The organism is Bacillota bacterium (assembly GCA_013178125.1).
Lineage (GTDB): Bacteria > Bacillota > SHA-98 > Ch115 > JABLXJ01 > JABLXL01.
Map to the genome: position 1 here is coordinate 1 of JABLXJ010000010.1, position 57671 is coordinate 57671.

The 57671-nt window shown below is 53.5% G+C and carries 53 protein-coding genes, 1 tRNA gene and 1 riboswitch (1 of these 55 running past the window's edge); of the genes, 26 read left to right on the plus strand and 28 right to left on the minus strand.

Annotation, left to right across the window (positions count from 1 at the left end):
* Window positions 1-237 precede the first annotated feature (237 nt).
* From HPY71_09650 to HPY71_09690, 9 genes are all read left to right on the plus strand, one after another.
* Complete coding sequence (locus HPY71_09650; protein ID NPV53771.1) at window positions 238-834, plus strand: hypothetical protein; 597 nt, start codon at window positions 238-240, stop codon at window positions 832-834.
* A 331-nt stretch (window positions 835-1165) separates the two neighbouring features.
* Window positions 1166-1366: a hypothetical protein gene (locus tag HPY71_09655; protein NPV53772.1), complete on the plus strand. Its 201-nt coding sequence runs from the start codon at window positions 1166-1168 to the stop codon at window positions 1364-1366.
* A gap of 167 nt (window positions 1367-1533) precedes the next feature.
* Window positions 1534-1740: a hypothetical protein gene (locus HPY71_09660; GenBank protein ID NPV53773.1), complete on the plus strand. Its 207-nt coding sequence runs from the start codon at window positions 1534-1536 to the stop codon at window positions 1738-1740.
* Window positions 1741-1849: 109 nt separating this feature from the next.
* The gene (locus tag HPY71_09665) at window positions 1850-2323 is read left to right on the plus strand and encodes a hypothetical protein (GenBank protein NPV53774.1); all 474 of its coding nucleotides are present in this window, start codon (window positions 1850-1852) and stop codon (window positions 2321-2323) included.
* A gap of 261 nt (window positions 2324-2584) precedes the next feature.
* Window positions 2585-3214 (plus strand): DNA repair protein RadC, encoded by a 630-nt coding sequence (gene radC, locus HPY71_09670; protein NPV53775.1) that lies wholly within the window; start codon window positions 2585-2587, stop codon window positions 3212-3214.
* 155 nt (window positions 3215-3369) lie between these two features.
* The gene (locus HPY71_09675) at window positions 3370-3654 is read left to right on the plus strand and encodes a hypothetical protein (protein ID NPV53776.1); all 285 of its coding nucleotides are present in this window, start codon (window positions 3370-3372) and stop codon (window positions 3652-3654) included.
* 188 nt (window positions 3655-3842) lie between these two features.
* On the plus strand, window positions 3843-4370 hold the full coding sequence (locus HPY71_09680; protein NPV53777.1) for an ImmA/IrrE family metallo-endopeptidase: 528 nt from the start codon (window positions 3843-3845) through the stop codon (window positions 4368-4370).
* A 40-nt stretch (window positions 4371-4410) separates the two neighbouring features.
* Window positions 4411-5805 (plus strand): ATP-dependent helicase, encoded by a 1395-nt coding sequence (locus tag HPY71_09685; GenBank protein NPV53778.1) that lies wholly within the window; start codon window positions 4411-4413, stop codon window positions 5803-5805.
* A 220-nt stretch (window positions 5806-6025) separates the two neighbouring features.
* Complete coding sequence (locus HPY71_09690) at window positions 6026-7222, plus strand: sulfatase-like hydrolase/transferase (protein ID NPV53779.1); 1197 nt, start codon at window positions 6026-6028, stop codon at window positions 7220-7222.
* A 694-nt stretch (window positions 7223-7916) separates the two neighbouring features.
* Here the strand turns inward: HPY71_09690 and HPY71_09695 are convergent.
* The gene (locus HPY71_09695; protein NPV53780.1) at window positions 7917-8138 is read right to left on the minus strand and encodes a helix-turn-helix domain-containing protein; all 222 of its coding nucleotides are present in this window, start codon (window positions 8136-8138) and stop codon (window positions 7917-7919) included.
* A gap of 190 nt (window positions 8139-8328) precedes the next feature.
* Here HPY71_09695 and HPY71_09700 point away from each other — a divergent pair, with 190 nt between their 5' ends.
* Genes HPY71_09700 through HPY71_09710 form a run of 3 tightly spaced genes read left to right on the plus strand, consistent with a single transcriptional unit; the run spans window position 8329 to window position 10188 of the window.
* Complete coding sequence (locus HPY71_09700) at window positions 8329-9039, plus strand: helix-turn-helix domain-containing protein (protein ID NPV53781.1); 711 nt, start codon at window positions 8329-8331, stop codon at window positions 9037-9039.
* Window positions 9039-9896 (plus strand): tyrosine-type recombinase/integrase, encoded by an 858-nt coding sequence (locus tag HPY71_09705; GenBank protein ID NPV53782.1) that lies wholly within the window; start codon window positions 9039-9041, stop codon window positions 9894-9896. Before HPY71_09700 ends, HPY71_09705 begins: the two co-directional genes overlap by 1 nt.
* Before the next feature lie 43 nt (window positions 9897-9939).
* Window positions 9940-10188 carry a site-specific integrase gene (locus HPY71_09710; protein NPV53783.1) on the plus strand — a complete coding sequence of 83 codons (249 nt, stop codon included), beginning with the start codon at window positions 9940-9942 and terminating at the stop codon, window positions 10186-10188.
* A gap of 70 nt (window positions 10189-10258) precedes the next feature.
* On the opposite strand, the gene HPY71_09715 is transcribed toward HPY71_09710, so the two are convergent.
* The 3 genes from HPY71_09715 to HPY71_09725 form a co-directional block, all read right to left on the minus strand.
* A tRNA-Leu gene (locus HPY71_09715) sits at window positions 10259-10347 on the minus strand.
* 181 nt (window positions 10348-10528) lie between these two features.
* Complete coding sequence (locus HPY71_09720) at window positions 10529-10705, minus strand: hypothetical protein (protein ID NPV53784.1); 177 nt, start codon at window positions 10703-10705, stop codon at window positions 10529-10531.
* 87 nt (window positions 10706-10792) lie between these two features.
* Window positions 10793-11974, minus strand: a complete 1182-nt coding sequence (locus tag HPY71_09725) for a hypothetical protein (GenBank protein NPV53785.1) — start codon at window positions 11972-11974, stop codon at window positions 10793-10795.
* Window positions 11975-13041: 1067 nt separating this feature from the next.
* Here HPY71_09725 and HPY71_09730 point away from each other — a divergent pair.
* Window positions 13042-14511 carry an amidase domain-containing protein gene (locus tag HPY71_09730; GenBank protein NPV53786.1) on the plus strand — a complete coding sequence of 490 codons (1470 nt, stop codon included), beginning with the start codon at window positions 13042-13044 and terminating at the stop codon, window positions 14509-14511.
* Between the two features lie 163 nt (window positions 14512-14674).
* Here HPY71_09730 and HPY71_09735 read toward each other — a convergent pair whose 3' ends face one another.
* From HPY71_09735 to HPY71_09780, 10 genes are all read right to left on the minus strand, one after another.
* A complete protein-coding gene (locus tag HPY71_09735) occupies window positions 14675-15763 on the minus strand; it encodes a hypothetical protein (GenBank protein ID NPV53787.1) in 1089 nt (362 codons plus the stop codon).
* A 249-nt stretch (window positions 15764-16012) separates the two neighbouring features.
* The gene (locus HPY71_09740) at window positions 16013-16879 is read right to left on the minus strand and encodes a carbohydrate ABC transporter permease (GenBank protein NPV53788.1); all 867 of its coding nucleotides are present in this window, start codon (window positions 16877-16879) and stop codon (window positions 16013-16015) included.
* Between the two features lie 16 nt (window positions 16880-16895).
* Window positions 16896-17828 carry a sugar ABC transporter permease gene (locus HPY71_09745; protein NPV53789.1) on the minus strand — a complete coding sequence of 311 codons (933 nt, stop codon included), beginning with the start codon at window positions 17826-17828 and terminating at the stop codon, window positions 16896-16898.
* A gap of 163 nt (window positions 17829-17991) precedes the next feature.
* Window positions 17992-19287 carry an ABC transporter substrate-binding protein gene (locus tag HPY71_09750; protein NPV53790.1) on the minus strand — a complete coding sequence of 432 codons (1296 nt, stop codon included), beginning with the start codon at window positions 19285-19287 and terminating at the stop codon, window positions 17992-17994.
* Window positions 19288-19620: 333 nt separating this feature from the next.
* A complete protein-coding gene (locus HPY71_09755; GenBank protein ID NPV53791.1) occupies window positions 19621-22473 on the minus strand; it encodes a hypothetical protein in 2853 nt (950 codons plus the stop codon).
* Window positions 22474-22554: 81 nt separating this feature from the next.
* The gene (locus tag HPY71_09760; protein ID NPV53792.1) at window positions 22555-23730 is read right to left on the minus strand and encodes a GntR family transcriptional regulator; all 1176 of its coding nucleotides are present in this window, start codon (window positions 23728-23730) and stop codon (window positions 22555-22557) included.
* A gap of 153 nt (window positions 23731-23883) precedes the next feature.
* A complete protein-coding gene (locus tag HPY71_09765; GenBank protein ID NPV53793.1) occupies window positions 23884-24837 on the minus strand; it encodes a 4Fe-4S binding protein in 954 nt (317 codons plus the stop codon).
* A gap of 41 nt (window positions 24838-24878) precedes the next feature.
* Entirely contained in the window at window positions 24879-25319 is a 441-nt protein-coding gene (locus HPY71_09770) for a hypothetical protein (GenBank protein ID NPV53794.1), read from the minus strand.
* Between the two features lie 17 nt (window positions 25320-25336).
* Entirely contained in the window at window positions 25337-25621 is a 285-nt protein-coding gene (locus HPY71_09775; GenBank protein ID NPV53795.1) for a hypothetical protein, read from the minus strand.
* Window positions 25622-25635: 14 nt separating this feature from the next.
* Complete coding sequence (locus tag HPY71_09780; protein NPV53796.1) at window positions 25636-26637, minus strand: hypothetical protein; 1002 nt, start codon at window positions 26635-26637, stop codon at window positions 25636-25638.
* Between the two features lie 264 nt (window positions 26638-26901).
* Between HPY71_09780 and HPY71_09785 the strand changes: the two genes are divergently transcribed.
* Window positions 26902-27384 carry a DUF456 family protein gene (locus HPY71_09785; protein NPV53797.1) on the plus strand — a complete coding sequence of 161 codons (483 nt, stop codon included), beginning with the start codon at window positions 26902-26904 and terminating at the stop codon, window positions 27382-27384.
* 112 nt (window positions 27385-27496) lie between these two features.
* Here the strand turns inward: HPY71_09785 and HPY71_09790 are convergent, their stop codons facing one another.
* Window positions 27497-28792 carry an Nramp family divalent metal transporter gene (locus HPY71_09790; protein ID NPV53798.1) on the minus strand — a complete coding sequence of 432 codons (1296 nt, stop codon included), beginning with the start codon at window positions 28790-28792 and terminating at the stop codon, window positions 27497-27499.
* A gap of 147 nt (window positions 28793-28939) precedes the next feature.
* Window positions 28940-30205 carry a magnesium transporter gene (locus HPY71_09795; GenBank protein ID NPV53799.1) on the minus strand — a complete coding sequence of 422 codons (1266 nt, stop codon included), beginning with the start codon at window positions 30203-30205 and terminating at the stop codon, window positions 28940-28942.
* A 381-nt stretch (window positions 30206-30586) separates the two neighbouring features.
* Between HPY71_09795 and HPY71_09800 the strand changes: the two genes are divergently transcribed.
* On the plus strand, window positions 30587-31741 hold the full coding sequence (locus tag HPY71_09800; GenBank protein ID NPV53800.1) for a hypothetical protein: 1155 nt from the start codon (window positions 30587-30589) through the stop codon (window positions 31739-31741).
* Window positions 31742-31955: 214 nt separating this feature from the next.
* Here HPY71_09800 and HPY71_09805 read toward each other — a convergent pair whose 3' ends face one another.
* Window positions 31956-32264 carry a hypothetical protein gene (locus HPY71_09805; GenBank protein NPV53801.1) on the minus strand — a complete coding sequence of 103 codons (309 nt, stop codon included), beginning with the start codon at window positions 32262-32264 and terminating at the stop codon, window positions 31956-31958.
* Here HPY71_09805 and HPY71_09810 point away from each other — a divergent pair.
* The gene (locus tag HPY71_09810; GenBank protein NPV53802.1) at window positions 32251-32517 is read left to right on the plus strand and encodes a hypothetical protein; all 267 of its coding nucleotides are present in this window, start codon (window positions 32251-32253) and stop codon (window positions 32515-32517) included. The genes HPY71_09805 and HPY71_09810 overlap by 14 nt on opposite strands.
* A gap of 593 nt (window positions 32518-33110) precedes the next feature.
* Here HPY71_09810 and HPY71_09815 read toward each other — a convergent pair.
* Window positions 33111-35405, minus strand: a complete 2295-nt coding sequence (locus tag HPY71_09815; protein ID NPV53803.1) for a vitamin B12-dependent ribonucleotide reductase — start codon at window positions 35403-35405, stop codon at window positions 33111-33113.
* A gap of 350 nt (window positions 35406-35755) precedes the next feature.
* Here HPY71_09815 and HPY71_09820 point away from each other — a divergent pair, with 350 nt between their 5' ends.
* Together HPY71_09820 and HPY71_09825 are read left to right on the plus strand one after the other, a co-directional pair.
* Window positions 35756-36553 (plus strand): methyltetrahydrofolate cobalamin methyltransferase, encoded by a 798-nt coding sequence (locus tag HPY71_09820; protein NPV53804.1) that lies wholly within the window; start codon window positions 35756-35758, stop codon window positions 36551-36553.
* Between the two features lie 140 nt (window positions 36554-36693).
* The gene (locus HPY71_09825) at window positions 36694-38832 is read left to right on the plus strand and encodes a DUF4445 domain-containing protein (GenBank protein NPV53805.1); all 2139 of its coding nucleotides are present in this window, start codon (window positions 36694-36696) and stop codon (window positions 38830-38832) included.
* Here HPY71_09825 and HPY71_09830 read toward each other — a convergent pair.
* Entirely contained in the window at window positions 38786-39376 is a 591-nt protein-coding gene (locus tag HPY71_09830; protein ID NPV53806.1) for an ECF transporter S component, read from the minus strand. The two genes, HPY71_09825 and HPY71_09830, sit on opposite strands and share 47 nt — an antisense overlap.
* 219 nt (window positions 39377-39595) lie before the next feature.
* A riboswitch (FMN riboswitch) is annotated at window positions 39596-39739 on the minus strand.
* Between the two features lie 243 nt (window positions 39740-39982).
* Here HPY71_09830 and HPY71_09835 point away from each other — a divergent pair.
* From HPY71_09835 to HPY71_09855, 5 genes are all read left to right on the plus strand, one after another.
* Window positions 39983-40987 carry a sugar-binding transcriptional regulator gene (locus HPY71_09835; GenBank protein NPV53807.1) on the plus strand — a complete coding sequence of 335 codons (1005 nt, stop codon included), beginning with the start codon at window positions 39983-39985 and terminating at the stop codon, window positions 40985-40987.
* A 173-nt stretch (window positions 40988-41160) separates the two neighbouring features.
* A complete protein-coding gene (locus HPY71_09840; protein NPV53808.1) occupies window positions 41161-42441 on the plus strand; it encodes an ABC transporter substrate-binding protein in 1281 nt (426 codons plus the stop codon).
* A gap of 236 nt (window positions 42442-42677) precedes the next feature.
* Window positions 42678-43577 (plus strand): sugar ABC transporter permease, encoded by a 900-nt coding sequence (locus HPY71_09845; protein NPV53809.1) that lies wholly within the window; start codon window positions 42678-42680, stop codon window positions 43575-43577.
* Between the two features lie 111 nt (window positions 43578-43688).
* Window positions 43689-44543, plus strand: a complete 855-nt coding sequence (locus HPY71_09850; GenBank protein NPV53810.1) for a carbohydrate ABC transporter permease — start codon at window positions 43689-43691, stop codon at window positions 44541-44543.
* A 109-nt stretch (window positions 44544-44652) separates the two neighbouring features.
* Entirely contained in the window at window positions 44653-45507 is an 855-nt protein-coding gene (locus HPY71_09855) for a class II fructose-bisphosphate aldolase family protein (GenBank protein ID NPV53811.1), read from the plus strand.
* 64 nt (window positions 45508-45571) lie between these two features.
* On the opposite strand, the gene HPY71_09860 is transcribed toward HPY71_09855, so the two are convergent.
* The 7 genes from HPY71_09860 to HPY71_09890 form a co-directional block, all read right to left on the minus strand.
* On the minus strand, window positions 45572-47083 hold the full coding sequence (locus HPY71_09860; GenBank protein NPV53812.1) for a hypothetical protein: 1512 nt from the start codon (window positions 47081-47083) through the stop codon (window positions 45572-45574).
* A gap of 88 nt (window positions 47084-47171) precedes the next feature.
* Entirely contained in the window at window positions 47172-47789 is a 618-nt protein-coding gene (locus HPY71_09865) for a class II aldolase/adducin family protein (GenBank protein ID NPV53813.1), read from the minus strand.
* 104 nt (window positions 47790-47893) lie between these two features.
* Window positions 47894-48733: a carbohydrate ABC transporter permease gene (locus HPY71_09870; GenBank protein NPV53814.1), complete on the minus strand. Its 840-nt coding sequence runs from the start codon at window positions 48731-48733 to the stop codon at window positions 47894-47896.
* 5 nt (window positions 48734-48738) lie between these two features.
* Complete coding sequence (locus tag HPY71_09875; protein ID NPV53815.1) at window positions 48739-49401, minus strand: sugar ABC transporter permease; 663 nt, start codon at window positions 49399-49401, stop codon at window positions 48739-48741.
* Window positions 49402-49440: 39 nt separating this feature from the next.
* Window positions 49441-49668, minus strand: a complete 228-nt coding sequence (locus HPY71_09880) for a sugar ABC transporter permease (GenBank protein ID NPV53816.1) — start codon at window positions 49666-49668, stop codon at window positions 49441-49443.
* Window positions 49669-49744: 76 nt separating this feature from the next.
* The gene (locus HPY71_09885; protein NPV53817.1) at window positions 49745-51040 is read right to left on the minus strand and encodes an extracellular solute-binding protein; all 1296 of its coding nucleotides are present in this window, start codon (window positions 51038-51040) and stop codon (window positions 49745-49747) included.
* Between the two features lie 147 nt (window positions 51041-51187).
* Window positions 51188-52159 carry a MurR/RpiR family transcriptional regulator gene (locus HPY71_09890; protein NPV53818.1) on the minus strand — a complete coding sequence of 324 codons (972 nt, stop codon included), beginning with the start codon at window positions 52157-52159 and terminating at the stop codon, window positions 51188-51190.
* A 479-nt stretch (window positions 52160-52638) separates the two neighbouring features.
* Here HPY71_09890 and HPY71_09895 point away from each other — a divergent pair, with 479 nt between their 5' ends.
* The 3 genes from HPY71_09895 to HPY71_09905 all read left to right on the plus strand — a co-directional run bounded on the left by HPY71_09895 (window position 52639) and on the right by HPY71_09905 (window position 55064).
* Complete coding sequence (locus HPY71_09895) at window positions 52639-52944, plus strand: HEPN domain-containing protein (GenBank protein NPV53819.1); 306 nt, start codon at window positions 52639-52641, stop codon at window positions 52942-52944.
* A 21-nt stretch (window positions 52945-52965) separates the two neighbouring features.
* Complete coding sequence (locus HPY71_09900; GenBank protein NPV53820.1) at window positions 52966-53247, plus strand: nucleotidyltransferase domain-containing protein; 282 nt, start codon at window positions 52966-52968, stop codon at window positions 53245-53247.
* 185 nt (window positions 53248-53432) lie between these two features.
* Window positions 53433-55064 carry a methylenetetrahydrofolate reductase gene (locus tag HPY71_09905; GenBank protein NPV53821.1) on the plus strand — a complete coding sequence of 544 codons (1632 nt, stop codon included), beginning with the start codon at window positions 53433-53435 and terminating at the stop codon, window positions 55062-55064.
* Window positions 55065-55414: 350 nt separating this feature from the next.
* On the opposite strand, the gene HPY71_09910 is transcribed toward HPY71_09905, so the two are convergent.
* Together HPY71_09910 and HPY71_09915 are read right to left on the minus strand one after the other, a co-directional pair.
* A complete protein-coding gene (locus HPY71_09910; GenBank protein ID NPV53822.1) occupies window positions 55415-56617 on the minus strand; it encodes a PDZ domain-containing protein in 1203 nt (400 codons plus the stop codon).
* A 221-nt stretch (window positions 56618-56838) separates the two neighbouring features.
* Window positions 56839-57671: the 3' portion of a DUF4367 domain-containing protein gene (locus HPY71_09915; GenBank protein NPV53823.1), read on the minus strand. It continues 463 nt past the right edge of the window; the window shows 833 of its 1296 coding nt (coding positions 464-1296); its start codon lies beyond the right edge, outside the window; the stop codon is at window positions 56839-56841.

A 57671-nucleotide genomic window follows, 5' to 3' on the forward strand; every position in this document is an offset into this window, starting at 1 on the left:
CATCCCGCTCCATCCTCATAACTCCCCCAAGCTGAACGAGCCTTTAATAGGCCCAAATCCGGGAATTTTTCTCGGGAGGTCCATGAAACACCTGAAGCTTTCCCGAAATCTTTCCGAGCCCCACCCCCTCACGGTGGGGCCATTTTTTGTTGCAGGGAGGTGATCCGATGACGTAGCGAGGTCTTGCCGTCTTGCCGCATGACAAAAAACCGAACGAAAAGAGGAGGCAAGGCACAAATGGAGATGAACGACGAATTCAAGAAGAGGTTCGTGAAGAGGCTCCAGGGGAAAGAGTTCATATTGTACGGCGGTCTCCTTGAGCTTGCAAAGGAGAAAGGGATCAAGAGGCTCGAGGCAGAGGTCGTGCAGATCCCATCGGACGCCAACGGAAACTATGCAGTCTGCGCAGCACTCCTTGAGGGCACGGATGGCTCGATCTACCGGGAGGTCGGAGACGCTTCCCCCTCCAACGTGAACCCCACCATCGCCCCGCACATCCTGCGGATGGCTGCCACCAGAGCAAAGGCAAGGGCACTCCGTGATTTCACCGGCGTGGACATGGTCGCCCTCGAGGAGCTCGGCGGGGACGTCGCTGGCGCGGATGACGGACGAAGCTGCCCTGTTGCGACTCCTGGAAAGACCGCTGGCACCTCCCCCCTCGACCGTCACAAAGCACAGGCGGCCCGGGCGGGAGAGAAGGACAACCAAGAAGACCGCCGGTACCTGTGCACCGAGTGCGGGGCGCAGATCACCCGCTCCGTGTGCGACTTCTCAACGCGCAAGTTCGGAAAGCCGCTATGCATGGCCTGCCAGCGCAAGGCGGCCTCGGAGTAGCTCGTACCGGGACCTCGCTAGCAAAGATGCCCCCGTTCCACCTCGCCCAGTCCAAACCCACCCCTCGCGTCCATCCCGACCATCCACATCCTCTCAAGTGACATCTACACCGTATCAAGACCAGTGGTGGCCTGCATAAGACGCATGCCCTCACCACGCCTGAAGACAACGCCCAGCAAGCAGCATCGGACGGGGCTGCTCGTCTCTTCTGCTACGTTGAGCAACAAACACATCACGTGGACAAGCTAGCCTGAATGAGACTTGACCGCTCACTAAGGGTCCGGCGCGTTTGCGCCGGGCCCTCTTTGTACCTTGCAAGGAGGTGGTGCCCATGCCAGCGGTTGCAGAGCTGTTGGAACCTAAGGCTCTTGCCTTGGACCTGGTCGCAAGGGCCTCTCGCACAACGGATGCCGACCTTAAGGCGAGAGCCTGCGAGGCAAGCAGAGCGCTGGGAAGATGCGCCGGGCTTGCCTGTCGCGACTGCCCTCTCAACGTTCCGCAACGGTCCCGTTGTCCAGCCAAGCGCGCCTGAAACGAATGGTTCCGCCAGAAGGACCCCCGCACCAAAACGCAAGACCCCGCGCCTGAGAGGAAAGGTGGCGATGAAGGTGGACGTCACGAGGCCCCCGCCGCACAGGCGTCAGCGCAAATGGCTCCGCCGTGGGCTCTTGGGGCATGCACGCACACGATGCCGGCCCGATGGCCGGGGACAGTCAGTTAAACCACGACAAGGAGGTACCCGAGGAGATGGCGAGGATGATCGATGCGGAAACAGTTCACGCGGTAATCGGCGAGCTTGCCAAGGTTATCTCGTCCTTAGGCATTGACGATAGGGGCGCCTTTGAAAGCGCCAGGAGGCGCCTGGACGAGCGCGTGGTCACAGCCTACACGACTGAGATCATATAAGGCGTCGCAAATATCTACGTCAACAGGAGGCTGCCCTTGCCTAGCAAAACTGCGTGCGCGCAAGCCTCACCAAGGCGGATGAGGAGGAGACAAAAGGAGGATGAGAGAGATGGCTGAGTCGCTGGAAGACGTGCTCCTTGGAGCGTACGAGGGTCCTGACGAGATACCGGAGTCTGAGGAAGAAGAAGCTCCTCTGCGCGAGCGTTTCCGAATCCAAGACGATGCCCAGGCGAACTGGGCGGTCCGCAAGATAGCCCAGACCCGCCAGGAGCTCGCCACGGCAGAGGCGCTCGCGCATCAAGAGATCGAGCGCGTGGAGAGGTGGCTTGCGGACCGCCGCCGCGAGGCTGAGCGCACCGAGCGGTTCTTCACCGCCCTCCTCATGGAGTACTTCATCCCCAAGTTCGCCATCGACCCCAGGCGGAAGGCGGTGAAGCTCCCATCGGGCACGGTCCAGGTGAGGCAGCAGCAGCCAGAATTCAGGCGCAACGATGCTGTGCTTCTCGCCTGGCTCAAGGATCATGGCAGGTCCGATCTCATCAACGTGACGGAATCCCCCAAGTGGGCCGAGCTGAAGACGTAAGTCGAGATAGTCGGGCGCCACGTGGTGACCAAGGATGGCGAAGTTGTTGATGGCGTCGAGGTAATCGCCCGTCCGCCCTCGTTTAAGGTCGTGACAGGCGAGCCCAGATAGCGCGCCTGCGGTCTCCCCGTGCTACCTCCGGCATCTCTCCCGGCCCCGAGAGCACGCTCTCGCGAGCTTCCGAGGCCACCACAGATCCCCCTCCACTCGATATCCAACATCGCATCAGTCCAGCGATATAGCGAAAGGAGATGGTCCTTCGTGGACACGTACCCTGTGGCGGACATGGATGTCCATGACCTTGTTAGGCTCACCCTGAGAGAATCCGACGACGGGGAATGGGACGCGCTCTTCAGGCGGTTCAACAGCCCCGAGGCTCTTGCGATCTGGCTTTCGCAGGCGACGGTTGAGGAGATCGCCGAGATCAGGGGCGTTGGTATCCGCACTGCTGAAAGGGTAAAGGCCGCAATAGAGCTCGGCAAGCGCATCTCCCGCATCTCGCGGCCGAGGAAGAAGTTCGTCCACAAGCCGGGGGACGTGGCGGAGCTTCTCATGGAGGAGATGTGCCACCTCGACCGCGAGCACCTCAAGGTCGTGCTCCTCTCGGCGAAGAGCGAGGTGCTCACTGTGGAAACCGTCTCGATAGGCAGCCTCACGTCAGCTGAGGTCCACCCGAGGGAGGCGTTCAAGCCTGCCATCCGGCACAGCGCTGCCTCGATAATCATCGTCCACAATCACCCCTCAGGCGATCCCACCCCGAGCGCCGATGACGTGCTCATCACAAAGAGGCTAAAGCAAGCAGGCGACCTACTTGGCATCGACCTCCTCGACCACATCATCATCGGCGACCACAACTTTACAAGCATCAAGGAGCTCGGCCTTCTTGCTTAGCCCGCAGCGCCTCTAGACTCCATCCGATAGGCACCCCCTCTTGCGAGAGCAGCCCGCAATACATCCCAAGACCCCAATAGACCCCACAGCGGTCTTAGAAGGCCCTGGGGCAGCCCGTCCGAAGACCACCTACACGGAAAGGAGGGAACATACCCATGACGCCTTGGCGTGAACCAGATGTGCTGGGTCCTGGCGACTATGCTGTTTGGTACGGTCCTGAAGGACGCGACGGTGACTGCGCCGTCGAGGTGGACGGACCATACGTGCGCCAGTACCAGTGCGTCGTCGGCTACCTCGAAGACCATGACGGACCTCCGTTCCTATGCACGGAGACCTACCTCGATGACTGCCCCGAGGAGATCAGGCTGAGGGCAGCTATCGGCGTCGCTCATATCGCCGAATTCGGTGGTGAAGAGTCCTTCGTAGACGAACTGCCGTGACGACAGGTGGATACCCGAGAGCGCGCTTGCGCGAAGCGCCTCGCACGTCAACAATGCGGCCCTGAAGGGCCAGCGTACACGGTCGAACGCCCCGGAACGAATCGACGCACCGGGGCGTCCAGGTCCTTAGCAAGTCCGAAGGTAGCTATACCATACGCAAGGTATGAAAGGGAAAGGAGTCGTCACAGGTGAATGCCAGGGAACTTGTCAGAGAGATCGAATTCGATGTCAGCCAGACAGAGGGAGCCCCGCTTCCAGAAGCGCCCATAACAGCCTCTGGAAATAGCAGAGGCCTCCTTCCCATCCTGGAGCAAATAGTAAAAGGCAAGGGCATAGCTTGCCAGTACAGGACCCTCCATGGTGACCATCACGGCACAAGCTATGGCGGCAGGATCGAAATAGACGACAGGCTCGATGAGGCGGGGAAGGTGTCTGTAATCACGCATGAGCTTGCCCACGAACTCCTGCACCGGAACCCTGAAAACGGCGGCCTCAGCAGAGAGCAAAAAGAGATAGAGGCCGAGGCGGTAGCGTTCGTTGTATGCTCCCACTTCGGAATAGAGACCGCATCCGCTAATTACCTGGCACTGTGGGAGGTTGGTCCAGAGAAGATCATCGAAGCATTCCAGCGGGTCCATAGGATAGCCGCAGAGACGATCGAGAGAATCGAGGCCGCCCTTGCGGCAAGGACAGGGAAGGAAGGCGCCGGCCGGTGATGCTGGCGCTCTTTATATTTTTCATCCTGGGGGTGATATCTTGCATCTGGATCCAGATCAATCGCGGGCTGTAGACGCCCCTTGCGGGCATATCCTGGTGCTGGCTCCAGCGGGTAGCGGCAAAACGAAGGTGCTTACAGAGAGGATGGGCAGGCTCATCAAGAGAGGAGCCGCACCCTCATCAATCCTGTGTATTACCTTCACCAGGAAGGCGGCGGGGGAATTGAAGGATCGGCTGAGCGGTACCCCTGGAACTGGACAGGCGTGGATAGGGACCTTCCACAGCATATGCTACCGGATACTCAGGGCAGAATCATCTCCCCTGAGTGCTCTTGGGTATGGGGGAGGCTTTACCATAGTAGACGCTACCGGGGCTCGGGCCATCATGAAGGGGATACTCAACAGGCTCGGGGTTGAGGCAAGCCCTGAGGAGGTTTTACGTGCCGTATCTCTATGCCGTCTGACCCTGAAGGATGATCCCCGCGACGGATTCTTACACAAGGCGGCCTCGCTTTACAGGAGGCGTCTCCTTGAATTGAACGCCATGGACTTCGATGACCTCCTTGTAAATACCCTCTGGCTCCTGCAGTCAAGTGACGAGATCAGGTTAAGGTATGCGCGGCGATTTCGCCACGTGCTCATAGATGAATTCCAGGACCTGGACCCATGCCAGTGGGAGATCGTAAAGCTCCTTGCCTCAGTCCACGGCAACTTGTTTGCAGTAGGGGACCCACAGCAGGAGATATTTGCGTTTAAAGGCGGGGCCGTGGGAATTACTCTTGAGTATATGCGGAACTCCAGCACCAGAACCTACATGCTCAGGCGAAATTACAGGTCCGCTGGCAACATCGTGGTTGCTGCAAACTCGTTGATAAAGCACGGCACCACAACGGTGCCCATCCCCCAGTTCCCGGTGAGGGACTGGGGTGATCCAATCGACCTATATGTGGCCTCAAACAACCAAGATGAGGCCATATATGTGGCAGAGCTCATCAAGGACCTTCCTCTCAAGGGAATAGCCCCGGGAGAGATAGCAGTGCTCACCAGGACCAGGGCCCAGCTTGCCCCGATATGCAGGGAGCTTATCCAGGCTCGTGTGCCATTTAGGCTCTCGGAAGGCACGGGGCCGGCCAAGGCTATAAAGGTGATGACCATTCATGCGTCAAAGGGAAAGGAGTTCAGCCATGTGATCCTCCCGGGGCTTGAGGAGGGTATTATTCCCCACTTCAGGGCTGCAAACGAAAGCGATGCAGAGGAGGAACGAAGGCTTATGTGTGTGGCCCTCACGAGTGCCAGGGATAAGCTCTATCTTTCATACTCCATGGAAAAGACTCCTGGAAGGAGGCCGGAATACGTGGGACCTTCTAGATTCCTGAAGGAGATCGATGAGAGGCTCCTGGATATTGTCAACTTCCGGGAGGCAAGCGCCTCATAGTCTACGAAACCGGCAACTACATGAGCATATTGAGGACCGCCATTGCCAGGTACAGCCATTATCCTACACAATGTCCACCAGAATCAACAACTGGTATTTTCCAGCAGACTCTATACCGGCAAAGTTGCTATTTCCATCCCATTTTTGGGAACCTGTGAACCTGATGACTCGTTATACATAAAGGAAGAAAAAATTCTCTAAAGACGGAGGGTCCTATGGAATGAGAGAGTCTGGGTTTTCAAGGAAAATCCATTCTGTGGCTTTGCATGTGTTAATCGCATTGCTCGTTGTTAGCACCATTAGCTCGGTTAGCGTAGCTTCTGGAACATCGGATGGAGCATCGGAGCCTATCAAGAATGCCGTTCTTATCTCATGGGATGGGGTTCAAAGAGACCATCTACGTGAGCTACTGGACGCAGGGCAACTGCCTAATCTCAAAGCCCTCATAGCAGAGGGCACAATAGTAGAAATAGACGTAACGCATAAGACCGACACCAAAGCTGGCCACGCGCAGATGCTCACAGGTTATGGTCCAGAAGTCACAGGAGTATACAGCAACTCTGTTTACCAGCCAATCCCTAAAGGATATACAATCTTCGAGCGGCTCGAAGATGCATTCGGGAAGGATAACATTACAACGATCATGATTACTGGCAAGGGAGGAAACCTCGGTTCGAAAGGACCCACTTCAGAAGAACCCTTAATCGCGGAGCTTCTGTGGAAGCAGTTAGAGAAGAAAGGCGTATCTCGGGATCAGGTATTGGAGAGACTTAAAAAGGTGTTCGGGGACGACAAGGTAGGGCGTGCCATAATCTCTATTATGACGGAAGCCCCTTCTAAAGTTCTGAAAAAGTTATCTTCAGGGTCTGCGAAATCGCCTGAAGGTATGAAAGTAAAACGTCGTTTCGCTATGCAATCCCATCGAGGAGAGCCTTTCTACAACGCAAAACCAGCTATCGATCTCTTCCAGGGCGACAAGGCAAGGCCCGCTGATGAGGTAGGGAAGCTTGCTCTGGATAGCCTGGATCAATATGGTAAGGGACGCTTCTTTGCCTTCTTCCATTTCTCCGATCCCGATCATGCAGGCCACAAATATGGGGAGAATTCTCGTGAATACTCAGATGCCATTGTAGAAGCAGACAAATGGCTGGGACGGATAGTGGAAAAGCTGAAAGAATTAGGGGTATACGAGGAGACGCGCATTTACGTTACCTCAGATCACGGTTTTGATGAGGGGAAGACCACTCATTCTATGGCTCCCTATGTGTTCCTTGCGACGAATGACCCGGCGATTGAACGGAGGGGTGACCAGAGGGATATAGTGCCTACGATTCTCACCCGTATGGGAGTCGACATTTCCAAGGTCAATCCGCCACTTCTCGGGAGGCTCCTGACAGATCCAGAAAAACCCTGGTAGTTGGTGAACCTTTCGTAGCAGATTCTTGACTTCTAAGGTCTCATTAATGTAAATCAAACGGGGCAGCTCATACGGTCGGGCTGCCTCAAATGCTATCCAGTAAAGGAGTGTCTGGACCTGTTAGGTAGTGGAACGATACTGGCCGCGAGGAAGACAGCAGGGAATTCCGTAAAGGTATGAAAGACATCACTACCCGGGCCAGGCGGCGCAGGGCGCTCCAGGAGGCCCGGGCGTGGACACGGGGACTTCCTGAGGCACAAAACGATCTCCGCGAGTTCTTGTGGAAGGGATTATGAGCAGCGACCGCCCGGCAACCGGCAAAAGTAACCACAACCTTGAGAAGAGGGCAATACTCAAGACCTGGCTAGATATCTACTCGATGCTTGAAGCCGAATTTGCCTCTCTGAAAATGTCGGGTAAATGTCGGATGTGAAAATGACATTATAACTCAGTCATAATGACAGCCTTGATACCTTTAGCGCTTTTAGGGCCCGGTTTGCCCATATGTCTCACCCACCTATAGCGAAATAGGTTTGTTCCGTTATGAGGGCATGACCTTTTTACTTTCCCTTAAGAACCTGGTCTATTGAAGCCACAACTTAATTCTCATCAGGAACTCCGAGAATCAAATGTTCCAGATTTGCCTATAAAGTAGGCAGTCCTACGACTTTGGGAGATCCGGCAAGGCTTATCTTCAATCACGAGGCACGGAGCTACCACCTTGCTCTATCCACCCTATTAAGCGCGCCCTGGGTATCCGAATCGTTCGACCGATTCTTACCACAGGAAAATCTGGCTGACGACATATCTCATAAGCGGCAGAGCGGCCGATTCGGAGATATTTAGCAAGTTCATCTACAGTTAAAAACTCCATTTCTTGGTTGCTATCATTGCGGATGCATCTATCACTTTTCATACCATCCATTCCTCCCCGCATACGTTGATTTCATAGATCTCGACGTGAGCACCTCTTGTGATGATTTGTGCCTCCATTTTTTATGCTATGCAGCAAATTCATCATCGTAAGAAAAACAAGCAAAAAAATTATAAAAATATTGCCATGATAGCAAAGTAATGCTATGCTAGCGATGGGGGTGATTTCCATCATGAGGTTTGGCGGACGACTTCGCATAATGCGAAAACAGAGCGGCCTGAGGCTAGTTGATCTTGCCGAGAGGACAGGATTATCGTATTCCTATCTATCGCAATTGGAAACGGGATCTAGGATTCGTCCTTCCGACAGTGTTCTTGAAGCCCTCGGGAGGGCACTGAATGTCCACGTAGATGAATTGCGAGCCTGGGTAGAGGAAGATGTTCCCCGGGACCGAGTCGAGGATCTTAGGAGCTTGGCCGTTAGAAATATCAGATGGCTTGAAGAGATCTCTTCCGTACTGAGCGACGAGACCAGCATACAGAAGATAATAACGCGTTTCCTTGAGCAGGAATACTTAAAGGCCATCAAAAGTGCTACCAAAAACCAAGGACTAAACGCTGACATAGGGCTTCTACTATCTGGGATATCCGCTCATCGCGAGGTCATCAAAGAAGAAATGGATGCGTCGGAGGAAAAAGGTCTGTCTGCAGATGTCGGCGAACCCATCATATCGATTCATGAATTTGTCCGCGAGCTTAAGCTGCTTAATGATAGACTAACACATCTAAATCGCTCAAAGGAGGTTGAAGAACTTGCTTTCGAAATTGAATCCTTAGGGGAAAGGGGCGTTGAATTCATCCGTGAACAGATCAAAATCGCGAAAAGGTACTTTGGGAAATCTCCAGCAAAAGAACTACCTGATGAGATTGGGGGCACGAATTAGTGAGAGGATACATAACGAAGCGGTCTAAGAACTCGTGGACCATCGTTTTGACAGTAGGACGCAAAGTCGATCCTAAAACTGGCAAGAGCAGGCCGGATCAGAAATGGATTACAGTAAGGGGTACGAAGAAGGAGGCAGAGGCCAAGCTGGCGGAACTTCTTCACCAGTACAACAGGGGAGAGCTCGTTGAGCCCACCAAGATGACAGTCGGAGAATGGCTGATCAGATGGCTCGACGTGTATGTCACGAATAGCAGCAAGAAGAAGTTCCGAACCCAAGAGACATATGCTTCCATAGTGAGGAACCATCTGATACCGGCCCTCGGGCACATTCGCCTCCAGAAACTTCAGCCTGCTGACATCCAGGCTTATTACAACAATTCGGGTCTGTCTTCGTCAACGCTGGAGCAACACCATGCAGTACTCCACCAGGCTTTGAAGGTCGCCATGCAGAATGAGCGCCTTATCAACGTCAATCCTGCGGCTATGGTGGCTGAAAAACCGAAGGGCAAGAAGAATCTCGATATGCAGGTGTGGAGCGAGGAAGAGGTTCGTAGGTTCCTCTCAGCAGCAAGGAAGAGAGGAACACAGTGCGAGGCATTCTATACTATGGCACTGGAAACAGGCATGAGGAAAGGCGAGCTATGTGGTCTCAAGTGGGAGGACGTGGACCTCGAGAACCTGACAATTTCGGTTCGGCGTACACTCATCAAGGCGGGCCCTGACCCCGTCATGGGCACGCCAAAGACCGGCAGGGGCAGGGCGATTGCCATATCACCGGCACTAGCGAGGCTCCTGGCACGCCATAAGGCTGAACAGGAATCAGCAGCGCCTCAAGCTGGGTGTACTGTACCGTAACCTTGAATTCGTGTTTGCTAAGGAGACGGGGGAACCCCTCCAGATGAACAACTTTGGGCAGAGGGAGTTCGCCCAGCTAATAGAGGCTTCTGGGGTCAAGAAGATCCGCTTCCATGACCTGCGTCATACATGTGCCACGCTCTTACTTGCCCGCGGGATGCACCCGAAAATCGTACAGGAAAGATTAGGCCATTCCAACATCAGCATGACGCTTGATCGGTACTCGCATGTGACGCCTACCATGCAAAGAGAAGCCGCCCAAGTCATGGGCGACATCCTCAATATACGCTGATTAGCAAATGATTAGCAAGTGCCCTCTTGGAATCCTTCAAACCCGCACCAAATAAGCCTTTGTACATATTTGGTGCCGAAGCGGGGATTTGAACCCCGACGGCCGTTAATGGCCACTAGACCCTGAATCTAGCGCGTCTGCCATTTCCGCCACTTCGGCACACCTTAAAGCTCAAAGATATAACCTAGGATCTATATCTTATATCTACAGTCTGCGGTCCAAAGTCTCATCTGGACGTTTTTTATAATAGCATAAAACAATCCCGTTGTCAACGGGCGCGCAAGAGAGTAAGACAAGACAAGCAGGAAGGGCCCCAGCAGAGGGGCCCGGTAAATAAGTCTTAACTTCTGGCCATCGCGCGGTTATATTCTTCGGGCGTAAGGTCGATAACCTTTTTCAACCCCGTGCTGCTCTGCGTCATGATGCACCTGACCATGCCTTCGGGGGTCTCCCGGGACTTTGTGATCCCATAACCCTGAGCTTCCAGTTCCTTCAGCTTATTAAGGCCCTCGGACACCTCTTGTTACCCCCCACCCAGGATTTATTTTGCCAGTGATTCTCTATGGCAAACACTACTACAAATATGAATTATGAATATGAACTACTATCGTTTAGCAGGACGGTCCCCAAAGCTCGCGATCATAGATTCTAGCTCTTTCGCTACGGCTATCAAGGTCCTCGCTGAGCTGCTGATGTTCTCGACCGAAGCGCTCACCTCCTCAGCAGAAGCAGCTATCTCCTCGGCCGCGCTTGCCGTTTCCTCGGATATCGCTGAAACCTGTTTCACAGCATCGCGGACCTTGGCGCTGCTCTCAGCCATCTCCTGTGCGAAGACTGCATTCTCTTCGGCGGTATCCTCAACGTTGCTCACCGCCTCGACAACCTTTCCTCCGTTGAGGGAGAGCTTCTTTGCCGCTTCGGAGATGCCCTTGATCTCGTTATTCGTTACCTGCATTGCCCCCACTATGCTCTCAAGCGCCTCCCCGGCGCGTGCTGCGAGCTCGCTTCCCTTATTGACCTCATTTGTGCCTGATTCCATAGCCTCTATAACGACATCCGTTCCTTTGCGGATATTACCTATTATCGCACCGATCTCCTTGGTGGAATTGCTCGATCGCTGGGCAAGCTTCCGCACTTCATCAGCAACCACAGCAAAGCCCCGACCATGGTCCCCAGCCCTGGCAGCCTCAATGGCGGCGTTGAGGGCCAGGAGGTTGGTCTGGTCTGCGATGAGGCTTATGACCTGCAGGATCTCGCCGATCTGCTTGGAATGTTCGCCCAGTTCCCTGACCTTTTGCGCGGCCTCCAGGACCGTTGACCGGATCTGGTCCATGCCCTCCACTGTAGCCTTAACTGTTTCCTGCCCGACGCTCGCAGCTTTAAACGCCTCATCTGCAGCCCGGGCCACCCGCTCTGCATGTGCTGCCACGTCCTCAATCATCTTGGACATGTTCTTTATGGTCTCAGATACTTCATGTGTGCTCTCGGATTGCTCCTGGGCTGTGGAGGCGATTTTATCTATTATAACCTTCAGCTCATCCATGAGCTTGACCGTATCCGTCGTATGCTTGGCTTGATCCGATGTGCCCTTTGCCACTCCTTCGATAGCCTCGGCAATCTGGGAGGCGGCCTGGGATGCCTGGTCAGCCGAGTTGGCCAGGGCATTCACATTGGAGATCACCTTGTCAGTTGCGCTCCTGGCGTTGTCAATCAAACCGTACAAGCTTGCGGCCACCTCGCTGAACGCCGCCGCGAGCTCCCCTGGAGCTCCCCCTGGGGCCCCCATCCCCTCTCCCTTCAGCTCCTTTCCCTTCGGCCCCTTCGGCGCGCCCACCTTTACGCGCCCTGCAGAGTCTAATTGCTCTGCCAAGTCCAATTTACACTCCCCGGAAACAAGCTTATGGGCTAGCTGGACCGCCTGGCTGGCTATGCTCGCCGCCTCTCTCTTCAAGAGAAAGATGATACCAATCAAAAGAACGAGGGCTGCAGGTACCAGCGCATAGATGAGCTGGCGCGCGCGGATGATATTGGCGAGACTTGCCTCGAGGCCAGTTCCGTCAGGCCCGGTAGCTTCCCCCCCGGGAATTCCGGAAAGCGCACCGATCGCAGAGTTCAAATTGGCTACAGCAAGGTAACCTATAAGGGCCGTTACAACAATGAAGAGAATAATTCCTACTATAAGTTTTAAATTCCTTTGCAGATCCACCCCAAGACCCCCATTCCGTTCTCCAGTACTCCAGTACTTCGTTTCATAAGTTCTGGTCACAAGTTCTGATAGTCTTTGCTCCCCGAGTATGCGCCTAAGTATGCGCCCAAACATGCACAGTGACAACTTTCTTGGCAGGTCACGCGCAGGGGTGCCAAATTTATGGGCAGTTACTCACCCGTCCTGCCAAGAATCTTGGCAGAGTGCCCCGACAAAGAGGCGAAGGTGGCAACTTTCTTGGCAGAGTGGTGGAGCAGCCTGCCAAGTTTCTTTGCAGACCCTTATACCGCGCCTCATACCGCATAAGCGGCACCATCTGAGAATGAAAACGGCTTTAGCTGTGGTAATGCTTATTTTCAGGGCGGACCTCCATGCCGCGCTGCGGCGTCACAGAAAGTGAAAATATCCCTGGAAGCAATTGGGTTATTTTCAGGCTAAACTCGGGCGCTTCTCTATCCAATCTCTTTCTTTCTTATATCGGCATATTCAGAAACTAACTTAAGCAGTCGAAGAGAGTTTTCCAATAATTTTTGGGTAAAACTATCAACGAATATCAATTCCATGAATCATCGTCAATAGATTATCGATCACCGGTTTAAGAGATTAGGATCATCTATTCAAGGAATCGATGGGGGACCCATACCTGTATGCAGGGCAAGGATAACTCAAGGCGAATATCCCCAGTTGTCATCCTATCGCTGTTGCTTCTCATTATCCTGGGCCTAACGGCAACGAAAATTCTTGAAACACGCAGGTCAAAGATGCCGCCGCTGCAGCCCGAGGTGGTCATCCCGGGGAGGTTATCCCGCCGCGGGCTCACCCGCGATCTCGCCGCCACTATCGTGGCTATGTTTGATAAGAGGGCTGACGCCCTGGTCGAGGGGAAACCTGGGTCGATTGATGATATTTATAGCCCTAGCAGGGGCCGCGACGAGGGGTCTCCCGCCGTGGAGGGAACCCCCTCCGGTGGAAATCACGGCGAAAATGGCAATGGCGAGTCAGAGGGCGGGGCGGGAAGTTGCGGTGATAATAAAGCCCTGCAACATGAAATGCGCCGCATCAGATATGTCACTGCCTGGGCCGCCAAGCGTGGCGTCCGTTTCACCGGCTCCGATGTGTATCTCCAGATACACGACATGGAGGCCAGGGGAGATGTCATCCTCCTGAATGTGTGGCAAAGCTTGAACCTAAAGTATACCTATGCAGAGACCCGCGAGGCCCGCACGGGAGCCGCAGCTGCCGTAGAGGCCGCAGCGCGGGGCAAGCAGAGAGGCTCCGGCGCCTTCGGCATTAGGACGAGGCACACATTGGAGCTCGTGCGGGCCGCAAATGGTAAGTGGCTTATCCTCAAGGATGAATACACCGACCCGCTCGGCGAGGATACCCTTGTCCCCGAGGTGGCGCCGGCTATGATGCCCGCGCCGACCGCAGCCTCGTCTGCGGCATCCGCCCCAGGCACAACGCCCGCACCAGCCACCTCACTCGCGATGGCCATATCACCTATGGGGGCCACATTATCTGCACCTGCCTGGAACCAGGGCCGCAGCGGGTCCTATGACCGACGTTACGACCGGCGGGCCGCAGTGGCCTACGCAAACAAGTATTGCGGCGTAAAGACGGGCGCGAAGGCAAGGGAAGGGAAGGAATTCGGATATAACCCGCGGTACAAGGACTACACAGACCTGGGCGGGGACTGCACAAACTTTATATCCCAGGTGCTTGGCGATAGAGAAGGCGGCCGGCTCCCGATGGATGATGTATGGTACTATGATTTCTCCGCCGGCGACGGCGGGAAAGGGTCCAGCGCGTGGACGGAAACGGAGGCATTCAGGGACTATCTATTGGGCAGCGGGATCGCGAAGTGCCTGGCGCGGGGCGACTATTATGGCGTCACGCGCCAGACCAAGAAATTTCCGCGCGGGGTTATAAACGAGCTCAGGGAGGGCGACCTGATCGCTTACGAGGAGAAGGGCGATATCCAGCACTTTGCCGTCGTCGTGGGCCGGGACTCCGCCGGCTATACCCTGGTCAACAGCCACACCGCCGATCGATACCGCGTCCCGTGGGACCTCGGCTGGGACAGGAAGACGATCTTCTGGCTCTTGAAGATCCTATAACATCCTTATAGCATTGAGAGTATTGAAACACCGGAAGTTTATGGTTCTGATCGATGTGCTTTAAGCGCACTGATGCACCAGTCAGTCCTACTTAAGTGCACCAATTAGTTCAGTTATGAGTTCAGTGTAGTTGCACTCCAGCTTCAGTGCTTACGCTCCAGCTTCAGTATTTGCACTCCCGCGCCGCCTGCGCGTAAGCCATGAGGTTCTCGACAGGCGCATCAAAGAAGTGATCCGATGGGCTCATGATATAGCCTCCGCCGGGGCCGAGCTTCGCGAAGAGGTCAAAGACCGTCTCCCGTATCAGCTCGGGCGTTCCCTCAGTCAAAACTCCGAACTGGTCCAGGCCGCCGATCAGCGCAACCTTCGAACCTATCCTGGCCTTGACCTGCTCCGGCACCACATCCCCTCCAACAGCGGGCGGTGAGAGCGTCTCAGAGGCATCGCACCCATTGGCCACTATAAGCTCAAGGATTGGCATCATGCCCCCGCATGTATGATATACTACCTTCTTCCCTACCCTGTGGATCGCCTCGTGCATCTCGCGGTCGTACGGGAGGCAAAACTCCTTAAACATCTTGGGGGAGATGACCGTCGAGGATGCCGCCCCTCCACCCGTCTCGATCAGATCGTAACTTGAGCCTGCAAGGCTCTCCTCGATATACTGCAGCTTCTTGTCGAGCAGGATCCTCATAAATCTGTGAACCCAGTCCGGCATATCAAAGGCGGCCATTATCATCTCCTGGGTTCCCGCAAGGACGCACGCATCCTGCCAGCACCCGCCCTGCTCACCGAAGACGAAACCGCGAACTATACCATCATCGCCCAGCTCGTCATAGACCTCGCGCACCTTCTGTTTATCGAGCCGCGGCACAGGCATATATTTCCTTATCAGTTCTATATCCTCGGGCCGCTTGACCATGGGCTCGATAACCCACGAAGTCTGACCATTCTTCCCCAGCCTGTAGGAGAGGGTGCCCTCCGGGGTTGATATGGTGTAGAGGTATTCATCATAGTCGTTGACCCGGGGCAAGCTCTCGCAGGTGACCCTCCAGTCGCCGCTCTCCCTGGGGATGAGCGGCACCGTCGTTATGGCCGCGTCGAGCCCGATGAACCTGAACGCTTCGATATCAGACCGGCCGCCCATATACCGGGCCAGGTGGTAAGGTTGCCATTGATGAACAGTAGCGGGAACGCGGTCGGGAACCCTCCGCTCAAGGGCAGCCCACATTCTCTCCTTTGAAGTCATCATAAAGCGCCTCCCCGTTACCCTTTCTCCCATTATCCCCTATCCCGTTATCCCCTCTTACTATCGCCTCTTGTTATCGCCTCTTAACCTCTCTCCTTGATGATCCTCTATCCCCTATGATCCCGCGGTTATTCCCAACGATCATCCCCGATGGTGATCCCCGATGTCCCGCCAATCGTCAAGATAATAGCATTGTTAATTTTCCCAGTCAACCTGGATTTCCGCCTTTGGATTTCCGCTTTCCTACCCAGCTCACTTGATCGCCCCTCGCATTAGCCCTGCAACAAAGTATTTTTGCACAGAGAGGTACCCTATGAAAGTGGGGATAAGCCCCAGCACTGCCACGGCATTCAATTGAGCCCACTGATTAAAGTAGCCTGCTTGGGTGAGCATGAAATTATAGAGCCCTACCTGGTAGGTGAGGAGTTCCTTCGATGAGATCAGCACGAGAGCCATAACAAACTCGTTCCAGGCTATTACGAATGTAAGTATGGTTACAGCAGCCAGACCCGGGAGGCAAAGTGGGATTATCACCCGGGCAAAGGAGCTGAGCCTCGTGCACCCGTCGATCATAGCCGCTTCTTCAAGTTCCCGGGGGATGGATTGCATAAACCCGATCAGTATCCAGATGGATAGCGGGATATTCATCCCGGTGTAAACAAGGACCAAAGATGTCCGGGTATCGATCATTCGCACCTTAGACAACATGAGATAGATCGGGACGATATTTGTCAGGCTGGGTATCATCTGAGTCGCCAGGATAGCCAGGAGTATAAGATCGCGCCCTCGAAATCTCAAGCGGCCGATGGCATAAGCCCCGAGTGCCCCGGCAATCATCACGGTCAGAGCGGAAATGGAGGATACGATCACGCTATTTACCAGTGTTGTCGTAACATCCGTCTGCCCGAGGACTAGGCGGAAATTCTCTAGGTAGAGACCTTTGGGAAGCCACCTGGGGGGCCACTGAAACAGGTCGCTCTCGGGCTTGAGCGACGAGACCGTCACCCAGAGGATCGGGAGGATGGAATATATACAAAAAATAATCAGGAGAACATGGATCGAGAGTTCCCCCATATACCTTCTCGTGTTCACCTTCATAATAATAGTCCGCATACCCATACCCACATCCCGCCTCTCACGTTTCCTGAATATCTACTACCTGGCGACGAGCTATGGTCTTCAGGTAAATGGCGGTTATCACGAGGTTTAACACAAACATAACAACACCTATGGCTGAGCCATAACCCAACCGGCCTAGCGTAAAAGCCTGCCTGTACATGTTCAATCCTATAATCTCGGTATAGTTGAGAGGGCCACCGCCTGTAAAGGCGTAAACCAGGCTGAAGATATTGAATGTATATATCGTAATCAGTATGAAATTCGCGAGCATCACAAACTTCATCATGGGCACCGTTACGAATCTGAATACTTCCCATGGCCTCGCCCCATCAACCTTCGCCGCCTCGTAAAGCTCAAGAGGGATGGATTGCAGCCCGGCAAGTTCGATCACCATGGAAAATGGGGCTCCTTTCCACACATTTAGTCCAATAGCCGCCACCATAGCCAGGTTGGGGCTTGCGAGCCACGATGGCTGCCCCAGGCCGATCCGTCCAAGGTAATAATTCAAGAGCCCGTAGGTATCGTTAAAGATCCATTTCCATGCCGAGACAGCGGTAATATCAGAGATCACCCATGGAAGAAATAGAATGGCACCATATATCCCCCTGAATCTTTCGACCCTGTTTAGAGCAAGGGCAAACCCGAGGCCTAATACAAACTGGAGCACAATAACCCAGAATACATAAATATAGGTGTTTTTCAGAACCTGTAGGGTTGCTGGGTCCTTGAAAAAATCTAAATAGTTTCTGACGCCAATGAGACTCCAGACCGGCCTGGCAAGAGAGGCGTTGGTAAGGCTCAAATAAATTGAATAAAGGGCAGGGTAGATAACGAAAACCCCGATGAAGAAAGCCGCGGGAAGCAAAAATGAAACCACCATAGCAGACTCGCCATTAGATTTGTTGCCTCCAGTCTGCAATTTACCACTATATCCGCGTCTCTCAATCATCTCAAACTCCCCTTCAATTGCCCCGGGTGGGCTGGCGCCGGAGCTGGCTCCCATGGCACCAGCCCACTCTCAAGCGTCTACTCTACTCTACTACTCTCCGGACTACTCTCCGGTATCTATATTATACTATCCAAAGCCTGGACTACTGGATTAGACTATTAGGCTATTTGATATAACCTGCATCCTTTCCGAACTTCACGACCCTGGCTACCGCATCCTCCAGGGCTTTCTCTGCATCCTTACGCCCCATTAGCACCTCCTGGAGGGCCTGGACCCACTCGAGCGAGGCCTCAGGGTAGATTGCCACGGTCGGCCGCGTGTTGGCGTAAGGCAGCTGAGAGAGGATGATCTTATCCCACTCTGTCTTTGCAAATCGGGAATCAGCTGCAAGGGACTTTTGGACCGGGAAGTAACCCATCTCAAGCATCCGCCTCACATGGAATTCTCCTTTGCCGGCCACCATATTAATTAGATCCCATGCAGCCTGATATTTCCTCGGATCCTTGCCAGTGATAGCGATGCCCCATCCGCCCGCATTCACGGCACGCTTGCCCGTCCTCGGGTATATGGGGTTGGGAGCCAGCCCTATTTTGCCCTTGAGGTCCGGCGCGTGTGCCTCAATGCTCGCGGTCAGCCAAGAACCGTGGAACATCATGGCTGCCTTACCCATATCAAAGAACTTCTCAGCATCGTCATAGATCATATTTATAGCTTCCGAGGGTATGGATTTATCATGCCTATACATGCTGGCAAGGAGGTTAAACAAATCCCTGCTGGTCTGGTTATTGTAGACCGGCATGTTGTTATCATCCACAAAGGACTTCTCCCCAGCCCAGTAGAACCCCAAAAGCACCACAGTGGTATGTTCGCTCTTTCCCAACGGGAGAACCAACCCGTAACGCTCCGCCTTCCCACCGGGCCCAGCTTTTGTCAGCTTCCGGGCATAGAGCTTGAGCTCATCCCAGGTCTGCGGGGGACGATCTAACCCGGCCTCCCTGAATAGGTCTTTCCTGTACCAGAGCATAGAATTGAAGGCGGTCTCGGGGACGATCCCATGGATTTTTCCATTATAGGTCGCAAAAAACGGTGCGTAATAGTCTTCCTTGAGATCCTTGGGGATCAAGTCATCCAGGGGTTGGGTATAACCGTTGGCCGCAAACTCTGCGATCCAAAATCCATCCAGGGTAATAACATCCGGCTGAGTGCCCTGCCGGCACTGTAAGAGGTATTTGCTCCTGCCTTCAGTGTCCCCCGTGATGAGATCTAGCTTAACATCGACGTTGGGGTGGGTTTCCTTAAACTTTGGAAGTATCTCGGTCTGGAACACCCCGGGCTGTCCTGCCTGGGTTGTCATCCACCATGGAGGAACTACCACCTTCAAAACTATCTTCTCGGCAGCCATTGCGGTTGGCGCCACCAGAACGAGCACCAGAAGGATCATAAGGGCTTTTTTAAGCATCCCGTTTCCCTCCATTTTCGCAAATTTTTCGCAAATTGTTCTTCGCTTTCCAAAGAACCATCCTGCCTGAACCTACACCACACCTCTACTCCGCACCTCTTTGCTTCCATCACTTCCACCCATGAGGGGAATACCCCACCCCAGCATATCCAACCGGTGCGATTCCCCGGCATGGTAGACTACATATCCCCCCCTTCCCCTCTCTCTTCCAGGACGTTCTTGACACGTCACGTGACACGTCACACAGCGTAAGCCTCGCGCCTCCCCTCCCCTGATGGTACATCTCTGGCCATGTTGCTCCATGTTGTGGCACTGCTCACTGCTGTGGAACCGTTATGGCACACTGTTACCGTTCACCGTCATATATGCGATCTTCTCATATGGCTCCCAGACCTCTGGTTCTTCTCTTTGGGGCGCATCGATCGAGAGCTCCAGCGTTACAATCGCCGCAGGACCTGCTTTGAATCTCACCTCGTGGCCGTCGATAACAGGTAGATCCCCGGTCGGCACAGGCTCCTCGGCCAGGTTGGCGAGCCGGGCACTGCGCACCTGGGGCTGGACCCGGATCCTACCCTCAACCTCCTCGCCCCCAAGGTTGTATACCCGGATCACGAGGGCGCTTTTATCTTCGGCGCGTTTCAGGGCGCTGAGTACGAGGTGCGCAGGCTCTATACTGATGAAGCTACTCACGGGTGGGCCAGCCGGGCCCGCCAAACAGGCAGGCGCAGGGCCGCCCGAAGCTAATGTGCCTTCTGGCGCGCCAGCAGCCGCGCCAGCAGCTGTAACCTCCCCGCATCCAGTCACCCCGGCGACCCAAGATGACCGGGAGTGATATAGCCGGGATTGAGGCCATACCTGCCGTGCGAGAAGGGGAACATTATGGGCAAATGCCTGAATGTATGAGAGCTCCGTCCGCCAAGTCCCCTGGTGGGGTATTATGGAATAGGCGAAGCTGTGCCTCCCGAGGCATTGCCCCCCGGGGGCGTGGAATCTGTAGCCGTCGCGGCCCTTCCGCGTCAGGAGATCGAACCGGGCTATACGGTCCACGCAGCGCAGGAGTGTAAGGGCTATTGTACCCTGCCCATCATCTTTGACCTCGTACTCGGTCAGGCCCGCAGCAGCTATAGTCAGACCGCGCTCCCCATCGCTCACATCCACAAATTCCCGGAAAGGATGGGTCGGCGTGGGATTTTCGACCCAACCACCCGCGGGCGGGAGCTTCACAGGGCGAGCCACCACATCGAACGGGCTCCCGGCATATGAATGGCTTGAGGAAATACCTGAGGGGAAGAGCACCCTGAGGCGGTGATCCCGCACCCTATTGTCAAACTCCGTGACTACGTTCAGCCTCCGCGACCTCGCCGTCAGGGTTACATAGGAGACGACATCACAGGCTACCATATTCTCGCTCCTGGACCGCCGGTCATGAGTAAGACCTTCAGGCAGCTTCAAGACCCCTGCGATCTTGAAGGTAACCTTAACTGGCCCATTCTCTACGAGCGCAATCACCGGCTTCTCGCCCATGCCGAAAAATACAGTATCATGCAGCGGGTATGAGTAGGTGTATTCATCCCCGGCATCCCCGCTATCCTCGAACATATTACAGCGGCTGTACCGGGCCCCCGTGCTCTTGTCCGTTACCACAAGGCTCCCATCCTCTGAGATCTCCACCTTGAGAAACTCATTTTCGGCCCAATTTGGCCCCGAGGATAGGCCATAGCTGCCAACGGCACCCCGGTGGGCACCCTGGGGCGTAACCGCATATATCTTGTACCCGCAGGCGGGGACGTCCTCCGCTAGAAAGGAGAATGTCAGGCGCCGGATCTTCTCAACTCTCGGGCGCGCCCACGGATTCACGACCAATCTCTCGGTATCCTCCACGCTCATGACCTGACACGGCAACACCCTGCCCTCCGGGTCCCTGACCGCTGGCGAGTCCACCTCCCCGTTCCATGGTATGTCGACGGATGCGGTAACTACATCGGTGCGCTTCCACCCCAGGGCGTTGTAGATAAAGAGTCCAACCTCATCTCCGGCCTTGACAGGGCTCTCCACCGTGGCAGATATGGTATCCACGCAGCGCTCGACTATTTCCTCTCCCATCTCCCTCGCCCAGGCAAAACGCGTCATCATCTGTTCGTGGACAGGGTCGACGCTGCACCCGCATATACTATCATGAGGGTGGTTCTGAAGCAGGTATTCCCATGCCTTCCAGAGATGAGCCCTGGGGTAACACCCCGTCTTGCTCCACATAATGGCCGCCATGGGCTCGGCCCACCTTTCCATGAGCCTCTCGACCTCGAAATTAACCTGTTTCAGGTACATTCTCGTCGAGATGGTCCCCGCCAGGATATTCATAAACTGGTTATCCCGCAGTTCGCCTTTGAATGTATCCAGGGATGGGCCTGCCTCCCTCACCTTCTGGATGTATTCAATAAGGCTCGAGTGTTTAAATTCCATGTCGGGGAACAGCTCCGCCGCCGTCGCCAGAATGCTGGAGAGATCGGGCTGGGGCTCCAGGTGGTCACACCCGTTCATCAAGAGAAGATTCTGGGTCGAGGCATGCTTAATGAGGAGGTCCAGAATGGGCCTGAGCCGGGCGCGAAGCTTCTCAGGATCGGCCGGGAGGTCCGCGCCATAGCAGTAGCCACCTTCATCAGGCATGTGTATGGTCAGCACCCTGGAACCATCGGGCGCCTCCCAGTAAAACTCCGACTTGATATCCCCCCCTATGCCGCGCCAGAGGAGGGCTGTATCCAGCCCGAAACCTGCGAAGACCTGGGGCAATTGGGAGATATGGCCGAAGCAATCAGGCACATAGCCCACCTTCATGGTCTGCCCGAACTCCCTTGAAACCCTATGGCCGAGGAGGAGGTTACGAATTGTTGCCTCGCCGCTCACGAGGAACTCATCGGGCAATATATACCAGGGGCCTACAAGTATGCGCCCCTCCTGGATATACTTCTTGAGCACATCTCTCTTCTCGGGCCTCAGCTCGAGATAGTCCTGCAATACTATGGTTTGCCCATCGAGATGAAAGTGTGTGTAGTTTTGATCCTTATCGAGGATATCCAGCAGGTGATCAATTAAATCCACAAGCCTGAACCTGAAGAGCTGAAATGGAAGATACCATTCACGGTCCCAGTGGGTGTGCGAAATCGTGTGGACTTCATATCGCTTGCCCATAATTGTTCTCCTCTCATCCCGGGTGTGATGCGATCTTCAACTCATTACCAAATTGATCATCATCATCATTATCATTGATCATCATCCGACCGCTTTTTTAACTAAGCCAGCAGCTGCGTTCGAAGCCGTATTACACCCGCAGGACTCGCGGAGCATAAGCTTGTAAGGGATTCTCACCACAATATCGGAGTCGTTTCCCATGCCCTTTTCCTCTATGCGCCTGATAATGAGCTCGACGGCCTTACGGCTGAGCATCTCGGGGTTCTGGTCGAATGATGTAAGCTGCGGGTGAAGCAGGGGGTCTATATCCATATCGCAAAATCCTATTATGGCAAGATCACCCGGTATGGCTAGCCCGAGCTCTCTGCATACGCTGTAAAACTTTATCGCAGTATAATCATTATTGGTGATTACCGCCTCCAGGTCGTCATTCTCAGTAAGGTATTCTGCTATGCGGACCTTGTCAGCTTGAAGCAATTGCTCATACTTCAGGCCAGGGGCGACAGCTACCTTATCCACTATGCGTTTTGCGGGCACGGAGAGGCCTTTCTCCTGAAGGGCAGCCGTGAGCCCCGCAATGCGACCCAGTGTAGGGGTCATGGCCGCCCTGTCGCAATTGAAGAAGCCTATTCGCGTGTAGCCGTGCTCCATAAGGTGGACAGCTGCCTGGTAGCCCCCGTCGAAATCCTCTCCTATGACTCTATCGCCGTGTAGACCTTCGATGTAGCGATCAATAAAGACGAATGGGATGCCCTGTTCAAGGAACATATTGAGATCTTTCTCTTCCGGGGGACAATCAGCGGTGTAGAGGATTATGCCGGCGACGCCCTCGTCGATCAATTGGGTTATCTTCTCCTCCTCGACCTTCTGGTCGTGTTCTGTATGGCAAAGGATAAGGGCTATGTCGCGCTGGGCGAGGGCTGACTCCACGCCGATCACGATTCTGCTCAAAAAGGTATCCGAAATAAAGGGAAGGACCAGGCCAACCTTGGCGCGCTTTACAATGCCAGGAGACTCGTTAAGTTTTATCGGGTCCTCCACGAAGGTCCCCTTGCCCTGGACCTGGTATATTACCCCCTGAATAGCCAGGTCGTTTAATGCGCGCCTTACGGTGCCGCGGCTTGCTGAGAACATCCTGCAAAGCTCGGCTTCAGATGGAATCATGTTGTGGGGCCTGTAATTCTTGTCGTTGATCTGCTGGATAATGAACTGCTTTATTTCCTCGTGTTTAGGGAGGTATCTTTTCAATATTGCCATTTGAGTACACCTGTATATACATGTATGTTTAAGCTAATGATAGCATAGCTTGAGAGATATATCAAGACAGGAATAACAAAGGAATCCGCCACGTTTTGGTTAAATCGGGCGGATTCCTTTGATTAAATCGGCAAACCTCATCGCCTTCGGCCATCACGCCAGCCGCAGAGCGAATTCTGGGCACACAGGGTTACAGTAGCCGCATAGAATGCATCTTTCGCGGTCGACCGATACTTTATCGCCTTCCAAATAAAGCGCTCCATTGGGGCATGTCTCCACGCACGTCCCACAGCCCCTACAGGCGTTTCGGATGATCACGAGCTTCTTCGTTTCCCGCCTGCACCTGGCCTTGAGCTCCTCAGGGACGACCTGGTTCCGGAAAACCCTGAGGTCATATTCCAGTTCCTGCAGGCTCACCACGCCAACTGCCACGGACATGACACCCGGCAGGTTACGGACGAAGTTCAACGCGTCCTCTACATCATCGATTAGATGCCCACCCGCGAGGGCCTTCATGGCATAGACGCCCTTGCCTGCCTCTGCAGCAGCGCGGATGGCACGGGCCATATCCTCCACAGTACCGTCAATTATCCCCAGACCCGCCTTGTTTATGAGCGGGAAGATCACATCTATGTCGGACCGCTCGAGCGCGGCATAGACCGTCTCGACTACGTGGGTTGAGATGCCTACGGCCCTTATCTTCCCCTTTTCCTTGTAATCGATAAGGCATTGAAAAGCGCCGGCGCGCTCGGCGAAAACGGTGCGAGTCGCCCGTGGCGCGTGAAGATGGAATATATCTATGCAAGGGAGCTGCAACTCATCGAGGGCCATCTGCACGCTTCTCTGCATATCCTCGTAAGAGCTAACTGGGGACTTTGTTGCTATGACCGCCTTGCCTTCGAACCCTTTTAGAGCTTCGCGGATGTGGGGGTAGGTCTTGTAGCCCTCGGCGGTATCGATGAAGTTAATGCCCTCGTTGAGCGCCTTTCGAATCAACTCGGATGCGGCGTGTAGCGGTATGTCGGCCTGAGTGGGGCCCATCGGGAGAGCCCCGAAGCAAAACTCAGTAACCTCGATGCCTGTGCGACCTAGTATTGTGGTTCTCATGCAGGTCTTAGTGCCTCCTATATGATATTTACAGTCTCCATTTACAGTCTCCAGATTTCCTTATCTGCGCACATTATCTCGTTTTGGCGCAGCAGCGCCTCTGCGTTATTATCGAAGCCGCTTGCGCTATAGAAGATGTAGTACCCTTTTATCCCAAGCTCCTGAGCGGTCTCCTTTACCCTCAGGAACTCCTCGACCTCATTCCGGCCTATCTTTCTATCATAAGTCTTTACACTGATTAGGAGGTCCTGGCCCTCCTCGAGGCTCCTCGCCCATATGTCTATCTCGTGCTCCCTGCCACCCTCGAGATTTACCTTGATGGGCTTAACCTCCCGGTACGAGGTGAATTCGGCGCCCTCCTGGTAGTTATACACCTTGTCCCTGAGGCGGGCACCCTCCTTCCTGTACTCCTCAAACCTCAGGTAGCGCATTAAGAGGTATTCCAGGATGTGACCCTTGTGATAGCTATCCCGGCCCTTCACCTTCCGAAGCTCCCGCTTTAGTTCTCTATCTCTTCCTTCTGCCTCTTCCTCTCCTCGGCAAGGGTATCCTCGAGGGGGAGGTTTTCTATCTCCTCTTCATACTTATACCTGAATACCTTGTAGAAGATGTCGTCCCTCATCCCCCGGTACCTCAGGCTCGTGCTCCCTTCCGCTATGAGGTCCCCTTTGACTAGCATCTGGAGCTTCTCCTCGGCCTGCCGGTCATTGTAATCGAGCTTGAGGTTCTCTATGATCTCCTGCCTGGTCCACTCCTTATCCCGGTTCTTTGAGAGAAAGAGCACTATCTTCTTGGCATTTATGTCATCACCTGAGCAAGGGTCCTGCCTATATACTCAAGCCATGTACCGTAAATAGTCCCCTTCCTGAGCTCATACTCTAAAGTATCAAGAAGCCCATCCACCGTGGTGAGGTCCTTATGCTTATACGTGCTCCTTATGACAGCGCTTATATAGAACGGGTCTGAGTCCACAAGCTTATTGAGGTATACAGCTACATCCTCTCCCACAGGCACCCCTGTTATGAGGCTATAGTTCAAAACAGCCTCGAGGCCCTCCTCCTCTGTGAGGTTTCCGAGCTCCATCTCAATGAACCTGCCGGGTAGCTGCATATGGATTATGTTCTTGAGCCAACTTACCCAGCTGCCAGTCACGAGCAGGGGGGCTATCTTGGACTCTGCAAGGGAGAGATATGAGCCCGCGAGGTCATTTATCCTGATGGTACACGCCTTATCCCTGTATATCTCACTATTCAGGAACTGGAACTCGTCTATGATTTGCACTATGTAGTCCCCGGTTACGCTTGCTATCCTGTGGGGCGCAGCCTGCGCGTGATCCCATATTATATCTACAAGGCTCTCCTTTTCGAGGACGGATTTGAAGGCCCGGATGTTATCTACGACTTTCTTGAGCCCGAGCTCATCCGCTTTAGCCTCGAGGACATCTAGTGACTTGGGTTCCCTATAGAGCTCGATATCTCTGCTCTTAAACCCGATATATTGAGACATAAAGGCCCTATAGAAGATATCTGCAAAATCTACAACCCACTTGCTCCCCTCTTTTACCTCAAAGTAAAATGGGATGACCTTCCCGTTCTGGGTGTAGACGATATTGCAGAACCTCTCTACAAGGGCTGTCTTGCCCTTCTTCCTCCGGGAGAGCAGGGCCGTGGAGCGGGAGAGCTTTCGGGGTACATTCCCCACCCATTCCTCGAGAAATGAGAGCTCGTCCCGCCTTCCCACAAAGAGCTCAGGCTGGCCTATCCTCTCTTCTATCGCATGGATCAGGTCTTTTTGGTGCATATCACACGACCCCTCCCCGTCAGTCAGCCAGGGGTATTATATGGTTATACGTAAGGTTACAACTAGCGAACCCGAGACAATCTTAGGGCCCGGCACGAAGCTGGAATTGGATGACATCTTCATTCTATACTACAAATACATCTTCTTCAAGGCTCAACCCAATTTTCAACTTTTCGGTTAGATCGTTTGTATGGTCGGTTGCTATACCATCGGCTGCTGGGTTATACTACGATCAAGGGAAGCCTTTATGAGGAGTGGTGTAGTATGGCTGCAATTGGCATGTTCCTCGCCATCATCCTCTTCATCCTCGGGCTCGCGGGTACGGTGCTGCCTGTGTTGCCCGGGGCGCCCCTAATATGGCTTGGAATACTCATATATGGCCTCTTTACGGGCTTCGCGAAGCTATCCCTTCTCTTTTATCTTGGACAAGGCCTCGCCGTCCTGCTCACCGTGCTGGTCGACTATGCGGGCACGGCATACGGGGCGCGGAGATATGGCGGCTCGCGCGCAGCGATCTGGGGGAGCGCAGCTGGCATCTCCGTGGCGCCTATATTCATGGGCGTGCCAGGGTTCATAATCGGCCCTTTCCTGGGGGCGTTCATCGCCGAGGCCCTGGCAGGGCGTCCTATTAACCCGGCTTTTCGAGCAGCCTTCGGGACCCTGATCGGCCTCGTCGGGTCCACCATCCTCAAACTCGGCATCGAAATAGGGATGATAGTCTGGTTCTACTGGACCGTCCTCAGGTGATTAGATCAGACCAGGCTGGGCCTCAGATTGAGACTGGGCTCGAGACCGGGCCTTAGGTAAGGTTGCTTCTCAGGTAAGGTTGGGCCGGGGGCGAAGCCCGACCCTCAACTGCTTAATTACTTAACAGAGCCGGGAAGAGGCTCAGGATGAACCATGCCACCGTGAGCCCGATCAGGCACACGACCGTTATCCAAGCAATAAGGTTGAAGAACGGCGAATTTACATGCTGTCCCATGATCCTCCGGCTGTTTACAAGCTTCAACATGAAGATGAGGATCACCGGCAGGAGTATCCCGTTTACCTCCTGCGAGCGCAACATCACCTTCATGAGCGAAGTGCCGGGCAGAAGCACCACCACGGCGCCGATGGCTATGAGCGCCGTGAAGAGCGAGAAAAAGATGGGCGCCTCTCTAAATTCATTATCGATCCCGCTTTCCCAGCCGAAGGCCTCGCATACGGCGTAGGCCGTGGAGAGAGGGAGCACGGCCGCAGCCAGGGCAGATGCGCCGAAGAGACCGATTGAAAAGAGGTAAGTGCTATACCTCCCCGCCAGGGGCGCCAACGCCAGCGCGGCATCCTTCGCCGTTTCTATGGGGATCCCTGCTCGAAAGAGTGTAGCTCCTGTCGACACAATTATGAAGAAGGAGATGAAGTCGGTCCAGAACGCGCCGAAGAGCACGTCGAGCTTCTCGTATCGATAATGTGAGATCGTTATTCCCTTATCCACGACGGTTGCCTGTATGAAGAACTGCATCCACGGCGTTATGGTCGTGCCTATTGTTGCTATGAAAAGGAGCATAAACCCGGGCTCCACCTTGAACGTCGGCACCAGCATCCCTCGCGTGACTTCGCTCCAATCCGGCCGGGCCATGAAGCCTGATGCTACATAGCCCGCGAAGGTAAGTGCGAAGAGAAGCAGGAACCGCTCAACCGCCTTATATGACCCCTTTACCACGAGCCCCCAGAGCATGACCGCGATGAGCGGCACGGAGACATATTTGGGCACCCCGAATATCTCCATGCTCGCCGCTATGCCAGCGAACTCGGCTGCGCAGGTTGCTACATTGGCCACGAGCAGCACGAGCATGGCGAAGAAGGTCCACCGGACCCCAAATTCCTCGCGGATGAGGTCTGATAGCCCCTTGCCCGTGACAGCCCCCATGCGTGCGCCCATTTCCTGGACTATGGCGAGGCTGACGGTTATGAGGATGATCATCCAGAGCAGGCTGTAGCCCTCGCGCGCCCCTACGATGGCATAGGTTGCGATCCCACCCGCATCGTTGTCCGCCGTGGCGGTAAGCAGGCCAGGACCCATGATGGAGAGGAATATCGCGACCTGTCGCTTCAGCCTTTGAAGAGAACCCTGAAACCATTTTGCACGATCCGCTACTGTCTCCCATAGTGCCATTGCCTTCCACAACCCCATCACCGGTCCTTTCCGCGCGAAAAGCGCCATGATTGCTGCGAAACCTTGCCAAGTTCGAAGTCTTGTTAAGCCAGGGTGCAGAAATCCTTGCTATTTTGCTATTTTTCGTGTCTACTCCCGGGTCTATCCCTACGATTTTCTTTTCAGTCGTCGTCGGCGTGGCGGCGTCAATACGAGGTCAAACACATCATCCACGGTCACTATGCCAACCAGGCGGCCCTGAGCATTGACTACCGGCACCGCCAGGAAGTCGTATTTATTGATGATCTCGGCGATTTCTTCTGGCGGGGCATCCACGCCCACCTTGATTACATCAGTTATCATGATCTCCGAGATCGGCGTCGACGGGGCGGCGACTATGAGATCCCGGAGCGAGAGGACGCCTATGAGTGTTTCACTCTCATCGACCACATATAGATAGTATATGGTTTCAGCCTCAGGTGAAAGTCGCCTCAGTTCGTTTATAGTTTCCTCAGCTGTGAGAGAACCCCTGAACGCCAGGAACTCGGTGGTCATAAGGCCGCCGGCGGTATCCTCATCGTAATCGAGAAGCTCGCGCACCTCGCGCGCGTCTTCCTCGTCCATCCGCCTCAGGAGGTCCTTTGCCTTCTCTTCATGCAGCTCGCCCAGCAGGTCAGCAGCATCGTCGGGATCCATTTCCTCCAGAATATCGGCGGCCTTCTCCTCCGCGAGGTTCTGCAGGATGACGGTTTGAACCTCCGGCTCCACCTCCTGCAGCATCTCGGCTGCCTTTTCGGAATCGAGCGCGTGGAAGATAGCCGTTTGTTCCTTGATATGGAGGTCCTCGATTATCTCCGCCATGTCGGCAGGGTGTAGCTTGAAGAGCTTTTCATGCGAAACTACGAGTTTCGCGCCGGCTAATTCCGTTTCCAGTAGCTCCACGGAATTCCAGCTTATAAGGCTTTCCTCCAGGCGTATCCCTTTGAGGCGCGCCAGCGCAGCAGCAAGCTTGGAGCCCAGGAGCCGCCTCAGGAGCCCCGGTGCGCCGATATCAGCGGCGATGAGGCGAACCTCATTCCCCGCATCTGCTAGCTTGAGATCGTTGACCCGCACCACCTTGCGGCCATTAGTATCCACTATTTGCTTATCTAGTATATCCCTGGCCAGGAGGATTTCACCCTCGCGGGGCTCCGCCGGCCCGAGCGTGACCCGGGGGGAGCGTAGTTTAAAGGAGCCATGCTCGAAGGCCAGTATGTCATTCCATTCTACAAGGGCCGTCTTGCCCCCTCCGATCTCGATTTTCAGGAGAGAAGCCCTTGGAAAGCTATCTGCGAGAGAGACGCCAATGTCCCCGACACGCCCGATCCGCTGGTTTTGGTCGTCTAGCACAGGGCGGCCAAGGAGTTCGCTTAGAAAGACGCCGTGCGGGAACATGAGTCAGTCAAACCCCCTTTTTAAACCTACATATGTATAATGTGCCCACCGGGCGAAATTGTCAATGGGTAGGCAATGAACAATGAATGAATGTAGTTTACATAACATCGCATGTTATGCTATGATATTCGTGCTATGGGCTCGTTCTATGACTCACGCTATGGGCCCTTGCTATAGGCTCGTCCTATGCTCTTGCCATGGGCGATCTCGCGCGTCGCGCGCCTGACTGACCCCGTAGGCCATGCGGCATTGGCATCTCTATGGCGGCCTCTGTGGGGGCGGGCACGGCGTTCGGCCGGCGGCCTTGTGGCCCTATATCGGCGGCCCTGTGGTCCTGATAGTGGATAGCATGAGCATAGCGGGTGGGAGAGGAGAATTCAAATGAATATATTGCTCAGGTTGTGCGGATCACGCGGGCGCATATGTAATCCGGGCATTCTTATCCTATTGTTGTTGTGCCTGGTTTTTTTCGAGATAATGGTAATAATAACGGGCATAATGACGCCAGGCATGAAACTGGATATTGGGCAAGCACCCCTGACCCATCTCGCAGGTGGAGGTAGTCAGGGGAAGGCCGGGCACAGGCCCTTTGCCTTACCCGGGGCTACCTTACCTGGGAGGCTGGGCTATGAGGACTATGAGGCCTGGATTAATACGGACCGGGGCCATCTGAAGGAGATTGCGAGTTTAGCCTGGGAAAATCAGGGACAAGCCGTGGCGCTTTTGCAACAAGAAATAAGGGCGATCCGCGATAATATAATTAAGATTGAACAAACCGGGGCGGCGTATGTCGACCCCCGGAGGCAATATCGTATTTACGACCCGTCCACAACGGGCAGGCTTTACGCCCTGCACGCAGGGTTGAAGGCGAGGGAGTGGTTGATAGCCTCGGGGTTCAGCCTATCTCCTGGCGCTATCTGGAATTCTGAACGGGTTTGGGATGAAGGCCATAAGCTCCAGCCCACGCCCCCACAGAAGTATGCGCAGGTATCTGAGGTGGCCAGGGCGCTGAATGAGATTGATTTGCCAGATGAGGCATTCATAGGTTACCGGGTGTACCTTTTGCCTTATTCCATGGGTAATACGAGCGGTGAAGGAGGCCCGGGCTACAGCATAATAGCGAGCGAGCCGGCGGGCGTGGACCTGATACCTAACCAGGTGTACCTGACCGTTACGCACGAGTTCGGGCACCATCTTCACCTGACCTACATCGGTGAAGACTACGCATCTAACCCCATGCTCTGGCGCAAGTATATGGATATCAGGGGCATACCCCGGTGGAGCAGCGATGGCGAGGTTAAGACAGCAGCATGGAAGAACTCACCCGAGGAGGCCTTTGCCGAGGACGTCAAGGTCTTGCTTGGTGGCAGGGAGGCGCGGGAGGATGCCTACCTGGCGGGTTACGGCGACCCGAGAACCGATCCAGCAAAGGCTAAAAGGCTCGCGGCATTCTTCCGGCAGCTCGTTAGCACCGGCACCGGGCGCGAATCCTACGCGCTGGCCAGGGGGGCTCATCGTTCACCGTGGCTTGACTAATGCAAGGCAGGCCAAAGCGGCTCGAAGATTCGAAGAACAGTTTGGTCGGGTTGGGGGCATTTACCGGGCGCCACCATCTATTCTGGCTCGCACCTATCCTGGCTGGCATGCCCGGTAAACGCCCCTCGAATCTGCCCATCCCATTCCAAGCGAATCTTTCTGACCTTCTGAATCTCATTTTCTTGGATTCTACTGAATCCTGCTCTGCTGAGTCCTACCTTCCCGGTGTCCCCGGTGCAGGGGCGGTCGGAGGCCTCTTTGTCCTGGCAGCCTCAAACTTATCTGCCAGCTTCCGAAGATCTGAAAGATCCTTATCAACCATGCTCTTGTTCTTCAGGCCCACGTCTCCTATGAGCTTATTTACTTTGCTCTCGAACGCCGCCAGATCAGCGCTTTTGACCAGGTTTCCGGCCTTGCCGCGATAGGCGGTCCATGTCCGGCGGAGGGTCGATGCCTCATCCCTCGCTCTGGTCCAGTCGTTTTTATCGACTGCGGCTTTGACTCGATCTATGTCCCGTTTCAAATCCGTCGGAGTTGGCGCAGGTGCGGTTGGAGCGGGACGGGTCGGAGCCGGGCGTACAGGCGCCGGCGCAGGACGAGTAGGCGCGGGTCGCACTGGAGCCGGGCGGGTCGGTGCCGGCCGCGGCCTGACTGGAGAGGGCCTTGTGAGCCTCCTGGATCCTGCGATAATTCCACCAATCGCGAGGATGACTATCAACAGCACAATTATTCGTGTGGTGGTCGCGTTCCCGTTGCCGTTTCTGTTGCCGCCTTGATTCCTGTTTTCGCCGTTCATTTCCCTTGATCACCTCCCGTGAAGATATTATTCCCTCATGTGGTTGAATTAAATACGAGAGGTGATATGGTGACATGAGGATCTGAGCTCGGTTTATGTAAATCCTGCTTTGGATAATCAAAACATATGTCAATAGTTGGCCTCTGTTTTGGATAATAATTGTTTTTAGATAAACTGTTTTTAGATAAAATGAAGAGTCCCGGTAGTACCCGGGACTCTTCATTCCCTTCATCATCCTTGTTCCCTTCATCATCCTTGTTTCTTATTTCCCGGTTTTGTTAATTCCACGGGAATAGGAAACAGAAGAGGAAAATTATGATGATGATGATTATAATCCACCACCACCAGCCATCGAACTTAGCTTCGGGCATACAATCATCCCCCTTTCACGCGCCCTTGTGGGCCGATATATCATACGCGAAAGGGGGTTTAGGTGTGCAATCGCAAACACGCCGTGCGCTGCGGCGCGGCGCGGGTTGAAGCCTGTGATAGCGGGCGGTGTCGACTGCGTCCGACTATTTGACTATCCGACTACCAATTGCTAACCACATCCAGCTACAATTAAACTGCAATTCAACTACATTTAGAATACCCGCAGAGGATGCATGTGGAACATCCATTCTCGTGCCTCATGTGGCCGCCGCACTCGGGACAGGCTCCAGTCAGACCATCCCAGTTGTCAGGAGGCCCGCTCTCGGCTTCAGGGTCGGGGTCAGGATCAGGACTGGGAGCCGCCGGGCTGGCGCCACCTGCCGCCGCATCACCCTCCTGACCCCGGGTTGACCGGATGTAGTGTTCGAGGACGATACCTATGGCATCAGGGCACGACGATATGATCTGCCCACCTTTTTGCCACGACGGGGATGGGCACCGGATCCCGCGTAGATGCTTGATAATCCACTCAGGCTTAACCCCTGCTCTGAGGGCCAGGGAGATCAACCTGCTTATGGCCTCCGACTGGGCTGAGGCGCAGCCCCCGGATTTGCCTATCGACGTGAAGACCTCACAGAGGCCGTGCTCGTCTTCGTTCACGGTTACGTAGACATTTCCGCACCCTGTGCGGACCTTCTCTGTGCGGCCGAAGGTTACCTGAGGCCGCTTTCTAGGAACCCTCTCGACGTATCCCTCCTCATGCTGCAGGGCTTTTTCCCGATCCGCGGGTTGGGGGCTTTCGCCCTCGACCCGCAGCACCTGGGACTCCCTGCTCCTGTCACGGAAGACCGTGATACCCTTGCACCCGAGCTCGTAGGCGAGCATAAGCGCCGAGCGGACATCATCCCGAGTGGCGTCGTGCCTGAGGTTGACGGTCTTTGAGACCGCATTATCTGTGAACTCCTGAAATGCCGCCTGTATCCTCACGTGCCATTCGGGCGAGATGTCATGAGCCGTTGCGAACAGCCTCTGGATGTCTTCTGGAATCTCAGGGATGCCCCGGACGCTTCCAACCTCAGCGATGCGTTTCATCAACTCATCGCTATAGAAACCGCGTTCCCTCGCTATGTCCTGGAAGAGGGGATTCACCTCTATAAGCTTGTCGTTATCCAGGACGTTCCGGACATAGCAGACGGCGAACAAAGGCTCCACTCCACTAGAGCAGCCTGCTATGATGCTTATCGTGCCAGTGGGGGCGATCGTGGTTATCGTGGCGTTTCTGAGCATGGGCCCGCCGGGCACGTCATATATGCTGCCCTTGAAGTTAGGAAATGGCCCGCGCTCCCGGGCCAGGTCGGCTGATGCGTCGCGCGCGGCGCGCTGGATGAAGCTCATGACCTCGCGCGCCTTCTCCACGGCCTCGTCGCTATCGTAGGGGACACTGAGCTTGATCAGCATATCCGCGAACCCCATCACCCCGAGGCCTATCTTGCGGTTGCCGTGGACCATCTTTTCTATCTGCTCGAGGGGGTAGCGGCTCGCATCTATGACATCGTCCAGGAAACGGACCGCAAGTCTTACGGTATCTTCCAGATGGGAGTCATCTATTTCCGGCTTCCCTTTTTCATTTTGCCTCACCATATGGGCGAGGTTGATTGAGCCAAGGTTGCATGCCTCGTAAGGCAAAAGTGGCTGTTCCCCGCAAGGATTCGTGCTCTCTATGACTCCAAGCTGGGGGGTAGGATTATCTCTATTGATCCTGTCGATAAAGATGATCCCTGGATCGCCATTTTTCCAGGCCCCATCCACGATAGCATCGAAAATATCCCTGGCGCGCACGGTCTTTACAACTTCACCGGTCCTTGGGTTTACTAAGTCGAAAGGCTCATCTGCCTTTACAGCCTCCATAAAGGCGTCGGTCGCCGCGACAGATATATTGAAGTTGGTCAATTCCTTATCGTCGCGCTTGGAGGTTATGAACTCGAAGATGTCCGGGTGGTCGACTCTGAGGATCCCCATATTTGCCCCGCGTCGTTTTCCGCCCTGCTTCACAGCGTTTGTCGCGGCGTTGAAGACCTTCATGAATGAAACCGGGCCGCTCGCCACCCCTCCGGTGGAAGAGACCTCGTCCCCCTTCGGCCTCAGGCGAGAGAACGCGAATCCAACGCCCCCGCCCGACTTCTGGATCAACGCTGCATATTTTACAGCATCAAAAATCCCCTCCATGGAGTCTTCCACGGGCAGGACGAAGCACGCGGCGAGTTGCTGCAACTCCCGGCCGGCATTCATGAGGGTCGGGGAATTCGGCATAAACTCCAAGTTAACCATCATATCGAAAAATGCCTCTTCTATCTTCTTTGCCTCTCCCTCGGTCTTGCCGTAAACCCTGGATTCAACCTGAGCGATGTTGCCGGCGACGCGCCGGAACATGTCCTCAGGGCCTTCTGCGGGCTTTCCATCCTTTTTCTTCAGGTAGCGGCGTTCGAGGACGGTCATGGCATTTGGAGAGAGCCTCGCTTTCCCGGACACAGAGATTGGTCCCCCCTAATCCTTTGGTATTAGGAACTTGTAGTCTTGAGAACTTTTGCGACATTCAATACCAATATATTGTGATGGTTTAATCTTACCATACAATATATTGGGTGTCCAACCTGAACATCGCTAGCCCGAGTCTATAGTGGCAAGTTATCCTGTTTTGTGGTTTTGTTTCGAGGTATGCCATAACTTTTTGGTCATAAGACATCAGCACGCGGAAAGAGGAGTTTTTTTAGCGGAGTCGAATTCTTAGGAAGTCGAACCTTTAATACAAAAAGTATTCTATCAGGGAAAAGGAGCGGTAGAAGGGTATGCTGATTGTCGGGGAACGCATAAACACGAGCAGGCCCAAGGTTGGACCTGCGGTTGAAGCGCGCGATGTGAGCTTTATTCAAGATATGGCGTCAAAGCAGGCTCAGGCGGGGGCCCACATGATCGACGTAAACGCAGGCACACTCGTGAATGAGGAGCCCGAGGCTCTTGTCTGGCTGGTGAACACCGTGCAGGAGGCTGTCGATGTCCCGCTTTGCATCGATAGCCCGAATCCCGTTGCCATCGAGGCTGCGCTCAAGGCATGCCGTAAGAAGGCGATGGTCAGCTCCGTGACCGCCGAAAAGGAACGTTACGAAAAAATAACGCCTCTCGTCAAGCAATATGGCGCATCGATTGTAGCCTTGTGTATGGACGAAAGCGGCGTCCCCGACAGCGCCAAGGATAGGATCGCCATCGCTGAGCGCCTGGTCGCAGATCTTACTCGGGATGGGATCCCGCTGGACGATATCTACCTGGACGTCATGGTGCGCCCCGTGAGCGTCTCGGCAAGGGATGGGGTCGAGACCCTCGAGACCACGAGAGGGATCATGCAGGGGATCCCGGGGGTCCACACCATCTGCGGGCTCAGCAACGTGTCATTTGGGCTACCCCTCCGAAAGCTCTTGAATAGGGCCTTCCTTTGCATTCTGATGGGTGCCGGGCTTGATGGCGCCATCCTTGATCCCCTCGACAAGGAGATCATGGCGGCGGTATATGCATCCGAGGCCCTGCTGGGTAGGGACGAGTTTTGCATGAATTATATCATGGCCAACAGGGATGGCAAACTTAGTGTATAGTGTATAATGTGTACCGGTCAATTACCCCCGACCAAGGTCGGAGGCATGCCAGCTAGTTTACAGAAGGAGGGTATGGGCGCGTTTATCCTCCAAAACTCGTAAAATGAAAATGAATTGGGGGCATTCTGCGCCAGTTATTTGTGAAGGCTGAGAGGGATATAGCGATAGATCAGGTTGTCAGGATAAGCATAAGCGTAAGCGGGGAACCCGGCGGAGAAGGGCTCAAGGAGGAGGGTGGTCCGGGAGGCGAAAGCGAAGGTAGCTGGGGTAAAAGCGAGGCGCTGCGAGACAGGCGGCAGATGAGCGTTCGAGGCCGGGGCGGGAAGCAAATATCTGTCGAGGAAGGGACGACCCTGCTTGACGCCATAGTCCAGTCGGGCATGCGGATCAGGGCGTCGTGCGGCGGCAAGGGGACCTGCGGCAAGTGCCGCGTCTACGCCTCGGGCGAGCTCAGCCCCGTCACCTCCCGCGAAGAGGCTTTTCTATCCCCCGGTGAGCTTGCAGCCGGCCTCCGGCTTGCGTGCCAGGCAAGGGCCCTCGGCGACGTGGATATCAGGATCCCCTCTGAGACTCAGATCACCAGGGCCCAGATTTTGACTGCGGGCGTGGTGGGGGATGGGCGTGAGGAGCAAGGGCAAGGGCATGGTCATGCGCTTCAGGTGGACCCGCTCGTGCGCAAGGTCTACCTCGAGCTCGACCTGCCTTCGCTCGATGATACTGATGCTGATTTCGAGCGCCTCGAGCGCAAGGTTGCGGCGACGCCACGGCTCCGGGTCCCGCGGGTCTCCGCTGGCCTGGATGTGATACGCCGTATGCCGTTCATAATCCAGGAGGCTGACTATAAGGTTACAGCGGTCTTGAATTCCCTCGAGGCGGAAGCGCCGGCAACGGCAACGGTAATGGCAACGATACTGGCCCTAGAGCCAGGCGACACCACAGACAGGTGCTATGGCGTGGCGTTTGATATCGGGACGACAACGGTTGCAGGGTTCCTGATGGACCTGGTCACCGGCCGGGAGGTCGGCGTGGCCTCCCGCATGAACGCGCAGGCGGCATATGGCGATGATGTAATCTCCAGGATCGGGTTCGCTAGGGATAACCCTGATGGCACCGACAGGCTGCAGGAGAAGATCATCGGGGTTCTCAATTCAATTATCGATGATTTGACCCGGGATTCTGGTATCGAGAAGGACAATATATACCTAATGACGGTTGTTGGGAATACCTGCATGCACCACCTCTTTCTCGGGGTGAACCCGGGCCAGCTCGGCGTCTCGCCTTACGTCCCGGTTATCAAGAGCCTGCTTGCCGTCCCTGCCCGCGACCTCGGCATCAGCATCAACCCTACGGCGCCCGTGGTTGTGTTGCCGAATATAGGGGGATTTGTCGGGGCTGATACTGTTGGGGTTATCCTCGCGACATCGCTCTACCGCGGCGACGAGCTCAGGCTTGCGATCGACCTGGGGACAAACGGCGAGATGGCGCTGGGGTCCAGGGAGCGGATTGTAGCCTGCTCGACCGCCGCCGGCCCGGCATTTGAGGGAAGCCGCATAAGCCAGGGAATGCCCGCCATGACAGGGGCCATTGAGTGGGTGGAGATCAACGATGATGTCGAGGTCCGTGTCGTGGGTGGCCCGGGGACCCCTGCCCGCGGCATCTGCGGGTCAGGCCTCCTGGACGCGGTCGCGGGGCTTCTCAGGCTGGGCATTATCGAGGAGACCGGGAGGATGTTGAGGCCTCTTGAATGCGAGGAGCTCACGGGGCGGCGCCTGCCGCCTGCGATAGCGAGGCGGGTCAGGGAAGGCCGGCGCGGGCTTGAGTTTGTCCTTATAGAGGATTTTGCAGATGATCTTGCGGATGATCACAAGGCTGGCGGGGCTGGCGGGTCTGTTGTCCTGACCCAGCGAGATATCCGCGAGTTCCAGCTGGCCAAGGGGGCGATATTTGCCGGGACGCAGATTCTAAAGGGAATAATGGGCGTGGAGGACAAGGATATATCAGAGGTGCTTCTGGCGGGGGCATTTGGAAACTACCTGAGAAAGGAAAGCGCCCGGGCGGTGGGGTTGATTCCCCAAATCCCCCTGGAGCGGGTGAGGGGGGTAGGGAACGCGGCCGGCACGGGCGCGAAGATGGCGCTCCTCTCGAAGGCGCAGATCATGGCCGCTGAGGCGCTTGCCGGCCGCGTGGAATACATCGAGCTGGGGAGTCACCCGCGGTTCCAGGAGGAATTCGCTAGAGCGATGTTTTTTCCGCGACCTGACGACCATGCCGGCGCGTGAGGGCTGCCCCCCTCACGAAGCCAACCACGCGCTTATAGAGAAGGAAGGTTATAGTTGAGTTTATACCCGCCTTGACGAGGTTGAACGCGATGATCCACCAGATTACGCTCATTACCTTCGCCGTGGACCATCCATACATCCCGTAGAATATCGGCGTCAGGATGAGGTTTGCCGGTATCATCACGAGTGTCATCGCCAGCGTGCCGGCGGCGAGGGCCAGGACCGCACCTGATTTTGTATGGTGCTTTCCATAGATTACGCTTGCCGTGCCAACCAGGGCGCCTGTGGCCAGGAAGTGCATCAGGGCGCCGAATGGCCCACCGAGGCCTGTAAGCAGGGCCATAAGTATAGCCACTATGCAGGTGACGGCCAGCCCGGCTGCCGGCCCTAGAGCGAAGCCAATGACAAGTATGGGGACGTCGGCAGGCTCGTAGATCAGATCTGCGACCGCCGGGAAAATGGGAAACCGGATAAGAAGCGCGAGCGCGATGGAAATAGCTGCGAAGATGCCCAGCATTGCGATTTTCTTTGTCCTGTTCATCATCAATCTATGCCCTCCTGTCATCTTCGATCGTCTTTTTTGATCATCCTTGATCCCTGACCATCTTTGATTCATTTCATTCCGATCTGGTTTGATTCCCCGAAGACCGTGTTGCGGCGGCCTCCCGGTCCAAACTTCGGTCTAAACCCCGGTCTAAAAAGAAAGCCCTGGGGTTTAAGGTTTAACCTCAGGGCAAATCAAGCAAGATCAAATCACAATAATCTCGCCTTCTTCCGTCCGGACTCTACCGTCGGTCCTGGCATCTCACCAGGTCGACCGCTCGAGGCCAACCGCTCGAGCGGCTCGTGGACTCTGCCTCTCCGCATTACCACCGGTCGGGAATTTCACCCTGCCCTGAAGGTCGGGTATATAACTATATTTAGTTTTATTCTATATCGAGCCCACCAGTATTTCAAGGGGTTGGCACAGAAATTTTATCAGTAGGCAGGAGGAGTTTCAATGTTGATGTTGAATATTATCTATGCGTGAACAAATGATCAGAACAAAAATAAAGTCTATAACATGCGTTCAAACCAGTGTCAGCGTCAGGGTGCCTTCGGACCTCCCAGGTTTAGTGTCCTCGAGTTTAAAAAGGGGTTGTGGTTTTTAGTGCAGTCGATAAATGAAGAAAGAAGAGAATTAGAGCTGGTTGTTCGCGCTGCGAGATTATATTATGAAGATCGCCTCACACAGATGCAGGTCGCGAAGCAACTTCATTTGTCCCGGCCCAAGGTGAGCAGGCTCCTTAAACGGGCGCGCGACGACGGTTTTATACAGATTAGGATATCGGATCCGTTTGAGGATCAGAGCGAGCTTGAAAGGGCCCTCAAGGATCGCTTCGGTTTGCTCGAGGCTTTGGTGATCCCAAGCGGGGCCGATTCTCCCGATGAGATCAGCAGGGATATCGGCAGGGCCTCCACGGAGTTTGTCATGAAATTCATTCGGGATAAAGATACCATTGGGGTAGGCTGGGGAACGACGATATATAATTTCCTTCAATCTCTTCAAAATGTCAGCCCGCCTGAGAGGAATGCGACGTTCGTTCCCTTGATAGGCGGGCTCGGAGAGGCTGAGGATTACTTTCAGGTCAATGACTTTGCTCGCCGGCTTCATGCTAAGCTGGGCGGTATATGGCATTCGCTTCATGCCCCCGCTCTGGTCGGATCCAGTGAAATCAAAGGCGCGTTGTTATCCGATGCGAATATTAAGGCTGCGACCTCACTATGGGAACGGCTCAATGTCGCCCTCGTGGGTATAGGAGCTTTTGGATATCAGGAGAACGTTCATCCTCCCATGCTGCATACCCGCTATTTCAGCAGGGAGGATATAGAGGCGATAAAAGATGAACGGGCTGTAGGTGATATCTGCTCGAGATTTTTTGATATTAATGGAAGGCCTTGCAAATTGAACATAAACGACCGGATAATAGGGATCGAACTGGAACAATTGCGTCGGGCGGACGTATCTATCGCAATGGCTGGAGGCTTGCATAAGGTTAACGCGATCCTTGGAGCGCTTAGAGGGGGATTCGTTAACATGCTCATAACCGATAAGGCTACAGCCTTGAGGTTGCTTCAATTTGCAGCTGCCAGAGACGATTACCCTGCAGAGTGAGGCCGGAGATGATCGAAGATGATTTATTGGAACAACATGTCGTATCTGGTAGTCGGGGAAGGAGGGGTTATTAAGTTTGAAAGGAATGTTGTGCTAAGAAAGAATATTTTGGTAAAAGTGTTAAATGCAGAAAAGCGGAAAATAAAATGATAGAAAAATGAGGAGGGTTTTCGATGAGACACTTCGGAAGGATTGCAGTTCATATCATAATAGTCGGCGTGATCATAGGAACCCTTTTGTGCGCAGGTTTGGTAAGTGCTGCCAGTCCAACCGCCATTAAGTTCTGGGGAGGCTGGACTGGCCCGGATCGTTTCGGCATGGAGAAGATCGTGACTAATTTTATTAAAGAAAATCCTGATATCCGCGTGCAATTCTTCACCGCTCCCTGGACGGAGGTTTTTACCAAGTTCGGTACCACCTTTGGGACGAGCGCCGGTCCGGATCTGCTGGCGATGCATGTAGCGGACATATCTCAATTCGCCTCGCGGGGAATGCTGTTGCCTGTTGAGGATATCGCCGCTCAAAACAAGATACAGGCGAGCGACTTCCCGCCTTCCGTTTGGCAGGGTCAATTCTATAAGGGCAGGCAGTATGGTATCCCATTAGATTATCACCCGATGGCGATTTACAAGAATGTTGACTTGTTTAAAAAGGCCGGCCTGGATCCTAATATAACATTCGATAGTAAAGAAGAATTCATTAACGCCTTGAAGAAACTTACTGTAAAGGATAGTTCAGGCAAGATTGTTCAATATGGTATCGCGATCGGGTCAAACCACCCACATACTATGAGATACTGGTACAGCCTGCTCTTCCAGGCGGGCGGGTCGTTCTTGAATGAGAGCGGCACCAAGGCCGCCTTTAATAGCGAGGCAGGCGTAAAGGCGCTGCAGTTTTTACATGATTTAATCTACACCTATAAGGTTGCTCCTACCCACGAGAGCGATATCGATAAGGATTTCCTGACAGGGCGGGTTGCAACGCTGATCGAAGGCCCATGGTGGGTGCCGGGTATCAAGGAGCAGAAGGGTCTTCAGGCGACAGTCGCTCCATTCCCGAAGATATTTGAGAAGCCGGCGGTGTGGGCCGGTTCCCATACTTTGACGCTTCCTAAACAGGCGAATAAAAAGAAGCTAGACGCGGCGATCAAGCTTTTGAACTACATTATCGCTCACAGCGTGGATTGGGGAGCCGCAGGCCAGATTCCGGCGTCGAAATCGGTTATAGCGAGCGAGGCATATAAGAACCTGGTTGACTACAAGTATTATAAGACTTTCATCGACCAGGCTGATACGATCCGCTATGAACCCCTGATGGTGCAAAATGCAAGTTTCGGCTCGGATAATCAGATGTCGCCGGTCCTCAACGCTATCTTTGCTGTTATTCTCAACGAGAAGACCCCCAAAGAGGCGCTTGATGAGGCAGCGGAGGAGGTCAACGCAATCCTCGAGTAGCGGGGATATTCTTCCTTGCTTGGCTGTAGTTAATGCTTGCAGCTAGAGTGAGGCCTAGAGAAGACTATAACAGAATGCCTGGATGCTGGATGCCAGGGAGGCGGGGGTGGCAGGCGATGATGCCTGCCACCCTATTCAAGCGCCCCTCGCTCCGGGTAGATGCGAACGTCGCTGGATGCCTGGGGTGTAGCTGACAGGTTAGACGCAGTGCATATCGGCAGAGAGGGGTAGAGTGGATGAGACCATTCAATCGCGAACAGGCTTTTAGGCGAGTTCTCTTACGAGCTCTGGATTCCTCATTATTATTTCTGGCCCCATATTTTGTTATATTCCTTCTCTTCAAGCTCGGCCCGATTATAGCGAATTTCTTGGTGAGCGCATACAGGCTTGATATTGTCGGGGGAGGGGAATTCATTGGGCTTAAAAACTATCATCACCTGTTGACGGATCGGCTTTTTTGGGTGGCCCTCCGAAATACCCTTTATTACCTGGTGCTGGTTGGACCGGTAGTGATCATTGGTGGCTTCCTTCTCGCTTTACTGCTCAACCAACCGCTACGTGGTCGTGCATTCGCACGAGCGGCGGTTTTTATGCCTTATGTAATAATGGTCACTGTTGTCGGCGCCTTATGGCGCTGGATCCTCGAGAGCAGGTTCGGAATTTTAAACTATTACCTGGGGCTTCTGGGTATAGGGCCGGTCTATTGGCTCACGAGCTCATCCACCGCCATGATAGGGATAGTCATTGCCACAGTATGGTGGACTATAGGGTATAATACTGTGATTTACCTGGCTGGCCTCCAAGATGTCCCCAGGGAGCTCATTGAGGCTGCGGAGATAGATGGTGCCGGTCCTTTGCGGTGCCTTACACAGGTGATAGTGCCGTTTTTGAGACCTACTACATTCTTTGTAGTCTTGACTACAGTGATTTATTCCCTGCAAGTTTTCGGACAGGTATATACGATGACTGGGGGAGGTCCCCGATATAGCACGCTAACTCTTGTGCAACACCTTTATGTTACAGGTTTTAGACTATTTAATTTAGGGTACTCGGCAACCATTAGCGTGGTTTTATTCATTGTGATACTTGTCATGTCCGCTGGCGTCTTCGGTTTTCTTAGACAGAATGTAGAGTGATGACAATAGCTCTATAGACATATTATTCCTAGAATCGGATGAGACCCACGGAGATATACTCGGGGTTTAGCTAAAAGGCTTACTCATGGTAATAGGGGAGTGGTCATGGGTATGGGTCGTACAGGTCTTGCGGTCAAGGAGTTTCGTACATTGCTCTTATATATTCTGTTGGGCGCTGTCACCGTCCTGGCCTTAGCCCCGACCGCTTGGATGTTTTCCACGTCGCTTAAGGCACGGGGTGCAGTTTTTGAACAGACTATACGTTGGATACCTAACCCGATAACCCTGGAGAATTATTCTCGGGCTTTCAGTTCACTGCCCTTGCTTACCTGGTTAAATAATAGCGCGCTTATTGCCGCATTTACACTCATACTTACGCTTCTATGCGACATATTGATTGCCTTTGCCTTTGCGAGGCTTGAATTCAGGGGTAAGAATCTACTCTTTATGCTAGTGCTTACGACTATAATGGTACCGAGCCAGGCCACGGCAGTGCCTATGTTCAAACTCATAAACTGGATGGGACTTATCGATACAAAGACTGGTATAGTAGTACCCCAGGCCGCGGAGGCCATAGGGGTTTTCTTGCTCACGCAATTCTTTAAGGGCATCCCGAAGGAACTGGGTGAAGCCGCAAGAATAGACGGATGTAGCAATTGGCAGATTCTCTGGAAGATAATTGTACCGCTATCCGGTCCTGCTATTACTGTGTTAACCATCTTGACCCTTGCGAATTCATGGAACAACTTCCTTTGGCCACTCATAGTGGCACAGAGCGAGGCATCGATAACCCTTCCTGTTGGGCTTGCAAGCCTCATGTCGGGCTTTAGCGAGGCTGCGGAGGCCAGGGAATATGGTTTGCTCATGGCTACATCGATGGTGGCGTGTCTACCGACGATAGTGGCTTTTCTGGTGTTACAGCAGAGATTTATAGAGGGCATCACTATGACAGGCCTTAAGGGGTAATTTGACTGGGGATTTGATTTGACTGGGAATCCGATATGAAGAGATAGGCAGAGGAAGCGGATGCGGTAGATTACGTTACTTTGATCAAATACCTGGGAGGCAATAAGGAATGATTTTCGCAGCATCGGCACAACTCTTAAATGATGCAGTGGCCAATAATTACATAGTCGGAGCATTTAATGTTTTTAATGCAGAATCAATAAGGGCAGTCGTAAAGGCGGCTGATGCAGCGGGGGTACCGGTGATAGTCTCGGTGGGCGAGCCTGATCTAAACTTCATGGGAGCGGATGCGGTGGCAGCTTTGACGGAGGTTGAGGCTGAAAAGGTGGATATTCCCGTAGGTCTTCACCTTGATCATGGGACGAGCCTGGGGAGCGTGGTGCGTTGCATTCAAGCAGGCTTCTCATCTGTTATGATCGATGCATCGGATATATCAGAGGAAGAAGGCATTGCTGTGGTGAAACAGACAGTAAACCTCTGTCATGCAGTCGGTGTCTCCGTCGAGAGTATGGTGGGAAGCCTGCGGCTTGCTACAGAGGATGAGGATGGGGTCGGCGAAGGTGGGACTAGAGAAGAATTGACCGACCCGGAAAAGGCTGAAGTATTTGTCCGGCGGACGGGGATCGACGCGTTGGCGGTATCCGTGGGTACAGAGCATGGAAGCTTTTTGGTAGGGAAGTCACCTGAGATCGATATGGTTAGGCTGGCGGAGATCTCACGGCGTGTAGATATTCCGTTGGTGGTACATGGCGGGAGTGCTATCTGCGATGCGCAATTGAAAGAGACGCGGGAACATAGGGTAGGTAAGATCAATATTGGTTCAGCTCTGAGAGTCGCATTCAGGGATGCGCTAGTAGATGCCTTCAAGGAGCCTAGGATAGATGCGCGGGAGGCACTTAAACGAGCTGAAGACGCCATGCGTCAAGTAGTATCTGACAGGATAGCTAAGTTAAGTCTTACCTAATTTGCCTGGAGCCGAATCTTGACGAACATTAAGAGCATGACGTGGTTTTATATGACCATGATTACTACCCCAGCGCTGCTATTGCCAATGAAGCTAGCTTCTCATAGAGCATATAGCTTTTTGTATATAGTTCATAAATATTTTTATCGGGCCTCTTCTCGAGAGCATGGTCCACCATTTTTGATATAATAGCGTCATATGAGTCGAATGCGCCCATGCCGTGCCCCGCAAGGAGGGCGGCTCCGAGCGCGCTTGCATCGCTGATGCCTGGCACGAATGCAGCACATCCCGTTACGTCGCATTTCTGCTGGACCCAGAATTCCGAGCGTGACGCGCCGCCTACTACGTGAAGGCGGTTTACTGCGACCCCGCAGCCTTTGAGGAATTCAACATTCCGCCGTAACTCATACCCCAGGCCGTCAATCAAGCCCTTAATGATGTCCTTACGGGTCGTAGCCAAGGTGAGACCCCAGACTACCCCCCTGGCATCAGGGTCGAACATAGGGGTGCCGGCTCCCGCAAAATAGGGCAAGACCAGGACCGGAGAAGGGGCTGAAGAGAGCTGGCTGAGAATCAATTCATAGGGATCGACCGCCTTTTCTGTCGCTTGAGCGATCTCGTGTCCCGCCAGGGTATCCCTGTACCACTGGAGAAGCACCCCACCCACCAGACTTCCCCCAGAGATGAGGTAGAGATCGGGGACTACATGGGGGATTACCTGATAGTGCCCCTCGCGTAACTTTGGAGAGATGGAGGCGTCCCTGGCCACGACGGCGATACATTCGGTTGTCCCTGTGTTGTCAAGAGCTATGCCTTCTTTAATTACGCCTGCGCCCAGTGCGGCGCACGCCTGATCCCAGCCCCCTGATACAAGGGCGCAGCGCCTGGGCAGGGCGAGATCCAGCCTCTCATTGGCTTCTTCGCTAACGTAGCCTACTACATCACCAGACGGTAGGGTTTCTGGAAGGATTTCTTGCTCAACACCAGAGGCCGATAGGATTTCATTTGACCAGGCCTTCTTGTTTATATCAAACAAAAGGGTGCGTGCAGCTAAGGAATGATCTATAGCGCAACGGCCGCAGAGGCGGTAGAACAGCATATCCTCCCAGCAGAGGAATTTCCATACCTTTTTATAGAGGGCGGGGTCTGTATGACGCCAGTAAAGTAGTTTCGCTAGGGTAAACATAGGGTGGCTGGAATGTCCCGTAATTTGAAAGAGACTCTCCACCCCAATGTCGGCGCCGAGCTTTTGAATCTCATCAGCCCCTCTCATATCCGCTGATGTTGTGGAGAGGGAGAGAGGGAGGCCTACCTCATCTAGAGGCGTCACGGCCTCGCCGAGGACGGAAGGCGCAATAGCTCTAATGGGGTCGCCGGCAGCCGCCGCGTTCGACGACGCTTGTCGGATAACCGAGCAAATCGCCCTCCAAACCTCGTCGGGATCTAATTCCGATAGACCAGGCTTGCGGTGAAGCAAGGGGTAACCGACATAAGCGCGACTGATTAGCTCTCCCGACTCGGAAATGACCAGGGCTTTGCATCCTGTTGTCCCTATATCTAGCCCCATGAGACTCATGACGGTGAACTCCTCCTTACTTTCTCACCTTGGCCTTTGCTGCTTATCTATTCCTGCCTGTTCCTGGGATCCCACTACTACAGCGCCTTTATGATTGTCCGTTCTTTTGACGGAGTTTATCCACCTCTGCTTGGGGCAGGAGGCGTTCTCCGCCGAGAAATCGCGCAACTAGTGTAACTTTAGCCGCGTTTTCGAGTATCTCAAGCCTATGAAAAGCATGTTGCATGTTTTTCCCCAGAGTTAGCACTCCATGGTTTTCCAGCAAGAAGCAGTCGTATGACGGAAGGTATTGTTCCACCTTCTTGGCCAGCTCCTCGCATGATGGCGTGCCGTACTCTACCAGCGGGATGTCACCGAGGAGAGCGGTAACCTCAGGAAGAATGCTGGAAGGGATACTCGTGTGGGCGGCGGCGAATCCTGTAGAAAATGGAGGGTGCCCATGGACTACAGCGTTGACGTCTGGCCGCAACCTGTAAGCGGCCAGGTGCATGTGAACCTCTGACGACGGCTTATAATTCCCTTCGAGTATGTTGCCTTCAAGGTCGACACGGACCATGTCTTCTGGGCTTACGGTTGCCTTATCGAGGCCCGACGGTGTGATAAGGACCTGGTTGTCAGGCAGACGCAGGCTGATGTTGCCTTCCGCCGCTACCACAAAGCCGCGTTTGTACATCCGGTGCATGGTATCGGCTAATAGTTTTTTCATCTCGTTGATCATTTCTGAATAAGCTTCGCTCTGATTGATAATTTCTTTCATCGTAAATAATGCCTCCTGGTTAGATTGCGATAGCATTTCGCAATATCATTTTCTTAACCCTTCAACGCTCCTGCGGTCAGGCCGCTGATGAAATTCCGTTGCAACGCCAGATAGAACACGATAATCGGGATGGTCACGACTCCGAGGATGGCGAATAAGTGACCCGGATACGCCAGGTAAATTCCGTTATAAATGATCGGTACCAAAATGAGGGGTTTGATGGGCACCTCGGTCATGACGAGCATGGCGAGGATAAATTCATTCCAGGACGTCATGAATTGCCAAATCGCGATAACCGCGAGAGCTGGCTTATTGAGCGGTAAAACGATTCGCCAAAAGATCATCCAGTCAGAACACCCGTCGATCCTGGCGGCTTCCTCAATTCCTTTCGGAAAGTTGTCAAAGGTGTTCTTCATAATCACCGTAGCAAAAGGAATGCCAAGTGCAACATAAGGTCCGATCAATCCCATATAGTTGTTTAACAGGCCGAGGTTTTTTATGATTTGCACCAAAGGAACCACAATTGCGGGGACCGGCAGCATCATCGTCAGCAGCATCATTAGAAAGAAAGTGCTTGACCCCTTAAACCGGATGATAGAGATGGCGTATGCGCAAGCTGACGCCAAGAGCATCACCAATAAAACGCTCCCGCCGGTGATGATGAGGCTGTTTTTGAAGTATACCAGAAGATTGTTTGAAGTCCACACATCCACGTAATTTTTGAACGTCGGATGGCTTACCCACAGGCCACCCCCATATGCCTCGCTAGCGGGTCGAACCGAAATTGCGATCATCATAATTATCGGAACCAGCCACAGTAAGGTAAAGGGTATGAGGAAAGCGTGCATCCCGATATGGGCCCACCGTCGCTGGATTTTTTGCGAGACTGCCATTTCCGTTATTCTCCTCTCGAGTACACACCTGACCGGAAGAACTTAAGTTGTAACACACTTAGCGTTATGCCCAATACTAATAATATTACTGATACCGTACTCGCATATCCCATGTTGCGTAGGGTAAACGCTTGAGTAAAAATATGTGTTGTCAACAACTCCGACGCGTGGTTCGGTCCACCCTGGGTTAAAACATACACTATGGCAAACGTCTGTAATGTTCCGATTACACCCAGGAGAATAAGCGTCAAATGAGTAGATGATAACATCGGCCAGGTGATGTGCAGCGTACGTTGCCAGGCTGAAGCCCCGTCAATCGTGGCTGCCTCAAAAATCTCTTTGGAAATCGACTGCAAACCCGCCAGGTACATCAACATAGACCAGCCGGTCCATTGCCATATATTAACCACGATTATCGAAAATATTGCAAGTTTAGGGTCAGCCAGCCACGGCCGGATTAAAGATTCCAGCCTTATATTGCGTAGAGTATTAGCTAAAACGCCCATATACGGGTCATAGATGTTTTGCCAAACCACGCCAATAACGACCGGGGAAATGATCGCCGGCATGTAGATGATTGCACGATAAATATTGCGTCCACGAAGAGGTTCGTTCAAAAAGAGCGCCAGGATGAAGCCCAGGAACATTTGCGGGAAAATCGTCAGCACGGCCCAAAAGAACTCATTTTTGACGGCTACGCGAAAGATTCAGTCGTTTGCAAAGACCTGAATATAGTTGCGAAGTCCAACGAAATGCATGTCGCCGACGCCGGACCATTTGAAAAAGCTCGCATATACGAGGTAAACACTTGGATAAAGCACGAATAGCGTAAAAAGAACCACCGTCGGCAAAATGAAGGAGCTTACTTCGAGATTTCGCCAAAGGAGCGGGGCTGCCGGACTGAGCAATCTGGGTAAAGCATTTTTGGATGACATAACTTACACACCTTCTTTGAACGTGCGGCGGGAAAATCCCGCCGCACACTGAAATAAAGCCAGGTCCAAGCCTGGTTTACTTGCCCTTAACTGTATTTTGGAGGTCTTCCATCGCCTTTTCCGGAGTCTTTTGGCCTGACGCTACGGCAGCGAGGGCATCCATCAAGCCCTGACGAACTTGCGGCGACCTTAGCTGGCGGGCGGTAACCTTCGGTAACCATTCTTTTGTGAACAAATTCCATAGATCCTTCTCATGCTCGCTTGTGAACGTCTTCGGTACTACACCCTTCACAGCCGGTAGATCGTTAAAATCATTTATGGCTGCCTGGATACCCTGGCCCGCGATAAAGTCCTTCACGACCTCCCAGGCCAGTTCTTTATCGGTGGCATTAGTAGTTATACCAAGGCCAATGTCGATACCACCGAGGGGATTTGACGGCTTTCCATCACCGGTGACGTCCGGAAAGAGGAATGCTCCAAAGCCTTCCATACCTTTCGCCAATTCAATAGGCGGGGTGAACTTTGCAACCTGCATGTGCCAGGAACCAAGGCTAATCATGCCACCCTTGCCACTTTCAAATAGAGTTGCAGCATTTGGATAGACGTGAAGTCCGAGCGCACCAGGTTGAATGATTTTTTCGTCAAAGAGCGATTTCCAGATTTTCATCGCATTCACCAGACCGGGATCAGCAAATGAGGCTTGCCCCAATTCGGCCTTGTAGATAACCCCGGGCGCGGTTTGCTGGGCGATCATCATATAAACGTCGATATTTTGCCATCCATCAGCGCCCCCTTGCAACATCGGGGCGATACGATTCTTGTTCAAAACCGCTGCTACTTTCCTTAACTCTTCCCAGGTTTTCGGAGGTTCGAGGCCGTACTTTTCGAACATCGGCCGATTGTACCACAAATTCGTGGTCTGGAGTTCCATCGGCAACATGTAGAAGTTCGGGTCGCTTGCGACGTTTCCCAATCGAGCTTGTTCGATCCCAATGGGGTAGAACTTGCTCTGCCAGTCTGCCCCCCAGGATTTCTTAGCGTAAGACTGCAATGGAATCAGGAATTTCTGATACTCTTGCACCATGGCCCCCGGCTCTAGTCCGACTATGTCAGGAAGACTTCCGGATGCGGCGGCGCTCTTTAGCGCCATCAAGTAGTCAGGGTAGTTATAAATCGTGGCTTTGACCTCAATATCTGGATGGGTACTCTCGAAAGCAGCGACCATTTTATCAGTGGTGGATTTCACAGGACTCCATGACCAGAATGTGATAACCTTCTTTTGTGTCGCAAAAGTCGTTCCCGCCACGAGCAAGCATAGCGCAAATACTAATAAGATTGCTCCAAGATGTGTAAATTGTCTTCGTGTGCTCATAGGTACCTACCTCCTAACTGTTTTGTTATAATGGGTTTCCACAGTCTGACCTGACCCCACTGTTTTTCTATTCTAGAATCACCTCCCGAACAGCTTTTTTATCAAGCGCCTCGATATGGATCTCTAGATCTCGCAGCAATAGTAGTTTCAGTAGCGCTTATTTGTGAGCGCATCCTCAAGGTGGTTAATATATTTAGCCAAATCGCGAGATTTGCGGGTTATGGTGAGAACACATAGGATATCAATCACTGCAAGCTGCGCAATTCGCGAAGCTACAGTCTCCCTGGGAATTGGAACGGTCGCTGCCGGAGTTATTAGCTGGATGTTTGCTTCCTTTGTAATCCGAGAATTAGGGAAGGTTGTCATGCAAATAGTAGTTGCGCCAGCAGACCGGGCTGCACTAAGCGCGTCGACTGTTTCCCGTGACGAACCCGAATAGGAGATGCCAAATGCGACATCTTTAGGTGTTAATTGGAGAGCCGCAGCTATCTGCATGTGCGGGTCCAACAGTGGAGTACAAGATACACCCGCCCGTATAAATCTTTGACAGGCATCCAGGGCGATACCTGCAGAGCTGCCCACTCCGTAAATCTGCATTATGTGACAGGATACGATAGCGTCCGCAGCCCGTTCGATATCTTGCTCATTAAGTATCTTGGCCAGCTCGGTCAGTACGTCTATATTGTCTTGTATAACCTTTTTCGCAATCGTCGATGTATCGTCGTCCTTGCTCAAGTTGAGAGGAACATCTGAACCAACTACGAGTTGTCCTCGAAGGGAAGAGACTGCTTCAGCCATAGTCAAACGAAATTCTTTATAGCCGTTAAATCCGAGGGTGCGGCAGAGGCGCACGACTGTTGTTTCGCTCACACCACTTTGCCGTGATAGTTCGGAAATTGATAGACGGTGAACATGATGAGAGTTTTCCAAAATGAACGAACCCAATTGTCTTTGGGACCCCTCAAGCTCTATAAATACTTCTCTCAGTTGCTGTAGAGGGTTATTTTGAGGGTTATTTTGAATATGTACCTTAGCATCTTGTGGTAAAGTATGGTCTGGATTTGTATCTGGGTTATGAAGGGGCTTTTCGTATAGGCCCAGGGGTTTCTCATTTTTCATTGCATCACCCCCATTACTGAGGCTAGGAATATGCTTGGAAACCCTATCGAAGGGGCTACATCCCACAATATATTGGGACAATTCCTAAGGATGGCTACAACATATGAAGGCTGTGAGGGTTTTCGAGCGATCTCCTAGTACTTCGTTTGAGATGGAGCACTAGATGATGGTCACTGGAGCTAGCACAAGGTCAACCCAATGACCATGGCTATCTTGCGTAATCAATCATAACACGAATATATTTTTTTTGCAAGACCAAAGAAGAAAATTTTCGCGATATTATTGACACAATATGGTAGCCTTGTGCTCTCGTGCTATGCCTCAACCCCCTTCCATATTTTTCTAGATCTGGTATAATAGAAATAAAGTTTGGTGAGTGAAGGGGGGCGAGCGGTGAAACTCCATGCAAAATATTGGATTGATGAGGGCTTACGAAAGCTTGGTGACGGCTGAGGCGCTCCTGGAATAAGGAGAGATATTTGGAATCCGCTTTTTTCTGTCACTTAAGTATCGAAAAAATGTTGAAAGCGTTGATCACCGAGAGGACGGAGGAAATTCCCCTAAAGACCCATAATCTTTTGCTGTTAGCTCGGAAGGGCCTGAGGGAAGCAGAGTTAAATACGGAAATGAAGGAGTTCTTTGCGGAGATTATGCCTTTTCAACTAGAGAGTCGCTACCCCAGTGATCGGAGGAGATTATTGCAAGAAAATCCGCCCGCAAGATTTCGCGCGCTTTTTGAAAGAACAAAGGAGATGCTCGCATGCCTAAATCAAAAGCTGAAATAGCGGGCGATTGTTGACGAATTTGTGAAAGCGCTTCAGAAGACTCTACCAGTTGAGCGGGTCATTTTATTTGGTTCTTATGCGAAAGGGACCCCGCAACCGGAAAGTGATATTGACATCGCGGTCATTTCCCCTGCATTTGGGCAGAACCCCTGGGAGGATCGGAAACGATTATATCGGACAATTATTTTTGAGAAACTGGAACCTTCTATTGAACCACATCCGTTTGCGCCTGTGGACATGAAAACGCCACCGTCATTGCTCCGAGAAATTCTGCGCACTGGCCAGACCATCTATCCGGTTTAGGTTTAACGGGGCCTTTAATTTCGTCAATGGACTTCATCGCCGGACCGGTCCTTACCGTGCTTTCTTGACTTCCTGGAAGCCCCTTCTTATACTATAATTGAAAATTGCTCCTATTTCCCCTCTGTCGCCTTACGAAATGGCAGATGCTATAGGACGAGAGAGAAAGTATGATGGGGGAAAGCATAATGGAAGGCATAATAGGGGACGGGAAAAATCAGGGTCCGTGCAGGAAGTTGTCCTTTCGCGAAGCTATTTTAGATCCCGATGCGTTTTCCGTAACTTGGGAGCTCGTACCGGGAAGGGGAGCATGGGAGGAATCCCAGCAGCGGGTTCTTACGATGGCTGAGAAGGCTGCCAAGGATCACCGGATAAATGGGATTACCATAACTGACAACCCCGGGGGGAAGCCCGCGATCCTAGCGTGCGGCCTCGCAGTGGAGGCCATGAAGTACGGGGTCGACCCTATAATTCACTTCACTTGCAAGGATAAGAACAGGAACGACATCGAGAGTGAGCTTTATGCCCTCGCGAGGTCAGGCGTCGAGAACCTCCTGGTGATGACGGGTGATTACCCCTCTGAAGGATATATGGGTGGCCCCAAGCCCGTTTTTGACCTTGATGCGGTGCAGGCCCTCAGGTTGATAGCGCGTTTGAACGCTGGGAATGACATACCAGCCTATAAAGGCCGAATGACCCTCAAAGCCACCAAGTTCTTCCCCGGTGCTGTGGTCTCCCCCTTTAAGCAGACTGAGGCTGAGGTGATGACTCAGTACTACAAGCTACACCAGAAGGTCAAGAGCGGCGTTCGGTTCATAATTAGCCAGTTAGGTTATGACGCAAGGAAGTTTGACGAGCTCCTCCGGTATGTAAGGTTAAACGGATTTAAGGTCCCGGTGATCGGGAATATCTATGTCCTCACCTTGGGGGCCGCAAGGCTGATGAACCGGAATGCCATACCGGGTTGCGTCGTCACCGATGAGTTGTTAAAAATCCTGGAGGAGGAGAGCTCCTCCGGGGGTTTCAAGGGAAAACAGCTTCTCAGGTCCGCCAAGCTATATGCTGTGATGAAAGGCTTGGGGTTTAAGGGAGTGAACGTAAGCGGTCAGGGGCTAAGCTACGAGGATGTGGTGTACATAATCGAAAATGGAGAGGAGTTAAGTCCACGCTGGGAGGATTTTCTACCGGAATTCGACTTTCCTCAAAGGGAAGGTTTCTACTTCTTTGAAAGGGGACCTGTGAGTCCCCTAAATGCTGACAGGTCGGTAAATAGGGCAGGTTACGAGAGTATGAATCGCAGGAACAGTGGGAACAGAAGCCGGAGAGGGAGGCCTATATCTTACTGGCTTCTTGTTTTGGTTCATAGGCTCGTTTTCGACCCCGAAGCCCCGTTTTTCCCTCTCGCGAAGGGGATAGCGAGGCTCATAGATAGGTCCTCATTTAAGGGTGCCTTTACTCTCCTGGAGTATTTCATCAAGACTCTCACCAATGAGTGTCGATTTTGCGGGGATTGCGCTCTTCACGACCTCGCCTATATCTGTCCGATGTCCAAGTGTCCCAAGCAACAGAGGAATGGTCCATGTGGAGGAAGCTACGAAGGATGGTGCGAGGTCTACCCCGGAAAGCAGAGATGTATCTATGTTGCAATCTACGGGAGGTTCAAGGGCGCTCCCCAGGAGAAGAAGCTGGCAGGGAACTATATTTCCCCATGTAACTGGCAACTTTACCGCACATCCTCATGGCTGAACTACTTCTGCGGCCGGGATTATAGTGGCCTCAGGGAGAGCCTACCAGAAGAGGGTCGGGTAAGGGATGGTTAGATTGGTGGGGGCCCTTGATTCCGTTAGAAGAGAGGCATTTTTGACCCCTTCGTCGAATAGAGGTTGATCTCCTTCCCTGATACCGGGGCTACAGGGTTTGACGTGAAATAGAAAGGACAAAGAACAGAGAATAAAAAAGAGGGCGGCTATGTAGCCGCCCTATATTATTGGCGGAAGGGCTCAAGCTTGAGGGGGGTGCTCGCCCTCCGCGCTCGAAGAAGGGGGAAGAAGTCTATGTCATCCCTGGTACCCTCGCCCCTGTAGTGCCACCCTCTGGCAGGCCGCCTGGAAGCAGGCCGCCTGGCCTGGCCCGGACTACATCATCAGGGGGGTAGAGAGGGGATGCTTCTTTATTCGTTCTGAGACTCCGAGCTTGGCAGGGAGGTCGGCATTTCGCCGATTACCACGGTCACATATCTATACCCACCATCTCTCCAGACCCGGAAGAGCACTTTGTCTCCTATTCGCTTTGTGCGGACCAGGTCCTGGACCTGCTTTGCGCTGGTGATCTTCTTGTAGTCGACTTCCTTCAAGACGTCGCCGCGCTGGAGACCATGTTTTTCGGCAGGGCTGCCGGGAACCACATCTGTCACTACGACCCCCTGCGTATCTGGGAGGCCGAAGTAGTCCGCCAGCTCTTTAGTAAGCTCCTGCATGGTGATCCCGACCCATGGCCTTGTCACTTTACCCTTATTTATCAAATCATCGATCACGGCCTTGGGTTGGTTGATCGGGATCGCAAAGCCGATACCCTGCGCTGAGGGGATGATTGCCGTGTTGATCCCTACGACCTCGCCGCGGATGTTAACTAGTGGACCTCCACTGTTGCCCGGATTGATGGCCGCGTCCGTCTGGATATAGCTGCCGGTTTCCCGCGGGTCCTCGAGCGAACGCGCCAGCCCGCTTATAATCCCGGCCGTGACTGTGTGCTGGAGGCCGAGAGGGTTACCGATGGCGATTGCCCAGTCGCCCGGCCGGATCTTGTCGGAATCGCCAAGCGTCACAGTGGGCAGGTTCCTGGCGTTGATCTTGACAACCGCGAAGTCGTAAAGCGGGTCAGCGCCGACCACCTTGCCGTCGAACTCCCGGCCGTCGCCGAGCGTGACCTTGATCTCCTTTGCCTTTTCTATCACATGCTTATTGGTCAGGATGTAGCCGTCCGACCTGATTATGAACCCGGAGCCCTGGGCCGGCACGGTCCTAGGCCTGCTATCCGGGACCTGGAAAAACTGCCGGAAGAACGGGTCGTCGAAGAATGGGAAATCCGACATCGTTACCTTTACGACCCTCTTAGTATCGATGTTTACAACAGCTTTGGATACCCGCTCCGCCACGTCGGCGATGGTATTCTCACCAAGCGCTCTCGCGGCTGTCGCCATGGGGCCCGCCACCGCTACCTGGACCGGCTGGGCCGCTTGAGGGGCCCCGTTCTCGCTTGCGTAAAGTGGCCTGTTCTGAGCATACTGTATGACCACAAACGAGCTGATCAATGCGCTTATCACTGCCACTGCCACATAGGGCAGGTAGTGTTTCTTTAGCTCTTTAAAGTTCATCCTGCCTGTACGCCTCCTTTTCATAGAAGCTCTCTCAATCTCTTATCATATCCCCTGTTCATATCACCTTTCATCTGTCTGTCATCCTTTGTTTCCCTTTCGTTCACCTGTTTCGTTCATCTGTCATGTTTTAATAACGGCTCACGACGTAAAAAGTTCCAGGATTTTTGGTTTTGATCCTCAACCATTATTTCCCACTTTTCCACTTCAGATTCTCCAATTCAATCCCGAAATATGAAGATTCCCATGAGAAATCTCCAGATTGGTCCCTCAAAAACCTTTTGCTCGTCGCCGCTCGCCACATTCCCCTCCTTTTCAGGACTGGGCGCGCTAACAGACCCCGCTATCCTCATCAAAGTCTCATCACTTACATCCCCTATCAGCGCGAAGCTATAGCCCCGGACCTCCCAGTGGAGAACCTTGGCGTCGTTCCTGTTGCTCAACTGGGCTGGCACCCCGTTCACCTTGAGCTCGCGAGCTCCCCCCGGGATCACCTTGGCCCTGTCCGTGGCTCCAGGGCCCGCGCTCGTGCTCGCGCCTGTGCTGGTGCCGGGAGGAAGGGGTCTTTCAAAGAACGATATAGTGTTCAGGCCATCGGTATATAATAAGTGGACCCCTTTAATCTCTGAATCCAGGTCTGTCAACCGCCCGCCCTTCAAGACATAGCCGGGCGGCACTTCCCCCGGGAGCGAGATATTGAAGCTAACCAGCCCCTTCAGCCTCTCGACGGGCAGGACGCCTTCCTCGCCGGGTTGGGGTATGACCTTGACGCCCCTTGGAATCCTGAACTGGAAGATTTCATCGGGTATCTTCTTGAGCAACTTTATACGTAGGAAATAGGAAAGCACGTATAACGCTCCATCAGAGTTATAATCCTCCGACCTCAGGATCAGCGGGTACTGCGAGTCCACCCATATTTTTTTCGCCGGGTTCCCCTCGCGCCTTGGGATGATCCCTATAACATATGTTTGCCTTCCAGCGACATAATCCATCCCCAGCAACGTGAACCTGTAATTTCGCTCCAGGAGATCGAAATCATCGTCTCCTGCTGGTC

Coding starts and splice junctions, on each gene's coding strand:
- HPY71_09650 (NPV53771.1), top strand. CDS start 238: ATGGAGATGAACGACGAATTCAAGAAGAGGTTCGTGAAGAGGCTCCAG.
- HPY71_09655 (NPV53772.1), top strand. CDS start 1,166: ATGCCAGCGGTTGCAGAGCTGTTGGAACCTAAGGCTCTTGCCTTGGAC.
- HPY71_09660 (NPV53773.1), top strand. CDS start 1,534: ATGGCCGGGGACAGTCAGTTAAACCACGACAAGGAGGTACCCGAGGAG.
- HPY71_09665 (NPV53774.1), top strand. CDS start 1,850: ATGGCTGAGTCGCTGGAAGACGTGCTCCTTGGAGCGTACGAGGGTCCT.
- HPY71_09675 (NPV53776.1), top strand. CDS start 3,370: ATGACGCCTTGGCGTGAACCAGATGTGCTGGGTCCTGGCGACTATGCT.
- HPY71_09690 (NPV53779.1), top strand. CDS start 6,026: ATGAGAGAGTCTGGGTTTTCAAGGAAAATCCATTCTGTGGCTTTGCAT.
- HPY71_09695 (NPV53780.1), bottom strand. CDS start 8,138: ATGAAAAGTGATAGATGCATCCGCAATGATAGCAACCAAGAAATGGAG.
- HPY71_09700 (NPV53781.1), top strand. CDS start 8,329: ATGAGGTTTGGCGGACGACTTCGCATAATGCGAAAACAGAGCGGCCTG.
- HPY71_09710 (NPV53783.1), top strand. CDS start 9,940: ATGAACAACTTTGGGCAGAGGGAGTTCGCCCAGCTAATAGAGGCTTCT.
- HPY71_09725 (NPV53785.1), bottom strand. CDS start 11,974: ATGGGGGCCCCAGGGGGAGCTCCAGGGGAGCTCGCGGCGGCGTTCAGC.
- HPY71_09730 (NPV53786.1), top strand. CDS start 13,042: ATGCAGGGCAAGGATAACTCAAGGCGAATATCCCCAGTTGTCATCCTA.
- HPY71_09735 (NPV53787.1), bottom strand. CDS start 15,763: ATGATGACTTCAAAGGAGAGAATGTGGGCTGCCCTTGAGCGGAGGGTT.
- HPY71_09740 (NPV53788.1), bottom strand. CDS start 16,879: ATGGGTATGCGGACTATTATTATGAAGGTGAACACGAGAAGGTATATG.
- HPY71_09745 (NPV53789.1), bottom strand. CDS start 17,828: ATGATTGAGAGACGCGGATATAGTGGTAAATTGCAGACTGGAGGCAAC.
- HPY71_09750 (NPV53790.1), bottom strand. CDS start 19,287: ATGCTTAAAAAAGCCCTTATGATCCTTCTGGTGCTCGTTCTGGTGGCG.
- HPY71_09755 (NPV53791.1), bottom strand. CDS start 22,473: ATGGGCAAGCGATATGAAGTCCACACGATTTCGCACACCCACTGGGAC.
- HPY71_09760 (NPV53792.1), bottom strand. CDS start 23,730: ATGGCAATATTGAAAAGATACCTCCCTAAACACGAGGAAATAAAGCAG.
- HPY71_09765 (NPV53793.1), bottom strand. CDS start 24,837: ATGAGAACCACAATACTAGGTCGCACAGGCATCGAGGTTACTGAGTTT.
- HPY71_09780 (NPV53796.1), bottom strand. CDS start 26,637: ATGCACCAAAAAGACCTGATCCATGCGATAGAAGAGAGGATAGGCCAG.
- HPY71_09785 (NPV53797.1), top strand. CDS start 26,902: ATGGCTGCAATTGGCATGTTCCTCGCCATCATCCTCTTCATCCTCGGG.
- HPY71_09790 (NPV53798.1), bottom strand. CDS start 28,792: ATGGCACTATGGGAGACAGTAGCGGATCGTGCAAAATGGTTTCAGGGT.
- HPY71_09795 (NPV53799.1), bottom strand. CDS start 30,205: ATGTTCCCGCACGGCGTCTTTCTAAGCGAACTCCTTGGCCGCCCTGTG.
- HPY71_09800 (NPV53800.1), top strand. CDS start 30,587: ATGAATATATTGCTCAGGTTGTGCGGATCACGCGGGCGCATATGTAAT.
- HPY71_09810 (NPV53802.1), top strand. CDS start 32,251: ATGTCCCGTTTCAAATCCGTCGGAGTTGGCGCAGGTGCGGTTGGAGCG.
- HPY71_09815 (NPV53803.1), bottom strand. CDS start 35,405: ATGACCGTCCTCGAACGCCGCTACCTGAAGAAAAAGGATGGAAAGCCC.
- HPY71_09820 (NPV53804.1), top strand. CDS start 35,756: ATGCTGATTGTCGGGGAACGCATAAACACGAGCAGGCCCAAGGTTGGA.
- HPY71_09830 (NPV53806.1), bottom strand. CDS start 39,376: ATGATGAACAGGACAAAGAAAATCGCAATGCTGGGCATCTTCGCAGCT.
- HPY71_09840 (NPV53808.1), top strand. CDS start 41,161: ATGAGACACTTCGGAAGGATTGCAGTTCATATCATAATAGTCGGCGTG.
- HPY71_09845 (NPV53809.1), top strand. CDS start 42,678: ATGAGACCATTCAATCGCGAACAGGCTTTTAGGCGAGTTCTCTTACGA.
- HPY71_09850 (NPV53810.1), top strand. CDS start 43,689: ATGGGTCGTACAGGTCTTGCGGTCAAGGAGTTTCGTACATTGCTCTTA.
- HPY71_09855 (NPV53811.1), top strand. CDS start 44,653: ATGATTTTCGCAGCATCGGCACAACTCTTAAATGATGCAGTGGCCAAT.
- HPY71_09860 (NPV53812.1), bottom strand. CDS start 47,083: ATGAGTCTCATGGGGCTAGATATAGGGACAACAGGATGCAAAGCCCTG.
- HPY71_09865 (NPV53813.1), bottom strand. CDS start 47,789: ATGAAAAAACTATTAGCCGATACCATGCACCGGATGTACAAACGCGGC.
- HPY71_09870 (NPV53814.1), bottom strand. CDS start 48,733: ATGGCAGTCTCGCAAAAAATCCAGCGACGGTGGGCCCATATCGGGATG.
- HPY71_09880 (NPV53816.1), bottom strand. CDS start 49,668: ATGTCATCCAAAAATGCTTTACCCAGATTGCTCAGTCCGGCAGCCCCG.
- HPY71_09885 (NPV53817.1), bottom strand. CDS start 51,040: ATGAGCACACGAAGACAATTTACACATCTTGGAGCAATCTTATTAGTA.
- HPY71_09890 (NPV53818.1), bottom strand. CDS start 52,159: ATGAAAAATGAGAAACCCCTGGGCCTATACGAAAAGCCCCTTCATAAC.
- HPY71_09905 (NPV53821.1), top strand. CDS start 53,433: ATGGAAGGCATAATAGGGGACGGGAAAAATCAGGGTCCGTGCAGGAAG.
- HPY71_09910 (NPV53822.1), bottom strand. CDS start 56,617: ATGAACTTTAAAGAGCTAAAGAAACACTACCTGCCCTATGTGGCAGTG.